Raw genomic sequence first — 57,671 nt, forward strand, 5'->3', positions numbered from 1 at the left:
GGATTGATGAGCGCTTTCATGATCTATGTGTTTAGTGATGTACTGGGCTGTTTTGATAGATCAAAGGTCGGCACCCGGACCCGCAGGCCCTGTCACAAATGAGTCAATCGCTGATACTTTTGAGATTCGGTACCGCAATCACTACGTCGGTGCTGGTAAATTTGAGATAACCAGGCAAAACCAGTAGCGAACAGGTCTGCCGTCCGGCAAGCGCCAGGTACTCGTTATCGATCGACTTGAGTAGTCGTATAAGGCGTGCCGAAGTTTTGTACCAACTGGCCAAACGGGGGGCGACGCTGCCTGAACGGATTAGCCGACAGGCGTACAGCACAGCCAACGTGGGTGTACACAGGATTTAGCAAGTTGGCCCGGTGATGGGGCGAGTTGAGCCATTGCACAACCGCATAACGCGCGTAGCCCGCGTAGGTATACGGACTGTAGAGTTGCCTGTTCTCCAGACTCAGGTAATCATATTGCTGAAGTCGGGCATTGTAGCGCACGCCAAACCGGTCAGGTGTATCAATGGTTTGGTATTTGCCAATATTTTCGGCTAATCGACCAAACCGTTTTGTCTGCTTCTGAACCCGATTGAGTACCGTGAGGTCAGACAGCTGATAGAGATTTTCGTGACTCGTGTAGTCGTACCGGATCATTGACTCAGCATGGCTTTGAGCGGCCTGGTATAACGCCCAGTCGAACCGGAGTATGGGTAAGCCTGCTATACGGCGGGCTTCGTTGGTAGCCTGAAACAAAGCCACGTCCAGTAGGGCGCTGTCGGGCTTGTCCAGCACCATTATTTGCTGGCTGATGGGTTGCGCGAAAAAGGCCTCGTCGCTCAAAAGATAGGCTTCAGGTAGGCCACTTATGCTGGTCAGCCAACGACCTACCTGAAACACAATCCACCAGTTCATGGCCAAACGATTTAACTTGGATTCATCAAGTTAAATCGTTTCATCTTCTGCTCCAACAAAATTCTGATTCTTTTGTCTGCGCGAAGTACTGTGATGCAGCCCTGAGAAAAAGCGCCCTATTCGTTCAGTAATCCTCAGCGAAAAAGCCGCTAATAGTCAAGCCGAGCCAGGTAATCATAGTCATATTTGGCGCTCTCCAGCGCTGTTTTTGGGTACTCTTCCTGCTCGACAAAAAAGTATTTCACCCCCGACTTATCCATGTTCTGCAACATCTGCTTCACATTGATCTGCCCCTTCCCAAATTCCGTACTTTCTTTTTTCGCTTTGTCCATGTCCTTGAGGTGCCACAACGGGAAACGGCCGGGGTATTTCTTAAAATAAGCGAGTGGGTCGTTGCCGGTTACGATAACCCAACCCAAATCCATCTCCATTTTAACGAGATCGGCATCGGTGCGATCCAACAAAATGTCGTACAGAACCTTACCATCAACCTTGTCGAATTCATACTCGTGATTATGGTAGCCAAACACCAGATTTGCTTTTTTGCAGGCTTCAGCCGCTTTCGAGAAAGTATCGGCGCAGCGCTGGTAATTGGCTACGGTCTGACCTTCCGACGGCAGCGATGAGCACACCAGGTAAGTCTGGCCCGCTTCGGCGGCCATGTCGATGGATCGCTGCCAATCGGTATCGATGTGCACGTGACCACTGCGAACGGTCATGCCCAGATCATTGGCAATCTTTTTGATTTCTTTGGGTTGCAGGCCATAAAAATTCCCTTTGGCACTACGGGCCGACTCCAGTTCTTTGTAGCCGATTTTGGCCAGTTGCTTGAGAGTCCCGGCGGCATCGTCCAGCATCTCTTTCCGGACGGTGTACAACTGAATACCCACATTTTTCACCTTAGCGGCTTCCGCCAGATTGGGAGCAAAGAGGGCACTGGCGGCTAAACAGCCCGATGTTTTCAAAAACGCACGTCTTGTCTGCATAAAAATATAGGATTGAATCAGCCGCCCGCACAGGATGTTTGAGCCGAGGCTGAAAAGTACGAAAATACCACTTACGAAATGTTCTGCCCTCCGTATACGGATACGCATTCATTTGAAGTTATCTGGATACCTTATTCTACCCTTCTTCCTGCTCTTCTTATGAAAACGATACTGACCCTCTGCCTGACTCTACTATGTGTTCAGATTTCATGGGCTACGCATTTGCTCGGCGGATATATTCAGGCCAGGCCCGCTGCGGGTTCGGCACTCCAGCAAACGATTACGGCGGTCCTGTATCTGGACGAAATCAACGGGAAGCCAGCCGCCGATCAGGCCTCGTCGATTCAGGTTTGTTTTGGCGATGGCAGCACAGGAATAGCGTATCGGGCAAGTCGGTTATTTATAAACGATAAAAGTACGAGTATCAACAGCTACACCATCGTTCACACGTACGCCGGAGCAAGTACGTACACGCTGACCGTTTTGCTATCGAGCAGAACCGGCGTTAAAAACATAACCAACGCAGACAGGCAGTTACTAGCTCTCGAAACCACCATCTCGACCAATACGCCAGCGGTTAACCAAACACCAACACCCGGCTTTCCTCAGAATGGGTTTCGCGTGAGCGCCGGAAGAAAGGCAACCCTGTTACTAACGGCCACCGATGCCAACGGCGATAGCCTCGTTTATGGGCTGGCCAGACCGCTTACGGGAAAAAGTCAGGACGAATGCAATCGTCAGTCGATTCCTTCGTACCGATTTCCGAATGATTTGACGCAGAAAGGCACCTTTAAAATCAATTACCGCACTGGAGAACTGGTTTGGGATGCTCCCGTTGATCCAGGCTATTATAGTCTGGCCATGACCATTGGCGAATACCGGGCTGGCGTCCTGATTAGTCAAACGCTTCAGGAACTTACCTTACTTGTAGAAGATGCGACGGGTACACCCGGTACAATTCCCCCTTACGAAGCCGCTATCGAGAGCCCTTCTACGGGTCTGGTCACAGCCAGCGAGGAAAAGGAAGACGTAAATTTTCATCTTATAACGTTTCCGAATCCGGTAGATGACCGCTTACAGATCGTTCTTCAAACCAGTAATCCAACAACTGCTACCTTGCAGTTGAGTGATGGAAACGGCCATAAACTTCACGAACTATCCTTTCCGCGGATGGCTCGTCAGCATGAACAAGTCATCAGCATGAGTAGCCTGGCACCGGGAATTTACTTCATCCGGGCTGTGGCCGGCGAACGGACTCTGGTGAGAAAGATCGTAAAAAGGTAGGTTTGGCGATCTACCAACAAGACAACGTTACAGCAGTTGCTTCCAGGTGCCTTTTACCCAGTTGTATTTCAGCGTGCTAGGGAGTGCCCGCCAGAAGTATTTGGTCACCTCAACGGCAAAGGAAGGTTGCATGTAGCAGTTGATGGCACAGCCTTCGCAGGCGGGCAAACGTCCCTCCAAGGCAACCAGCTTCTGTACGTCTTCGGAGCGATACAGGGCGTACAAGTTATCATCGACGGCAAAGTCTTTCAACCCCAAATGGTAGCAGGGCAGAACGAGTTTGTTTTCCGGAGAAAGCACGATCGTTGTACTGGCCGCGCGGCAAATGGGATCGTCGATGTGATTACCTCCGTCGCGACGTAACTGAATAAACGCGTCGTTCAGATACACGTTTTTCTGCTTACCCCACCACGACATTTGCGCCAGCGCGTCTTCCGAGAAGCGATCGCCGGTCTCAACGGCATTGTACTCAAATACCGGATTGAGGATCAAAACCAGATCATTGGGAAGGCAGATTTCCTCGTGCATTTGCCTGATTTTATCTACGTTGTGTTCGAAAACCGTAAACAGAATATCAGGTCGTTCGCCAAGGCTACGCGCCAGGGCAATGGACTCCATCACCTTATCAAAACAGGTTACACCCCGGGAGGCATCATGTTCTTCGGCAATGGGCGAATCGAGCGAGAAGTGAAGCATATCGACCAGACCACGCAGCCGTTCTGCCTGTTTGGGATACAGGAGTCCATTGGTCGTAACGGTGGTGATCAGTCCCAGGCGTTTGGCTTCCTGAAGCAGTTCGGGCAATTGGCGGTGAAGCAGGGGTTCGCCCCCTGTGAAATCGACCACCCGCACCCCCAGCTTTTTAAGGTCCCGCAGGTTCTGGCGGGCATTGTCGAGGGTTACGTAGGGGGAAGGCCGCTCCCATATATCGCAAAAACTACAGCTCGCGTTGCAGCGATACGTGAGGTAGTAATTGCACAGAACCGGATGGGAGACAAGGCGCATGAACAATGAATGTGTAGGAACGCAACCCTTTGCGTCTCATATCCGAATGGTTTTGTTGGCCATCGTACACTTGCCGGTAAAAAAAGACGCAAAGGGCTGCGTCTCTACAATAGCATTCTGAACAGGCTTACTAATTTGTCTTTCAGGTCTTTCCGATCAACGATAAAGTCGAGGAAGCCATGATCGAGGACAAATTCGGCACTTTGAAATCCTTTTGGCAGATCTTTACCGATGGTTTCGCGAATAACACGGGGACCGGCAAAACCAATAAGTGACTCGGGTTCGGCAATGTTGAAATCGCCCAGCATGGCGTAGGAAGCCGTAACACCACCCGTGGTTGGATCCGTCAGTAGCGACACATAAGGCAGTTTTGCTTTTTCCAGTAGCGCCAGTTTTGCCGATGTTTTTGCCATTTGCATCAGCGAGAAGCCAGCTTCCATCATGCGAGCCCCACCCGATTTTGATACCATCAGAAAGGGCGTCTTGTTCGCAATGGCGTGATCGATGGCCCGCGCAATCTTTTCACCCACAACAGAGCCCATGGACCCCCCAATGAAATTAAAATCCATAACGGCCATGGTAACCGTGAGGCCATTCATTGGGCCGTAGGCTGTCCGAACGGCATCTTTCAATCCTGTTTTGGCGATGGTTGCCTTTACACGATCCGGATAGGCTTTGGTATCGACAAAGTTGAGTGGGTCGGCCGACCGCATGTCTGCATCGAGTTCCGTGAATTCATTGTCGTCGAACAGAATCGAGAAGTACGCTTCTGACCCTATTTTTTCGTGGTAATTACAATGAACACAGGTATACGCGTTGAGTTTGTGCTCCCGCGTATTCATTACTTTTTTGCAGTTCGGACACTGATACCACAACCCGTCGGGAGCCTCCCGTTTCATTTCGGTTGGGGTCTGAATACCCTTATCTTTTCGGACGAACCAAGACATTTTCAGTAAATAATTATCAGGAAAGGAGCGACAAATGTACAAAGAAAAGCACGATGAACGCTACCCTTTGTCGTTTCAGTAAGAAGTCCTGCCCGGCGGGTGATCGCGCGCACGGATTAGCCAGACAGTCGGTTTACAGAATACTCCGTTTTTTTGTAACGATAAAGTCGTTGTTTTGCGGCTATGAAACACGTATTGACGGCTTTACTTTTCGCTGTAACCCTATCGGCCTTCGGGCAGGCATCGGTAGCGTATTACCCATTCAATAATCTTATTTCGGTTAGCACCAACGCAGATCGTGCCTTTTGGGCCGATGCCCGGGTACAGACCAACACTGTATTTGGCTCCTTGAGCACCACAATCTGCCCCATGATCAACGTGGCCCGGAAGGCTCAGGTCAACTATTACACGGGGCTGGGTGTACGATTTAATGCGCTCAACGGAATCGATAATCGGGATATACTGGAAGGGTATTCCCTGCATGTGGGGGTGCGCATCAAACCCCTGGTTATGATTCCGAATCTACGTGTCGCCTTCGAAATTGCCCCCTACTCCCGTAAAGATTTCAAAACGGGAAATCTCCAGTCATCGCTGGGCCTGGTCTACCAGTTCAGCAAAAAACAATAAGGTCTAGGGTTGGCGGACGCATGTGTACTGGACGTGTCAGTCAGCCCTAAACCATAAATTCAGTTACCCGTGGTTCGTGTCTTCATGAACCATCTTCCCGAAAGGGAAATCTTGCTGACGCACGAGCGATTCGTGAAGATACGACTACTCATGCGTCAGCAAACCGAAAACCGAATTTACTTCTGGTTGTACGTCATCGCTCCGTGCTCCAGTTTATTGGCCCGGTCGAAAAGTTTGAGTGATTTCTGAAACGTGTCATCGGTTTGGCTGATAACACGGAAGAACTCATTATTCTGGCCGCCCTTATTATTCTTCTGGTAGATAGACCGGGCGACCAGCGCCTTGATCTGATTTTTCAGGTAGTTTTTCGAGCGGTTGTATTCTTTCTCGTTGAACTTGATTCCCTCAGCCGTTGCGTCTTTTACCAGACGACTCATCTGCTCATCGTCGATCACAACCGTACGGTCAAACTCCTCGAACGGCAGTTTCTCCAGTCTCTTCCGGTTATCGTTGGCATATTCCATGGCGAACTCACGGATGATGTTCTTACCATATAGCTGTACCAGATAAGCGGTCTGCCAGGTCGAATCCCTCGGAATAAAATAATCGGGAGTAATGCCCCCACCACCGTACACAACCCGTCCGCCGTCGGTTTTGAACTTGAGCTTAGGGTCGTTCTTGATGGAATCGGCAATGTAATACTCGCCCCGTTTCGAGCGCTGGTCAAGGTCTTTTTCGTAATCGCCCTCGTGACCGGGTACATAAGGTTTCTGAATACTCCGGCCGCTGGGCGTATAGTAGCGGGAAATCGTCAGGCGTAGTTCCGAGCCGTCAGATAGCTGTACCGGCATTTGCACTAGCCCTTTCCCGAACGACCGACGGCCTGCGATTAGCGCCCGGTCGTGGTCCTGCAACGCACCCGACACAATTTCCGACGCTGAAGCGCTTCCTTCGTCGATCAGCACCACGAGCGGGCCTTCTTCAAACTGCCCCGCGATGTGAGCCATCGTTTTACGGTCGTACCGATTATCTTTCCCATCGGTATACACCAGCAGTTTGTTCCCCGAAATGAATTCATCGGCAATGTTCGTGGCCCGGTCCATGTAGCCGCCGGGATTGTTCCGCAGGTCCATCATCAGTTGCGTCATGCCCTTCGCTTTGAGCGACGCTAAGGCCGTCTTGAACTCATCATAGGTTGTTTCCGAGAAACGGTTGATTTTGATGTAGCCAGTCTTGGCATCGATCATATAAGCAGCGTCGACCGAATACGTCGGAATCCGATCACGCGTTACCGTAAACTCTTTAGCCTGCTTATCCCCTTTCCGAAGAATGGTTAATTTAACATCCGTACCCCGCTTGCCACGCAGGGCTTTGAAGACAGCACTGTTTTCAATTTTACCACCCGTTGCCAGCGCCTTGTCGTCTACCTTGATGATCTTATCGCCACTCTGGATACCGGCCGACTCCGACGGGCCACCAGCCAGGGGCGTCACGACATAAACTGTGTCTTTATAAATATTGAACTCCACCCCGATGCCATCAAAACCACCTTCCAGCTGCGAGCGGGCCGCAATAGCATCCTGAGGGTTCATGTAGGCGGTATGCGGATCAAGCTTTTCGAGCATTTTCGTGATCGAGAAGTCGACCAGTTCGTCCGTATTGACCGTGTCGACGTAGTTATTCTCAATCAACTGCAGAATTTCCCGGTATTTGGCATAGCCTTTCCCGATGTTGTTCATGCTCTTTGTTCCACCAAAAAACGTTGCCCCAATCAGCATGCCGCCCGCCAGCGTAATGCCCAGTAGCATCGGTATCCGAACCGTTGCTTTATCGTTCTTAATTCGATTTTCGCGCCCATTAACGTCGTGACCGCCAGATGTATTCGTGGCGTTATTATCTCCCTCCATTCGTTCGTCTCGTAAGTGGTGTCTCGTATAGTCCCATAACGTTTTGAAGGTAGCGAAATGTTTGCCACGAATGGGATAAGATGTTAAAAAAATAGAAACCGCTCCTACCCCAGAAACTATGCTTACTTTTACGGAGCAGCCAATACCTTAGCCTGCCCTCAACTCTTATGTTTGTACATACCGTTTTCTTCTGGCTACGTCACCCCGAAAGTCAGAACGACCACCAGGCCCTGCGCGCTGGTCTGGAAGCACTCAAGTCGATTTCCGATATCACCACTGTTTACGTGGGCACACCCGCCGAAACCCGACGGCCGGTCATCGACCATAGCTATGATTTCGCGCTTACGCTTGTCTTTGCTGACAAAGCGGCTCACGATGCCTATCAGGTACACCCGGGTCATCTGGCCTTCGTTGACACGTGTTCGCACCTCTGGGAACGCGTTCAGATTTACGACGCCGTGAGTTAGTACGAAGGGTTAAGTAACAGGAGCGAGGAGTTCGTAGTGAGGAGTGGCTGACGCATACTATGCCGCCGGAGGCTCCTCTCTCCCAACTCCTCACTCCTAGTAGCCAACTCCTTACACCAGTACCTCAATTTTCATATCCATATTTCCCTTCACCGCTTTGGAATACGGGCAAACAGCATGAGCCGTCTCGGCCAGTTGCTGAAGCTGATCGTGGTCCATATGGGGTGCCTTAACGGTGATCTTGCCCGACAGAAACATGTTGTTGCCATCTTTATTGAGCGAAATGCTGACTTCTACCGCGTGTTCGGCAAGAATAACTTTCCGACGCTCGGCCACCGCCATCAGTGCCCCGTTGTAACAGGCACTGTACGCAGCGGCAAACAACATTTCGGGATTGGGCGCCCCGCCCTCGCCGTGCATTTCTACCGGCCGTTTAACGTCTAGTTCCAGAACACCATCGAGCGATTTAACATCGCCTTCCCGCCCGCCGACATTGCTGACGGTGGCCGTATACAAAGTTTCCATTATATTGAGTTTTAGTCCTGATCGACCGTCACCAGCGCGGCCAATTAGTCTTCTATACACTCAAATGATACCACTTGTTCACAAACTTACCCGTAAGGCAATCTATTTGCCAGCCTTCGGCAAGACGGTTGCCCGATAAAAAGGTTAGTTGTTCAGGCTGGTTTGGGCATTCGCCAACATTCCATCATTTTAAACTACCTTTGTCTTAGCGGTTTATTTAAAACAGAGCTGCAATAGACCGGGTTGAGCCGCGTTTTTCGTCTATACGCATCACGACACGCAGACCAACATGACGCCAACATATAGATCATATCCAACCCGTCATCTGCTTCTGGGAATAGCGGGTAGCCTGGGGCTTCTGCTTGGGCTGTCGACCGGGCCGGTTCTGGCCCAGCGCAGAAAGGCCGATGCAGCCCTGGCGAAACCCAGCTCGGCTTCGACCACGACCGTGCGGATGGAAGAGGAAACGCTGTTTACGGAGGGCGTTCGGTATTTAATGACCGATGAACCCACCAAAGCCATTGCCCAGTTCGCCAAAGTCCTGCAAAAAGACCCGAACAACGCAGCCGCCCAGTTTTCAACAGCCAGTGCTTTTCTGAAAAGCGGTAAAACCACCGAGGCCATTCCCTACGCCACTAAAGCGCACGCGCTGGATGTAGAGAACAAGTTTTACTCGCTGCTTCTGGCGGAGCTATACGTTAAACAGAAACGCTACGGTGAAGCCGAAGACTTATACGAAGCGCTTCTGAAAAAAGGACCGGAGAACGCCGAATATGGCGTCGAATTAGCCGCTATTTATCTGTTCAACGATAAGCCCGACAAGGCGCTCGATACGTACAACAAGGTAGAGCGCGAGCTAGGGTTGAATGAAGAGATTACCCGGCAAAAACAGCGTATTTATCTCAAACAGAACAAAATAGACAAAGCCATTGAAGAGGCCGAGAAATTAGTTGCGTCAGAACCGTCCGATCCCGACTACCTTCTCGAAGGGGCAGAACTATTGATCGCCAACGACCGGACAGACCAGGCCATTAGCTGGATCGACCGCGCGCTCAAATTAAGTGCTGATTTACCCCAGGCCCACGTACTGCTGGCGGATATTTACCGCAAAAAGGGCGACATGGACCGCGTGAGCAAGGAACTGAATAAAGTATTGGCCAGCCCCAACCTGGAAGCGGGTTTGAAAGCCCGTATTCTGTCGAGCTATATGGGCATGACGGGGTCCAACCCGACAGCCCAGCAGGACGCGCTTGGTATGGCGCAGAACCTGGCCAAAACCTCCCCCAACGATCCTAAAACGCAGGTGATGCTGGCTGATTTACTGCACCAGCAGGGCAAGAAAGCCGAAGCGCGCGATGCATACGCCAAAGCGGCCCGGCTGGACGGTTCCACGTATGAAGTTTGGGAAGCGCTGCTGCAACTGGATGGCGAACTGAATCAGGTTGACAGCCTGCTGGTTCACTCCGAGAAAGCGCTGGAAGTATTTCCTACGCAAGGCTATTTCTGGTACTCCAACGGGTCGGCCAATCTGTACAAGCGCAAGTACCAGCAGGCCGTTGACGCACTCGAAGAAAGCCAGAAGCTACTGGCGGCCAGTCCAAATGCGGAACTGAAGAAAGGTATTTACGCCCAGTTAGGTGACGCGTACAACGGTTTGGGCGATCATACCAAATCTGACGAAGCGTACGAAGCCGTTCTGAAGGTGGATCCACTGAACGATCACGTACTGAACAACTACAGCTATTTTCTGTCCTTACGGAAAGAAAACCTGCCCAGAGCGGTCCAGCTGGCCCAAAAACTGGTTGAACGTAACCCAACAAATGCTACGTATCTGGATACTTATGCCTGGGTCCTCTTCGTATCGAAAGAGTACGCTAAAGCTAAACAGTATCTGGAAAAAGCCCTGGCTGATCCGGCAAATGTAAGTGGCACCATCATCGAGCATTATGGCGATGTGCTTTATCAACTGGGCGATCGCGACAAAGCACTTGAGCAATGGAAGCAAGCCAAAGTTAAAGGCAGCGCCAGCCCCGACTTAGAGAAGAAAATAGCGTCTGGCAAACTATAGACCAGAAACCGCACGAAATCATATACATGACTAAATACCTCCTGATTGCTCTTTTGGTAAGCGTACTGTTACAGTTGGGAGGTTGCCGACGGCACAATATGCCGCAGGGCAACCGTTCGGCTCCGGGTGCGTCTGCTCCCGCCCAAACCGACTCCGTCATGGTCAGTAACCCGGCCCAAAACGCACCCGCTGATTCAGCCACGGCCGCACGCTCTGGCCCCCCGGCAGACATAGCCGAAGCCCGCGCCAATGTGGCCGACATTGACTTTCGCTTTTTAAGGGCAAAAGCAAAAATTTCCTTTAAGAGTCAGCAACAGGATATCGACAATGCGAGCGTGAACATCCGGGTTCGGCAAGACAGCCTCATCTGGCTGTCCGTCTCGAAACTAGGTATCGAAGCCGTTCGGGCCCTCATCTCCCGCGATTCAATCACCATTATTGACAAGATACACCGGGAATACTCGGTTTACAACTTCCCGACGTTGAGCAAACAGTTCAATTTTACTATGAATTTCGACTTGTTGCAAGCGTTGATTGTCGGCAATCTGCCACTGCCCAAACGACCGGCGCAAAAAAGCAAAACTGAGCCGGATTACCTGCTTCTTCGCCAGAGCGAAGGCAACGTGCTGGTCGAAAATTACATTGGCGAACAGAACAGGAAGCTGAAAAAACTGGTGGTTACGGAGCAACCAACAAAAAACACGTTGCGCCTTGACTACGACGACTTTACGTCGTTGAACAACGTCCTGTTTCCTTACACCAGCGTGGTAACAGTAGACTATAAGTCGAAAACCGACGGACAGTTTTACCAGACCTTACTTCGTATCAAGCATAATAAGGTTGAACTGGTCAATGAAAACCCCGGGTTTCCTTTCTCGATACCCGCTTCTTACACTCGTCGACCCTAAGTTTAGTCGTTGGTTTTATTCATTATGTACGTCAAGTTTCGTCCTTTTTCCACTATTGTCCACTGGTCAGTCATTGGTTTGCTTGTCATCGGCTGTGTGTGCCTGACCGAGCCGGTTCAAGCGCAGCAGACGGTACATAACCGGCAGGTGCTGGAAAAAGAAAAAAAACAGAATCTGGAGAAAATGAACCAGATCCGGACTATTCTGAAGCAGACCGCGTCGGAAAAGCAGGCGGGCCTGGGGCAATTGAAAGCGCTGGATCAGCAGATTCAAACGCAGTCAAAGCAGATTGGTCTGTTGAACAAAGACCTGCAACTAACGGAGTCAGAAATCGCTGAACTTCGACAGGCGAGCGCCACACTGACCAAAAACCTCAACAAATTGCGGGCAGAGTATGGCTCTATGATTTACGCAGCTGACAAACGGCGACAACAGGTTAATCCACTGGGCTTTCTGTTCGCTGCCGATAATTTCAACCAGCTCGTTGCCCGTTACCGTTACCTGCGCCAGTATTCCGACGCCCGTCTGAGCCAGGTTCGGCAGATGAACAATGTCAAGACGATGTTGAAGGGGAAACAACAGGCAACTATTCGGAAACGGCAGGAGCAGAAAAACACCATCGGGGCTAAAGTAAATGAGACAAAAAGCCTGGAAACCCTGAAAGTTGTCAAAAATCAGGTTGTCAAAGAATTAAGCCAGAAAGAGACTGAACTTAAAACCGAGCTGGACGAAAGTCGTCGGTCCGTGGCTCAGCTTGAGTCGCTGATCAAACGATTGATTCTGCGCGAAGCCAAAGAACGCGCTGAACGGGAAGCCCGCGAACGCGCCGACCGCGAACGCATTGCCCGGCTTGAGGCTGAGCGCAAAGCGGCCGAACGAAAACGCGCCGAAGCCGCCATTGCCGCAGCCGCCAAAGCGGGCGAAAAGCCAGCCCCTGCCGACATAGCGAAAGTGGAGCGCCCGGTTGAACCGGAGCCAGCCGCTAAAAAGCCCGACGAACGGCGTAATAACAACCTTAACGACGAAGAAACAGCCCTGGCGTCGTCATTCACGGGTGCTCGGGCGCGTTTGCCCTGGCCTGTCACAAAAGGCTTTATTTCGGATCATTTTGGTCGTAAGCCCCACCCTGTGCTCAGAGGTATCTATGTGGAGAACCAGGGTGTTGATATTCAAACGAACGCGGGCGAAGGCGTGCGGTCGGTCTACGACGGCATTGTCCAGGACGTTACCAGCATGCCGGGCATGAACAACGTTGTGGCCATTCAGCACGGCGACTACTTTACAGTCTACGCCAAGCTCCGAAGCGTATCCGTCCGAATCGGGCAACGGGTAAAAGCCCGTGAGTCAATTGGTACAGTAGCCACCGACAAGAACGGCGTCTCCGAAATTCAATTTCAGATCTGGAAGGAGTTTACCAAACTCAACCCCGAATCGTGGCTCACACCCAGGTAATTTATAGTTTGTAGTGCATAGTTTGTAGTTTTGACTGCTGGTTAACTGAGTACGACCACGAATGACAAACCACAAACTTGAATTATGTCTGTACATAATCCCGATATCAAGCGAATTACAACGCATACTATTCAGGAGTTAAAAAATAAAGGGGAGAAGATTTCGGCCTTAACGGCTTACGATCACGCCATGGCCCAGGTCGTTGATGCAGCTGGCGTCGAACTGATTCTGGTGGGAGATTCGGCCTCGAATGTGATGGCTGGCCACGAAACGACCCTGCCCATTACCCTCGATCAGATGATCTACCACGCCAGTTCGGTGGTGCGGGGCGTTAAGCGGGCGCTGGTTGTGGTCGATTTGCCGTTTGGCTCGTACCAGGGCAACTCTACGGAAGCCTTACGGTCGGCTATCCGAATTATGAAAGAATCCGGTGCTCATGCCGTAAAGATGGAAGGCGGCCTGGAAATCAAGGAATCTATTGTACGTATTCTGAGCGCTGGTGTACCCGTTATGGGCCACCTCGGCCTTACACCGCAGTCTATTTATAAATTTGGCACGTACGCCGTACGGGCCAAAGAAGACGCCGAAGCCCAGAAGCTGATTGACGATGCACACATGCTTCAGGATATTGGCTGTTTTGGGGTGGTGCTCGAAAAAATACCCGCTGCCCTGACAAAAAAAGTATCCAGCAGCCTGAGTATTCCGACCATAGGCATTGGTGCCGGACCGGATGCCGACGGGCAGATTCTGGTTATTCATGATCTACTGGGCATTACGAATGAGTTCAAACCTCGCTTCCTGCGTCGGTACGCTGACCTGCATAAAGTTATGACTGAGGCTATTGCTCATTATGTAGACGATGTGAAAACCAACGACTTCCCGAACGAGAAAGAAGCGTATTGAGTTAAGAAAGCTATGAAGCATAAACCATTCCAGGTCATTTACGAAGACAATCACCTGCTCATTGTTAATAAAGAGCCGGGCGTTTTAGTACAAGGTGACCGCACCGGCGACGTTACGCTGCTGGATTTACTGAAGGACTACGTTAAGGAGAAATACAATAAACCAGGCGAGGTGTTTCTGGGGCTGGTTCACCGACTCGACCGCCCGGTTAGTGGCCTGGTCGTCTTTGCCCGTACCTCGAAGGCGCTGGAACGCATGAACGAGATTTTTCGGAAACGACAGGTACAGAAAACGTACTGGGCCATTGTTCGGCGGAAGCCACCCAAGGATTCTGACAAACTGGTCGGCTGGATTACAAAAGACGAACAGAAGAACCAGGTAACGGTTCATGATGTGGAAGTACCCAAGTCACAGAAGGCTGAATTATCGTATCGGGTGCTTGGCAAAATTAACGAGCACTACCTGTTAGAGGTAAACCCGATCACGGGCCGCCCGCACCAGATCAGATCGCAGCTAGCCCACATGGGGTGCCCGATTCGGGGTGACATTAAATATGGATACGATCGGGCCGTTGCCGATAAGAAAATCTACCTGCACGCCCGTCGGTTGTACTTTGTTCATCCGATCAAGCAACCGGGAGCACCAGACCGGCCACTGATTTGTAAGGCGGGCTTACCGAACGATGCTTTCTGGGAGGAGTTCCTGACCCTGGATGATGAGATATACAACGACAAGAATCTGGATTTTACATTTGAGTAGGATCAATTTTTGACTGCCCTGCAATGAGGAAGGGGCGCCTTTCCTGCCAGGAAAAGCGCCCCTTCGTATGTGAACAAAGCGTAGCTTATCAGTCGGTCATGGCTTGAGTCGTATTCTGTTCAGAAGGCGCTATATCCAGAACAATTTGTTCCATAACGCGCTCGATCATCTGAACGATCCCCCTTAACGCCCCAAATACGATACACAGCGGCAGTATAATAGGCAGGAAGAAAACCCACTGAAAAATCATATATACACGAAAGTTTCTCATCAGCTTGGGGAACAATTAAAGATTAAGTTTACGGTCAATACAAAACGGTTCTTTTATAAATTATTTGCTCAATGCTCTTTCTAACGATATTCAAATTTAACCTTGTCTTAGTACAAAAACTAGAAATAAGTTAAAAAAGTTTGTCCGCGCATTTGCCTATTTTGTAGAATAATGGGTAAAGTTGTTGTCACTTTCAGATAACCTGTTATGTATCAACTACTATGCCAAGACGTAGAAAAGGCTGAATTTCACTGATTAAATTGACCATGTGGGATATATGGCTAATATACCACTTAAATTTGGCCCTTTAGGTAAATATACCACTTAAATTTTACTAATAGTCACTTTCATACAATATAACCTTTGTTCGAACAATCATTGAATGAGACGAGTCCCTTCCCGCTTGTCAGCCCGAATTTGGCCTTTGATGCATACGCTGCTGTGTACTTTCTAAATGCCGGCCACATTATAGAAAGTACACAGCGTATACAAATACGAAAAGGGTTACGAAATCGGGCTGTACGTACAGCCTGATTTCGTAACCCTTCATACTATCAGTAATGCGTTCTCTACTTCAGGGTGGCTACAGCATCTTTAATTCGCTGTACGGCTTCTACGAGCGACTCATCCGATGCAGCGGTTGAAATGCGTAAACAATCAGGAGCCCCAAAACCAGACCCGGCCACAGTGGCCACGTAAGCGGTGTTGAGCAACCAGGAGGCAAAATCATCGGAGGTACTGATGGTTGTGGTTCCATCTGATTTACCGTAATAGTAACTGATGTCCGGAAAGGCGTAAAAAGCCCCCTCCGGTACATTGGTCCGGAAATGAGGCACCTCCTTGAGCAGTTTCACAACCAGATCGCGCCGACGGTGATACGCTTTAGCCATTTCCTGTGATGGTTCCATAGGACCGTTCAGCGCAGCCACGGTTGCTTTCTGAGCAATTGAGTTGGTACCCGACGTAACCTGGCCCTGCAGCTTTTCAACGCCGTCAGCAATCCATTTTGCCGCGCCAATGTAACCAATGCGCCAACCAGTCATGGCGTATCCTTTGGCTACACCGTTTACTGTAATGACCCGCTCCGCAATTTCAGGAATCGACCCCATGCTGAAGTGACCCTCGGGCGTAAAGTTGATGTATTCGTAGATCTCATCGGCCAGTACATGGACGTTTTCGTGCCGGGCCACCACGTCGGCAATCGCGCGAAGTTCAGCCTCCGAATAGATCGACCCCGTTGGGTTGTTGGGTGACGCATACATGACAATTTTCGTCCGGTCGGTTATGGCGGCTTCGAACTGCTCGGGCGTTACCTTGAAGTTATTATCAAAGCTACCGTCAACGACAACCGCTTTTCCTTCGGCCAGCTTTACCATTTCGGAGTAGCTCACCCAGTAAGGCGAGAAAATGATCACTTCATCGCCTGGATTTACCAGTACCTGAATAACATTGGCCAGCGAGTGTTTCGCCCCGGTCGACACAACGATGTTTTCGGGTTTCCAATCAATATTATTATCGCGCTTAAACTTATCGGCAATGGCTTTGCGGAGATCAGGGTAGCCAGCCACGGGCGAATAGCCATGGAAACCATCATCGATAGCTTTTTTGGCTGCTTCGCAAATGTGGGCGGGTGTTTTAAAATCGGGCTCTCCAACGCTCAGGCTGATTACTTTGTGGCCCAGAGCGGCCAATTCACGGGCTTTTTTGGTCATCGCCAGCGTGGACGACTCCTCCAGCGCATTGATGCGGTCGGCTAACAAACTCACGGTGTCAAGCGTGGCAGACATAATCGGTGATGTTTTAGGAAAATGATAATAAACTGACCACAAAGGTAGTAGGTTTCCAGCGGAGGGCCGCCGTTTTTGGGAAATTAAAAAAATGGCTTTACCTCTCCCTCATCATCACATTCGGCCAATAGCTGGCGGTTGGTTTTCCCAATAACCGGATGAATAAAGCCCGGCGCAATCTCTGCCAGCGGTACAAGCGTAAACCGACGCTGGTGCAAAAACGGGTGTGGAATCGTCAGCGTATCGCTTTGCTGAATCAGGTCGCCGTAGTACAGAATATCAATGTCAATGACCCGTGCGCCCCACTTCTCAAACCGGACGCGCCCTAACTCCTGCTCGATAACCTGCGCCTGCACCAGTACGTCTTCGGCCGGTAATGTTGTCTCAATAGCCAGCACCTGATTCAGGTAAGTCGGTTGATCCGATACCCCCCAGGGCGCGGTCTCATACAAAGCCGACTGCGACAGGATCGGGCCAACGTGCTGTCCGATCAGTTGAGCGGCCCGTTGCAGGGTTTTAACACGGTTGCCGAGGTTAGCACCCAGGAGCAGGTAGATCATAGGGAGAATTTTCCGGCAAAGAAAAGGGCATCGTCAGCAGGAATGCTACTGATGGAGAAAATAAATGGTACAGCCCTTTCGTCAGGAGCCGTACCACGGTGTAATTCAGCGTATATAAGAACCCTGGCACGGCTCCTGACGAAAGGCTAACGGCTTAATGAACGAGTTGGCGCGATTTCTTGTCAGAAGCCAGATACAAATGATGGTCGACGTTGATGATTTTCGAACTGTACGTTGCTTTCCACTGCCCATTGACTTCATTCAACAAACCGACCTGATAAGACGCTTCAGGTAATATATCTTCGCTAAGAGTAACCAAATTACCATTCGGCACCGGCTTACCATCCATTAAAAAGCGAGCTAATTTCCGGATACTCTGGTCTACCGGCCAGACAAAGACATGTTCTTTCGACCGTAATACGACGAAAGCACTGTTTTCTGCGGGGCTCACTGGTGGCAAGGCCTTTTTTGTCAGGATTATGTCGGCAAGTTTATGCTCAGCGTATCTGAACACGTTGTCTCTTTCCACCAGCTTCAGGTTCGCATCAAGCCGTGTCGATGGATGAGCGACCTGACGTTCAAATTCCGGCATTGGCAACCGGTAAATTTTTTGCTCGATAGCCTGTCCCAGTATCATACTATAATAGTTGCCGTAGCTCTGTTCACCGGGCGGTATCGAGATGAGTAATCCGTTCTGTCGCCAGTTATGACAATCGCTTATCAGTGATTTACGAACCGTCATTACCTCGCCAATTGTAAACCAGTAGGATGCGCCACTGAAACACAAGCTTAACCCTAAAACGATCTGACTCACCCGCCCCCGGTAAACGGGGTGTAACCAAATCATAATCAGCAGATAACCAATCCCGATCAGTACGGTTGTGAACCAGATAAACCGCGGCAGCAACAAGGCATAATGCCAGCCGATACTTCGGGCGTAGGCAATACCCAGGATCGTGATTGTCAGATAAACATAGCAAGCGATAAGGGGGAGTACAGCAACCCTACTGGGTGGCACCGACCATGTTGTTAAAACCATCTGCCAGGACGCCGGTAAGCGTTTCAGGTAGCATGAGAAACCCGTCAGATAGGCTACTAGCGTACCCGCTACCACGGCCAGTAGCCCGGTAATGACTGCACCGAGAAAGCTAAGTCCGGCAACAGACTGCGTGAAAAGACTAAATAATGAGCCACTTATCAGAAAAAAACCACCCAATACCCGCAGTGGATGAGTCAGGTTTGTAGGAGCGCTGGCTATTGACGGCTGCCCATGCGTGCACTGATAGTACAAAAGGAATGATACCAGGGAGAACACGACCCAAGTGGTCAGCCGGGCGTATTTCCGCGACACAAGCAGTAACAGAAAGCCCGAAATAAGCACAGCCAGGCCATTTCCGTTCGAAAACGTAGCCAGCATAGCCACCGGAAAGCTAAGGATATACAGAGCGGTTGAGGGCTGAGCCAGTAGCCAGAACGCCAGAAAAGCGAAGAAAAGTGCCGGTACGTGTTGAAGGGCACAAATAGCCCAGGTCATAGTAACTTCGTAATACTGGGGCTGGAACAACAGAAAGGCAATTGGCAGAATCTGTATGCCCGACAATCCTGCCCGACGGGCGATGTGAAACAGTAGCAAAACCGTAGCAATCAGCGCACCATTACCCACAAAATAGAGCGTCCTGAAATTCAACTCTCCTTCGATCAGGTAGTCGAGTATGGCGGTAAGCCGCGCGAAGACAAGCATATGCTCCTTGTGCGGTCCATGCGGAACCAGCAGTATGTCCGCTACTTCACGAGCGGTGAAGGAACTCGCTTTCAGGTGGATAATGTCGACCAGAAACGTGTAATCATCCATGTAAGGCATATTAACCGAAAGGCGGTAAACCGTCCAGATATGAATGAAAATAAGGGTACCTAAGAAAATCGGCCAGACATAGTGGCCCTTACCCGACGCTTTTTTCAACGTCGGCAGTGAAGCAGAAATCATGATGTGGAAAGAAGTAAGGTGTATTAGTCGCGCTTTAACGCATAGCCGATGCCTTTTTATTTAGCGCTGAGTAGCCAAGCCGTTGATAGAACGATGAGCGGCCGAAGTCTCAAATGGATCAGGTTTCGCGATTCCGTTGCCAATCGCTTAATTCTCCTGATTCTGACGAAGGAAGGGTACGAAGAAGCGAATGACGATCGCTGGAGGTAAGACGTCGTAAATGGCTGGAGGATGTACTGGTCATCATAATGATCCGCTTATTTACTGTCTATAGCAGGAGAGGCAAAAAGGTGAGTGGTATTAACGAAAAAACAATAAAAAAGCCCTATCGTCAGGCTGACAATAGGGCAAGAGAAGATGTATGATATAGTAGATCTATGATGCGGATGTAATGTATATGTCATATAACACATACCCTACATCATACATCTCCATCAATAGTCTTTGATCGGTTTGATTCCGTAGTAGGCTTTGATCTCTTCTTCACTGGGCGTCTTAACGGGGCGGACTAATCGGAAACCGACAAACGAGGCCGATGTTAACCACCAGTCGGACTTAGGGCTTTGTGGATCAAGCACTTTCCAGGCTGGGGCCGAGGGCGTCCGGGCCGCCGACCGCAGTATAGTGGCTTCATCATCCCAGGAACCCCCGCGTACCGAATTAGGATAAAGAGTAGTTGTTGGGGCAAAAGGTTCTTTCACTTTCCCGCTGGCTACCTGTTCGTAATACGTATCGATGTACTGGTCTTTTGTCCACTCCATCACGTTGCCGTGCATGTCGTACAGACCAAATGGATTGGGCTTTTTTGTCCCCACTTTCTTATAGCCACCATCACTGTTACCTGTAAACACTGCATACTCGCCCAGCTTCTTAACGTCTGCTCCAAAGGAATAGGGCGTTGTCGTATTGGCGCGGCAGGCATACTCCCACTCCGCTTCCGTTGGTAACCGGTAAAACACACCCGTTTTGGCATAGAGCCAGGCACAGAATTTAATGGCCGAATATTGCGTCATGTTGATGGCCGGATAACCCGCCCGGCCCATGCCGAACGACATATCTACGTAGGGCGGGCTGGGCCGTGTAGTCGCGTCGGTTTTGGCTAGGTTGGCATCCGCTTCAGTGTACTTGGCGGCCATTTCTTTCTCCATGTTCGTGAAGGCAAACAGGTCGTAGAGATCCCAGGTTACCTCGTACTTACCCATGTAAAAAGGCTCGATTTGTACTTTGTGCTGTGGCCCTTCGTCGGCATTACGCCCTTTCTCGGTGGCGGGACTACCCATCAGGTACGTTCCGCCCGGAATGGCCACCATGGCGTAGGTTTGATTGCTGCCCGGAACGGACTGCGTGTAGGATTTAACGGAACTGGTGGTTTGAGCGTTCGTGCCAACCACTACGCCACTCAGAAAAGCGATGGTTGAAAAGAAATAGTTTAGGCGCATTATTGATTTTCTGGGAAAAGGAAGTTGTATTGATTTACAGGTAAAAGTACGAACGATTTCCTTTGTTGTACCTTTGTAAAAATAAATGAAAACGTGGACGGGCCAACCTTTCTGTTTGGCCGACTGGACTGACTTTCTGAGCAGCCTTTTCTTTTCCGTCCGCTACCCGATTAACGAATGAATTATCTCTCAGCCGAAAATTTAGCGAAGTCCTACGGCGACCGTACATTGTTTAAAAACCTGACGTTCGGTATCAACCGGGGCGATAAAGTAGCCATCGTTGGTGCCAATGGTTCAGGCAAAACCACATTGCTCTCCATTCTGGCCGGGTCTACCCCACCCGACGCCGGTATTGTCAGCCATCGCAAAGACATCAGCATTGGTTACCTCGATCAGCAGCCCGACCTCAACGATGCCCTCACGATCATGGAGGTGGTGCTGGCGGGCGAAAGCGCTCAGCTCGATGCCGTGCGCGCCTACGAACACGCCTTAGCTACCGAAGACCACGACGCCCTTGACCAAGCCATGTCAAACATGGAAAAGCTCGAAGCCTGGGATTACGAAGCCCAGATTCGGCAAATATTGGGTGAATTGGGTATTCAGGATGTCAATCAGATTGCCGGTTCCCTGTCGGGTGGCCAGCGCAAACGCGTTGCACTGGCGCGGGTACTCATCCAGAATCCGGACTTACTAATTCTGGATGAGCCGACCAACCACCTTGATCTGGAAGCAATCGAATACCTCGAAAGCTACCTAAATACCAACAACGGTACGCTGTTGATGGTCTCCCACGACCGGTACTTTCTGGATCGCGTTTGCAACCAGATTGCCGAGATGGACAACGGGCAGCTCTACACCTACAAAGGTAATTACGCCTATTTCCTGGAAAAGAAAGAGGAACGCGAAGCAGCCGCAGCCTCTGAATTGACCAAAGATCGCAACACGTTCCGGCGAGAACTAGAATGGATGCGTCGGCAACCCAAAGCACGGGGCACAAAAGCACAATACCGCATCGATGCCTTCGAGGACTTGAAAGAAAAGACCAGCGGCAAACGGAACGATGGTGAACTGGATCTGAACCTGCGCATGGCGCGGCTGGGCAGTAAAATTCTTGAGGTCGAAAATCTGAGCAAACGCTTCGGCGAAAAAGTCTTGCTCGACCATTTTACCTATACCTTTAAGCGGCCCGACCGCGTAGGGTTAATTGGCAAAAACGGCATGGGTAAAACCACGCTGATGAACATGCTGACCGGCCAGCTACGGCCCGATTCGGGAAAAATTACGACGGGCGGCACCGTTAAGTTTGGCTACTACACCCAAACGGAGCTGGACTTGCCCGAAAATCAACGGGTAATTGATGTGGTACAGGATGTTGCCGAGGTAATGAAGTTAGCCAATGGCGATACCATCACGGCAACGCAGCTGCTTAGCCGGTTCCTGTTCGACCGATCCAAGCAATATGATTTTGTTGCCAAGCTGAGCGGGGGTGAGAAGCGACGCCTGCAGCTGTTGCTGGTGCTGGTGCAGAACCCCAACTTCCTGATTCTGGATGAGCCGACCAACGATCTGGACATTATGACCCTGAACGTGCTGGAAGACTTTTTACTTAACTTTCCGGGCTGCGTTCTCATTGTTACCCACGACCGGTACTTCATGGATCGGCTGGTTGAACACGTTTTTGTGATGGAAGGCGAAGGGAAAGTCCGCGATTATCCTGGTAACTACACCGATTACCGTGACTGGCGGGATGCGCAACCCAAAGCTACCCGTACTGCCAAAGCCGTTCCGGCGGAAACCAAACCTTCTGCCCCAGTATCGACTGCTGCAAAGGCTGTTCCTGGTGAAGCCAAACGGAAACTTTCGTTCAAGGAAATGAAGGAATACGAGACCATCGAAAAGGAAATTGAATCACTGGAGGAGCACAAAACCAACATTGTGGCCTTGCTGAATTCAGGAGGACCGCACGAACAACTAATGGCCTGGGCGCGAGAAATTGAAATGCTCGATCAAACCATCGCCCAAAAATCAGACCGCTGGCTGGAGTTAGCGGAATACATTTAAAGAGCGAATGAGTGAATGAGCGAAAGAGTGCTGCCCGGCCAGACACTTATTCGCTCTTTCATTCCTTCACTCTTTCACTCTTTACTTATGGATCAGATCATTACCTTTTTCCAGACGCTGCTAAACTCCGAGGAAATTATCCGGACGGGTGGGCTGGTATTGATTACTGCCATTGTTTTCGTTGAAAATGGCTTTTTCTTCGGCTTCTTCTTACCGGGCGATTATCTCCTGTTCCTGTCGGGTGTGTTTGCGGGTACCAAATTGTTAAATGTACCCTTGTGGCTACTCTTAAGTTGCATCTTCGGGGCAGCGGTAATTGGGTCACTGATTGGCTACCTGACAGGCTATTATTTTGGTGGTAAGATTAAAGATCGACCTGATTCGCTGTTTTTCAAGCAGAAATACATCGAAAACACCCGGGAAGCTTTTATCAAATACGGGAACAGTGCCCTGATCATTTCCCGGTTTCTGCCTATTGTCAGAACATTCGCCCCACTGCTGGCTGGTCTGATTCATATGCCCGCCCGTTTCTTTATGCTTTACAACGTTATTGGCGGTGTTATTTGGGTAGTAACGCTGGTGGGCGGAGGGTTTTTCTTCGGTGAGCGATTTCCCTGGATCGTCGATTACGTTCAGTACATTATTCTTTTCTTTCTAGCCGTCACGACCTTTACCGTTGTGAAGGGTTACCTCAACGCCCGGAAGGAAAAGCAGAACAAAACGGGGGAAGCCTAGCATCAGGGTTTCTCGACCCAGATCGTTTTTGTATTCACGAACTCTTTGATGCCCGCTTCTGACAACTCACGACCGAAACCGGACTGTTTGATTCCGCCAAACGGGATACGGGCATCGGAGCGCATCAGCCCATTCACAAAAACGGACCCGGCCTGAATCTGACGAGCCAGCCGGTCGGCCCGATCCAGGTCCTGCGTCCAGATGGCCGAGCCGAGGCCAAAATCAGACTGGTTGGCCAGCTGAACAGCTTCCGTTGCGTCTTTAGCGTCGATAAGTACCGCCAGGGGACCAAAGGTTTCTTCGTCAAAAGCCGCCATACCGGGTTTCACCTTGTCCAGCAACAGGGGCTGCACATTGCATTGATCGCGCTCACCACCCGCCAGCCGCTTAGCTCCTTTGGCCAGCGTAGCCTGATACTGCCGTTCGATGGCATCGGCCAGATCCAGTCGGGCCATCGGGCCCATCGTTGTGGCATCATCCATCGGGTCACCCTGTTTGATCTGGTTGATATGATGCAGAAGTCGTTCAGTAAAAGGCTTTTTGACCGATTTTTCAACGATAAATCGTTTGGCAGCGATGCAGCTTTGCCCGGCGTTCTGCATCCTCGACTTAACCGCCACTTCCGCAGCTTTGTTGAGATCAGCATCGGCCAGCACAATCAACGCGTCGGAGCCACCCAGTTCCAATACGGATTTCTTGATTTCCCGACCAGCAATGCTGGCCACCGATGCACCGGCCCGTCCGCTACCGGTAAGCGTCACCGCCTTTACCCGTTTATCGCTCAATATAGCGTCAACAGCGGGTACCTCAACCAGTAGTGATTGAAACACCCCAGCGGGCAAACCACACTCGCGAAACGCTTCTTCAAGGGCCAACGAACAGCCAGACACGTTGGGTGCATGCTTGAGCAAACCGACATTACCGGCAATCAGGCCTGGAATGGCAAAGCGCATGACCTGCCAGAACGGAAAATTCCAGGGCATTATAGCCAGCACCGACCCCAGGGGCTGATAGGTTACAAAACTCGTCTGCGCGTCGGACTCGATGCGTTGGTCAGCCAGAAAAGCCTCGGCATGATCGGCGTAAAACGTACAGGTTGCCGCGCATTTATCGACTTCACTAATCGCTTCCTTAAGCGTCTTACCCATTTCGGCCGTTATCAATTCGCCGTAGCGCTGGTTCTGGTCAGTCAGGTACTGACCGACCTTCCGTACGTAATCGGCACGCTCCCGAATTGACAAAGCCGACCAGTCGGCAAATGCCCGGTCGGCTTGTTTGAGCTTTCGCTCAACCATACTGGCGCTATCGGCCCGATAGGTCCTGAGCGTTTTCTGCGTATAAGGATTTATGGAAGTAAACATAGGAAGAGAGAGGTACTATATATGATGTATGATGTAGTATGCAGGGTATATCCATGTAATTTCTATCATGCATTATACAACCTACATCATATACAATACATCATACATGGCTTACTGTTCTTCACTTTCTAATTTATTAACCAGCTCAACCATGGTATCGACCACCTGCTCCATGCGCTCATGACCCACGATGAGGTCGAACTTATCGCGGGCTTCCTGCATACAGACCTTGAGGCTCACGAAAAGCGCTTTGCCCCGCTCGTTGAGAAAAATAATGCTGGACCGTGAGTCGTTCGGGTTTTTCTCCGTGTATATATAGCCCTCGGTTTCCAGCAACCCAACGATTTTACTCATCATCTGCTTGGTTACAGCAGCTCGTTTGGCCAGTTCGTTGTTGGTAATACCACTTTCCTCGATGTTGGACAGAAACATCAGGTAACTCATCTTAAAATCAGTGTACCCCAATGCGTGAAGACGTGGCTCAATGAAGTTACTCGTATACCGTTTGAGACGCCAGAAAAGACGCCCAATAGCCCGTTCACGAACTGCACGTAACTGGTTAAAATCAAAGGAATCTTTATCTATTTCCACGAACATATTGGCAATGTAGAAAACACTGAAACGATTTTTGACGAAAGATTGTACAAATATAGTCAACTTCCTTGACCTTATAGTCAACTTGGTTTACTTTTGTGCAACAATAGTCCGATAGCCGGGGCGCCGGAGCGATGACTATTCTTTCAGTTCTCTACCTCAACGCAGCTATGACCCAAACAGTACTGATTCTATGGCAACTCTAACAACAGAAATGGAAACCTCAGCAGAGAAAGACGGCATAAAAACGTATTTACCTCGCATCATTATTGCTCTTGTCGTGTTGGTCGGCGGCTACTTTGGCTACAAGGCCTTCGTCCACAGTCAACAATACGAAACAACCGATAACGCTCAGATTGAAGGCAATTCGGCCCCCGTACTGGCCCGCGTAGCCGGCTATGTAACGTCCGTCAACGTCGACGACTACGCAAACGTCAAACGGGGTCAGCCGCTGGTCACGATTGATCCCCAGGAATACGATGTGGCCCTGGCGCAGGCCGAAGCCGATTACCAACAGTCACTGGCCGACCTCGAAAACGCCCGTGCCGATGTACAGAACGCCCTGGCCAATGCGCGTAACGTCGCCCAAAACGCCCGCGTCGCCCAATCGAATGCCCAGGTGCAGGCCGCCCGGCGCGACAAATCGCGGCAGGACTTGCAGCGTGATCAAAACCTGTACAAAGAGCAGTCACTGACGAAGAAGCAATTGGAAGACACGCAGAACAGCGTTGAGGTTCAGTCACGCCAGTACGATGCCAACGTCGAGCAGATCAATCTTGCCAAAACGTCGCAGGGCGTCGCGCAGGCCGGAATTGCCAAAGCGCAGGCGAATATTCAGAAAATTCAGGCAGTCCTCAAAGTGAAGCAGGCCGCTATCGACAACGCGAAGTTACGCCTTGGCTACGCCCGGCTTGCCGCCCCAATTGCTGGTAAGATTGGCCGTAAAAACGTCGTGGTGGGTCAGTACGTACAACCCGGCCAGAACCTGTTCACGATTGTGGCCGACTCAACCTTCTGGGTAGTGGCTAACTTTAAAGAGACTCAGCTGGAGAAAATGCAGCTTGGCCAGGCGGTTGACATCAAACTCGACGCTTATCCTGATCTAGACATTAAAGGGCGCGTTGCTTCGCTTTCGGACGCCACGGGTGCTAAGTTCGCGCTGCTGCCTGCCGACAATGCATCGGGAAACTTCGTTAAAATCACCCAGCGTGTGCCGGTAAAAATTGAAATTCTGAATCCGGAAAAATACAAGAACCAGCTGCGGGCGGGCTTGAGTGTCGATGCTGAAGTACGGGTAGCCAATTAAGCCACGCACCAGGAACGGGAAGCATTATGTCTCAACCAACAGGATTTCGCCGGTGGATCGTGGTCATCACGGCTATTTCAGCGGCTATCATTGAACTGATCGACACATCCATCGTGAACGTCGGCCTGACCGACATTGCCGGGAACCTCGGCGTCACGATTGAAGATGTCTCGTGGGTGGTAACAGCCTACGCGATTGCCAACGTTATCGTTATTCCGATGACGGGCTTTCTACAACGGTATTTCGGGCGGAAGAACTACTACATCGGCTCCATCATTCTGTTCACCGTCGCGTCGTATGGGTGCGGTTTCGCAGATAGTTTATGGACGCTGGTTGCCTTCCGTTTCCTGCAGGGAATTGGTGGCGGAGCCCTCCTGTCTACATCACAGGGGCTGATGTTCGATGCGTTTCCTCCCGCGCAGCGGCCGGTTGCTTCGGCACTGTTCGGTATGGGTATCGTACTGGGTCCGACGCTGGGCCCGACCCTCGGTGGGTACATCATCGACAACTACCACTGGAGCTGGATGTTCTACATCAACGTGCCGATCGGTATTGTTGCTGTCTTACTAAGTTCTGCGTTTATCGACAAGAAAGAAGATGAGCTGAATATTGACCGCAAAAGTATTCCCATTGATCAGATGGGAATACTTTTGCTGGCCGTTGGTATCGGTAGTTTGCAGTATGTGCTGGAACGGGGCGAAGCCGACGACTGGTTCGACAGCAAGGTAATCATGTGGCTAACCGTGGCGGCTGTCATTGCCATTCCGGCCTTTATCTGGTGGGAACTGCGCGCCACCAAAGACCCGGTAGTGGATCTGCGAACGTTCAGTAACCGCAACCTATCAATTGGCTCTATTCTGATGGTCGTTATCGGGTATGGCCTGTTCACGTCTGTGCTGCTATATCCGCTGTTCGCCCAGCGGATTGTTGGCCTGACGGCTACCCAAACGGGTAAACTGCTGATTCCGGGGGGGCTGATCACATTGCCAATGTTCGCACTGGCGGGCCGCATGCTGGCCAAAGGCGTATCGCCCAAGATTCTTGTCATTATCGGTTACGTTGCCTTTGCGAGCTTTTGCTTTATCATGTCAACGTATAACATGAATGCCTCAAACGGCGACTTTATTACCGCGCTTATCATTCGGGGAATTGGGCTTGCCTTTGTGAACGTACCGCTCATCAACCAATCCGTTTCTACGCTGGAACCGCGCCAGTTGCCAACTGGTATTGCAATCGTTAACATGATGCGGCAGGTTGGCGGAGCCTTCGGCGTAGCCATTACAAACACGTACGTTACGCAGCGGACAGCCGTGCACCGGGGCGATCTGGTATCGAACCTGCAACCGGGCGATATGCTGACCATGGAGCGGCTTAATGCCATTACGCAGGGACTGATCGCCAAAGGTGTCAATGCGTTCGATGCAGCAACGGGAGCGTATAAAAATATGGATCTGATCATTTCGCGGCAGGCACTTATGGTTTCCTACCTGGACACATTCAAGTTGGCAGGTTTGTTTTTTGTGGTCACGTTTCCACTCCTATTCTTACTCAAAAACAAAAAGATGGATGCCGCAACTGCCAAAGCAGTTGCTGATGCAGCCCACTAATACAGGATGTTAACCGGTGGGTTGATCTTGCTCGTCAAGCCAGCTGATACCACCGACTAAACCTCTTAAACTTTATTTGCTATGACTCCAAGACTTCTTACTATAGCCTTGCTGCTAACGCTGGGTGCGGCTCAGGCGCAGAACCAGCCGGTGCAAGTATCCGACGATCTGCGCGCGCTGGTCCAGCAGGCCAATGCGAATTTTCCAAACCTGAAACAACAGCAGCAACAGATTCAGGCGAGCGAATTACGCATCGACATTGCCCGGACGGCCATGCGACCTAATGTAAATGGAAACGCATCGTATCAGTACGTAACCCCCGTTGCCAAGGCTACGCTGCCCATTGACGGGGTAAACCGGACGCTGCAATTTCAGCCTAATCATAACCTGAACGCAAATATTGGCGTCGGACAAACAATCTACGACTGGGGGCGCACGAATGCCTCGGTAAAACAAGCGGCCGACAATGCACAGGTGCTGCGTCGCGGATTTGAGATTACGCAGCAGGCACTGGCCTACCAGGTAGCTGCGGCTTACTATGGCGTAGGCTTTCTGCAACGGAGCCTGTCGGTACAGGATTCGGTTATCCAAACTGCCGGTGCCAACGTTCGGCTCCTGACGACTCGCCTACAGAATGGCGATGCCTTGCAGTATGACGTACTCACCCAGCAGGTTCGGGTAAAAACGGCGCAGAACCGGAAGATTGAAATTCAGAATCAACTGGAGCGCCAGCTTGCCGTGTTAACCTACCTGACGGGCAACGCTAACCCGGATATCAGCCGGGCCATGAGTCAGTTCAATGCAGAAACATCCAGCGGTACGGTTACGACTCAGCCCTACCTGATCACGGACGGGCAGTCGGCTTTGGCCAGCAACAAGGATGTGCAATTAGCGCAGGATCGCGTTCGGCAGGCCGAAACCGACGTTCTGATCTATGACCTAGCCAGCCGCCCAAATATCAGCTTCTCGGGCTCGGCCGGTTACCGCAACGGCTATTTACCCGACATCAACACTCCTCGTTTTAACGTTGCCGCGGGTGTAGCACTGACCGTACCCATTTATGCCGGCAAACGGTATCAGTTGCAAAACCAAGCCGCTCAACTGAATCTGAACGCCAGCCGCTACGCCGTCGACAACGTGAATGCGCAGCTAAAACAGAGTATCGCCCAACTTAACGCCGACATTCGCAGCAACCAGACCCGGCTGGCAAACCTCGAAACGCAGGTACAACAGGCACAGCAAGCCCTTCAGATTGCCAATGCCCGCCTGCGAAACGGCGTTATCACAAACGTTGAATTACAAAGTGCCGAAGTAGGTGTAGAAGAAGCCAAGTTAGGTCAGCTGAATTTTCAGTACCAACTGATGCTTAATCAACTGGAATTAAAGCGTTTACTAGGAGAGAGTCTGTTTTAGACTAGCTTTCTGTTTAGCCATACCGACATCAGGCACAAAACCGACGGGTATTAAAGTATGTTAAAAATGCAGTCGTGTATATACTAAACGGCAAGGCGGAAGGATTCTATACAAAAGACACTGGTTGATAAACAGACAACGCATTATGAAAAAGCGAGTGATAGGAATTCTGAAAGAATTTGGTGTACAAGAGTCGGCGATAACGGATCAAACTCATTTCTCCCGCGATCTGGGTCTGGATAGTCTGGATTCCGTTGACTTGATCATGCAACTCGAAAAGGAATTTGGCATTCGCATTCCTGATGAAGACTACGAAAAACTAACGACCATGCAGGGCGTATTGACCTATCTGGAATCGGAACAGGCAACAGCCTGATTTCATGATGGCCCTAACCAGAAACGGGAGACGAATTCGTCTCCCGTTTCTGGTTAGGGCTACATCTGCATGCTCACCAGCGCATTGCCCCGAAGTACGGGAACAACGTCGTAAAGGTCGTGTTGCAGGCAATAGGTTATGTCTTTCTGAATACCCAGCCGCTGCAGTCGTCGAATGTGCGACGAGTTGGAGAGATAACTGGGTAAATTATCTTTCCCCTGGCAATAGAGCCGCCACGCCATAACCGCGCTATCTTCAGCCATCGCGTAGCTGTCTTTCAACCGTTCCACGAGAGCGCCCGCAAAAAGCGTATCTTCCATGTTGACGCGCCCTTTCCATCCGGCACACAACACCATGACGTCATATCGTTCCGATTTCAGAAATTGAACAATTGCCTCCAGATTCAGGAACGAACCAACCAGTACCTTCACCGCAGACCGTGATTTAGTAATAGCCAGGGTACCGTTGGTGGTGGTCATGGCTACGTTAGCTCCCCGGATACGTTCATCCATATAGGTAAACGGCGAATTGTCCAGCTCAAACCCGTCTACCTTTCGGGCATTTCGTTCAGCAGCCGCCAGGTACCCGCGCTCCCGATAAAGCTGGCACTCTTCAATGGTAGCCACCGGAATGATGCTGTTTACGCCATAGGCAAAGGCTGTTACCATGCACGAAGTAGCCCGGAACACGTCCGCAACGACAACAATTGTGTTTTCGACCTTGTGCAGATGCAGTAGATCGGGCGTTAAGCAAACGTCAATTTGTTTCATAAGTTTTCTTGTCATGCTGACGAAGGAAGCATCTCAGAATAGCCAAGGGAATCTGGCAGGAAAATTCAAGATGCTTCTTTCGTCAGCATGACAAAAGAGTAAGTTATTTTTTCACGAAAGGAGGCTTAATGACCTGTGCTTTTAGCAATCGGTCACGAACTTTAACAAAAATCTCAGAACCCGGCTTGCTGAACGCAGTCTGAACGTAGCCCAGCCCAACGCCTTTGCCCAACGTGGGCGACTGCGTACCCGACGTTACCTCACCAATGACCGCACCGGCCGCGTCCGTAAGTTCATAGTGACCGCGAGGAATACCCCGTTCCAGTAACTCGAAACCAACAAGTTTACGTGGCACACCCTGTTGCTTTTGTTCTTTCAGTACATCCGCATCAATAAAGTCATGGGTAAATTTTGTAACCCAGCTCAGTCCCGCTTCAATGGGCGATGTTTCGTCGGTGATGTCATTTCCGTAGAGGTTGTAGCCCATTTCCAGACGGAGCGTATCGCGGGCGCCCAGTCCGATAGGCTTGATACCAAATGGAGCGCCAGCCTCCATAATGGCCTTCCAGACGCCTTCAGCCTGGTGATTTGATACGTAGATTTCGAAACCACCGGCTCCGGTATAGCCCGTTGCCGAGACAATGACGTTGGCATAACCGGCAAAATCGGTTTTCTCGAACGTGTAATAGTCCATCGAGTCCAGATCAGCGTTTGTGAGCGGCTGAAGCGCTTTGGCAGCCAGCGGACCCTGCACGGCAAACAAACACATTTCGTCGGATACGTTCACCATGGTGAGTGGTGCACCTTCCTGATCAAAGTCGGCTACGTATTGATTAATCCAGTTCCAGTCCTTGTCGATGTTGGATGCATTGACCACCAACATGTATTCCAGCTCACTGATTCGGTACACCAGCAGATCGTCGACAATACCGCCCCGCCCGTTTGGCAGGTAGCTATACTGCACTTTACCATCGAACAAGATGCTGGCATCGTTGGCCGAAACACGCTGAATCAGACCCAGCGCACCCTCGCCTTTGAGGATGAACTCGCCCATGTGCGAGACATCGAATATGCCAACGCCATTGCGAACGGTATTGTGCTCATCGAGGTCGGAGGAGTAACGGACGGGCATCTCAAAACCCGCAAATGGCACAATTTTCGCGCCTGACTGTTGGTGAATGTGATGAAGAGGAACTTGCTTAAGCGACATGAACAGAGGGGTTATCCGGCAAATTTACCGAAAAACGTGGGTTTCCGTGGCACCCCGTTTAGTGTAAGCTGAAATTAATGGGCAGGTTATATTTAACGCGAACTTTCTTACCCCGCTGGACTCCGGGAATCCATTTGCCGCTCATGCTCTTCACAACCCGTACGGCTTCTTCGTCCAGGTCCGGATGAACACCTTTTAGCACGTCATAATCACACAATATCCCGTCGGTACACACGACGAAAGTCAGGAACACTCTTCCCGATATATTGGCTTTTTGCGCTGTGACAGGATACTGGAGATTACTGGATAGAAACTGGCCTAACCCTTGTATGCCCCCGGGGAACTCTGGCTGCTTTCCCAGATCCGTGTAGCGAACGGTATCTGCACCCGCCGTTATGGCTTTTCCACCCTGGCAAATTCCATTATCGTAGGTTTCTTCATAAAAATAAGAGCCGTCCCCATAGCGCCCTGTCCAGACGCCCTGCTTAAACCCATTCTGATAGGCCCCTTCTTCAAGAAACGTTGTGTACCGGCTTGTGTCACGGTACGACTCCCGGCGTGTCAGGTAAGTAGCCCGTCCGTTGCCTTCCTTTATCATTTGACGGCCCGCACTATCCCAAAGCGCAACTACCTGCTCCGGGTCGAGGGGCGTCAACGCTTTGAGGGGGCTGACGGTCTTTAGTTGTTTAATCTGGCCATTCGCATACCACGACGTAATCACCGACTTTTCGGGCAGCACCTCTCTTTTTTCACCCACTATGCCATTGTTGTGGTAGCAAATTTGCGTACCCACTTGCTTTCCTTCTTCGTAGTTACTCTCTGCCAGTAACTTACCTATTTTATCGACGGTGTAAACAGGGCCATTCAAATCACGAACAGCGCTTTGGCTACCAATCAAATAACGGGAGGCACCCGTTGAATTAACCTGGCTATTGCTTTTCCGCACAAATGGATTCCGATAATCTTCAGCCCATCGTTTGCCTGATTTCTTGAATACGACGACATCACCGCTTGGTAACCCAGTGGTATCGACAGGCGTTACCTGCTTGTAGGCAGCTCCACTACTATCTGGAACAGGACGTCGATTCGCATCGAAAAAAGCAACGACAGCGCCGTCCCGGAAGCTAAATGGTGCGTTGGCCTTGAAAAATACGGGAATATTTACCTCCTGACGGACGGGCTTTCCGTCTTTATAAGCGGGTTTCCAGGCATTGAAAAGGTTGAATACACGGCGGGCTTCGCGATCACAATCCGGACGGAAGGAGTTCAGATTTTTTACGTCCGTTACGCGGCCATCTGGCTCAACAACTGCGCTTATACTTATCCGCCCGCCATCGCCTTTTGCCTGAGCAGCGATAGGTTTGCGCAGATTCGCCTGAATAAACGTAGTCAGGTACTCCATGCCACCGCGGGGCACGGCAGCGCTATCCACTTCAAATCCTTTGTAAACGACCTGTTGCGCCAGGGCGGAATGAGCGACGAAAAGGATAACCAGACTTGCAAGATTACGCATGAGCCAGCATTTCATAGCGAGACGATACTTAGATCGTTCGAAATATATGAAAATGGCTACGTGTAGTCAAAGGGTAGTTAGTTACAGGAATAGATGCCTCATAGACAGGCGCTCTACCCCTACTGCAACCAGGGCTTCCAGCTGAGACTCCGTCGCGTTATCAGCAACGATCTTAACCCCAACGGATTTCGGAACGAGCCGACGAAAGTGCTGGGCATTCTCGAGCGAGAAATCAGTGGTCAACGCCCCGGTGGCGTTTTTAATAAAATCAGCGCCGGCGTCGGCCGCCAGCTTGATTGTCTTCTGAATCTGCTCCTGATCGAGCAGCGAGGTTTCCAGAATAACCGTAAAAAACGTTTCCTGCGCGTGGACCAGCGCGACTAATTTGGCCAGCTCGATCTTCAGCCAGACGGACGTTGACGAAAACAGGGCCGACGTATTTAATACTACTTCAATTTCACTGGCCCCGTCGCGCAGCGCCCACTCGATTTCGGTTTGCTTGGCTTCCGTACGCTGGTACCCAAACGGAAATCCAATGACGGTTGACAAGACGGCCGGATGCGTTTCGCCCAGCTCGCGCCTGAATTTTTTCACCCAGAAGGGAGCAACCGTCAGGCCAGCCATACCCAACTGCGTGACCTCATCGAGCGCGCTGTACTGCTCGCCAATGGTCACCCCAGGATGCAGCAATATCCGTTCGATGTAGGGGAAGAGGTGGTTCATAAAATGAAAGAGCGAAAGAACGAATGAGTAAAAGAGCGACTAACTAACTCAGTGTTCAGCGCTCTTTCACTCATTCGTTTTTTCGCTCTTTAAAGCTACGCGTTAAGATACTTCAGCTTTACAACCTCTTTTGGATCGAGGAAGCGCCATTTGCCGCGGGGTAGTTCTTTCTTGGTCAGGCCGGCATACGTAGTACGATCGAGTTTGGTCACTTCATAACCAAGACTTTCGAATATACGACGAACAATGCGGTTACGCCCCGAGTGAATTTCAATACCAACCACGTAACCATCGGGCGTCACGATACTGACTGCATCGGGCTTAATGGGGCCATCTTCCAGTTCGATGCCTTGCTTGATGGTGTTCAGATGCTCTTCCGTGATGGGTTTATCTAACTCAACCTGGTAGATTTTGCGGATGTTGTTCGATGGGTGCGTCAGCTTGTCAGCCAATTCACCATCGTTTGTTACCAGCAGTAAACCCGTCGTGTTACGGTCCAGACGACCGACCGGGTACATCCGGAAATTGCCCGCATCGGCCACCAACTCCATCACGGTTTTGCGGTCTTCGGGATCTTCGGTAGTCGTGATATAGTCTTTGGGCTTGTTAAGCAGGACGTATACGAACCGCTCGGGATTCAGCACTTTCGTGCCATATTTAACCGTATCACCTTCTTTAACTTTATAGCCCATCTCGGTTACGGCGTTGCCATTGACCGAAATATCACCTCTGGCAATAAGCTCGTCGGCTTCCCGGCGCGAACAAACACCCGAATTGGCGATGTAGCGATTCAGGCGCGTCGTTCCGGGTGCATCATTGTGATCCGACTGGCGTTTTTCATCCGGCCGATTTCGTTTAGCCGTATCGGCTGCGCGGGTTTGCTCCAGGTTGTAATCGGGCGCTTTCGTATAATTACCCGTCCGCCGATCACCGGATTCTTTCCGCTGCTTACCCGTAAAGCGGTTCTCGCTATCCTGGTCGGTGCGTGGCCTAGCCTGATCATCGTTGCCAAACCGATTCCGTTCATCGGCTTCACGGCTAAAGCCACCAACCCGTTTGAAGGCCGGTTTGTCGGATCGGCTGGATCCGCCATCGCGCGAGAAACGGGCTGAGCCCGTGCTGCGGCTGTCACTTCTCCGATCAGTCGAACGAGAGGAATCATCCCGGTTTATGCGGGGGCGACTACCATCCTGAGGGTCTTCCCGTTTCGGACGGTCACTACCGAACCGATCAGTGCTGCGGCCGCGGTCGTTCGAAGAACGGGGCGAATCGGTATCCCGGTTACGCTGGTCCGGACGGTCTTCCCGGTTGAAACGGGGTGTACTAACTGGTTTATCGCTACGAGGTCCGGCACCGGCTGGTCGGTAAGTACGATCATCGCGGTTGAACCGAGGACGATCGCCATCAGCAGGCCGATTAAATTTTGGGCGATCATTATCCCGGGCACCACCGCTGGAACGGTCATTATCGGTTGGCCGGTTGAATTTTGGGCGGTCGTTGTCCCGACTGAACCGAGGGCGGTCCCCATCGGCAGGGCGGTCAAATTTTGGGCGATCACTCTGACCACGCTCGAAACGGGGTTTATCACTACGTGGTCCGTCAGTACGTGGTCCGTCACTACGGTTGTTGTCACGAGATCCGGCGGGCCGGAAAGGTCGGCTCGATGATCCGGCGCCACGGGAATCTGAATTACGCGATCCACTGGTCCGATCATCCCGATTGAACCGGGGCCGGTCGCCATCAGCGGGCCGATTAACTTTCGGGCGGTCGTTGTCCCGACTGAACCGGGGGCGATCATCGCTCCGGTTTGTATTGGCGCGTGATCCCGTTGGACCACTCGTGCGGGCGTCATCCCGACGTCCGAATGAACGACCGTCCCGCCGTTGCGGATCACCATCACGGTTTGGTCTACCTCCCCGATCGTTCTGTTCTGAATCTTGACTCATGGAATAATACAGTAAATCAGATTTTATTTTTATCAATCTGACTGATTGTCAGCATAGCTGTTACTAAAAAATACAAAATGGGCTGCAAAGGTAGGTCTTTTGGAGATAACCCGCCTATGGCTGCTTTGTTGAAACGCTTTTTATCGTAAAAACAATCCACAGAAGCCCTCAGTCGTTAGTCAATACCGAGCGATCGGTACTGTTTTTTTGACCGTCACCGTGCAAGCTCCTAACATTCCTCATTCTATCGAAAACTACCTCTATGTCCCGACCAGCTTTAACGCCCCTCTATACACCCAGTAAAACCGCTATCGGACAGTCGCTTTTAAAACGTTACATGGACTGGCTCTTTGTCAAGAAGGGCCTATACTTTCGGGATTACGACGATTTATGGGATTGGTCGGTAACGGATTTAGAGCATTTCTGGGAAAGCATCTGGCAGTTCTTCGATGTTCAGAGTCATACGCCCTACCATCAGGTAATTTTCAGACCGAACAAAGCAGACATGATTGGCGTAAGCTGGTTTTCGGAGGCAACCCTGAATTACGCCGAACATATTTTTCGTCATCGAAGCACCCAGCGCCCGGCCATCCTGTTTGCTTCCGAACGGCAACCCGCGGTGGCAAGCCTATCCTGGGAAACGCTGGAACGGCAGGTAGCCGCGATGGCGGCTTTTTTACGTCAGCAACGGGTGGGGGTTGGTGATCGCGTGGTGGCGGTACTGCCCAATGGGCCCGAAGCCGTGGTTGCGTTTCTGGCCACAAACGCCGTTGGTGCCGTCTGGTCAAGCTGTTCGCCCGATTTTGGTCTGTCCGGAATCGTTGACCGGTTTCAGCAGATTGAGCCAAAACTTCTGCTGGCAGCCGACGGCTACAGCTACAACGGTAACGTATTCGACAAAACGGAATCCACGCGGGAACTGCGTGACCAGTTGCCTACTTTGCAGCACGTGATTTGGATACCCTGCATTGATCCGAAAAGTGAGTTAACCGGTGCAACGAACTGGCAGGATGTGCTGGATACACCAGCGCCCGACGGGCTGACGTTCGAACCTGTCCCCTTCGCCCATCCAATCTGGATTCTTTACTCGTCGGGTACCACCGGCAAACCCAAAGCCATTACGCACAGCGTTGGCGGTTGCCTGCTCGAACACCTTAAAGCCCTGGGACTGCATCAGGACGTGCGCGTTGGCGATCGTTATTTCTGGTATTCGACTACCGGCTGGATGATGTGGAATTACGCCATTGGCTCCATGCTCGCCGGAGCCACTCTTGTCCTCTACGACGGAGCGCCGGGCTACCCAAATTTGAGCGTACTCTGGAAACTGGCCGATACTGCCCGAATCAACCATTTCGGCAGTGGAGCGGCTTATTATCTGGCTTGTTTGCGGGCAGGACTACGGCCCGTTGATACCGTAAACCTGAGTCATTTACGAACCATCGGCTCAACGGGATCACCCCTGCCACCCGAAGGCTTTCGCTGGATTTATGAGTCCGTGAAGCCAACCGTCTGGTTAATTTCGCTGAGTGGCGGCACCGATGTATGCAGCGGTTTTGTGGGTGGTAACCCGCTACTACCCGTTTACGAAGGTGAGATTCAGTCGCGGTTGTTGGGTTGCAAGGTAGACGCTTTTGATGAAAATGCCCGGCCTGTTCGGGGCGAGTTAGGCGAAATGGTCATCCTGGAGCCAATGCCCTCCATGCCTGTTTATTTTTGGAATGATCGCAACAACGAACGATACCGAAAAAGCTATTTTGATGACTACCCGGGCATCTGGCGGCACGGTGACTATATCCGCATTACGGAACGGAACAGCATTATTATTTATGGTCGCTCCGATGCTACCCTCAACCGGGATGGCATTCGAATTGGCACCAGCGAAATTTACAACACGGTCGAGAGCCTGCCCGAAATAGCCGACAGTTTGATTGTGGGGCTGGAGCAGCCCGGCGGACAGTACTTTATGCCCTTGTTCGTGGTACTGCACAACGGCTTTTCCCTAACCGACGAGCTGATTGCGCACATAAAGCAATCGTTACGGCATCGGCTCAGTCCACGGCATGTGCCCGATGCAATCTACGCGATCACCGAAATTCCTTACACAATCAGCGGTAAGAAGCTTGAAACGCCAATCAAGAAAATTTTATCCGGTGTAAATGCCTCACTGGCCACCAGCAAAGATACCCTTCGCAATCCGGCCTCACTGGATCAGTTCACGAATTTTGTACGGTAATCATTTCTTCCGCCAATCCCTTTTTTGCCGGATTTAAACCAGCATCGCCAGCAAGTCAACTTGCTGGCGATGCTGGTTTTTTCTGATTTGTTTATGAAGCGACTGATCATTTATACCGTATACATTTTCTCATATAAATGATTGATTTTATCACGGCTTCGTTTGAGCCGCATTTTCACGGTACTCTCTTTGAGATGGCATAATTCGCTGATAGCGGCAATGCTCATGCCATCTTCGTATTTGAGTTTCAATAAATTCTGCTCATCTATGGAAAGCGTCTCCATGGCCCGATTTACCAGATAGAGCGTTTCTTCGTGCATCTGCTCTTCCTTTGATTCGGCAACATCATGCTTAAAGTCGTCGTCCATACCCGTCACCTGAAGCCGCCTGGCCAACCGAATCTGATCAGAACAATAGTTGAAAGCGATCGAGTAAAGCCAGGTTGAAAAGCTTGATCGCTCCTGAAAGGCATCAAGTTTATTAAATACCTTCAAAAAAATATCGTGGGTAAAATCTTCGGCTTTCAACGGATCTTTCGTCATTGATAGACAACGTCTATAGACTTTGTTCACATAACGATTGTAAAGAGCTTCGAAGCAATGCGAGGGCTGACTGGTGAGGTACTGACGAATCATTTCTTCGTCACTAAGTGGTACATTCATTTCGCTTTATGGGTTAGTTTATTTACAGAATAGGGTAATTTCTGTTAACAAATAAAGCAAAGCATTATATATTCAGTTTCAATTTTTTATTGTAAATATATTAAGTGGCGTAAATTTTAAGTTGTTGCCCTTTTTTTTCATTTAGAATAGTCAAATAGTACAATTTATAATATACTTATAGTATTCTAACAATATAAATATCACTGATATTTTGCAATCAAGCGATAATAATTAACTATCTATTAACTTTAATTACCTTATTATATATACCTATTTCAAGCCGTATAAAGTCTTTTAAATCTATATCTTTGACTATTAAAACACTTATAATCAGTAATATATAGTTAAAAAGCTTATACTATAAGCTGATCACTATCGCTTCTACCCACGTATCAATAACATTTTTTTTGTAAACAAAAAGTGTCTTATATTCCGAATTAATGTATGCATTCGGAATATAAGACACTTTTTGTTTACTACTAATGATTGTATCAACTCATCTAATTACGCAATGGCTTGCCACCCGTCAACAAGCTTTGAATTCGCTCCAGCGTCTTTTTTTCGCCAGTAAGTGAGAGAAACGCTTCACGCTCCAAGTCAAGCAAATACTGCTCCGAAACAACTTGCGGTGCACTCAAATCACCTCCGCAAATAACGTAAGCCAATTTGTCGGCAATCTTCATATCGTGATCTGAAATATACCGACCCATGCGCATGGCGGCTATACCCGCCTTGAACAAGGCAATACCCGTTTTGCCCTGTACCTTAATGTCAGCGCGTGGCTTGGGCTGGGTATAGCCATTATCAGCCAGTTCAATAGCCGCCTGCTTGGCCTCAGCCAGTAACCGACTGCGGTTAAGCACAATTTGATCAGTTGGCCGTAGGTAATTCATTTCATGGGCCTCCTGCGCCGACGTAGATACCTTGGCGGTGGCAATGTTCATGAACGCACTCTGCAGGATATTTAGCTCAGGGTCACCGGTTTGGTAAAGGTCCGATGCCCGGGCCGCCATTTCTTTTGTGCCCCCACCGGCTGGAATCAAGCCGACGCCAACCTCTACCAGACCAATGTAACTTTCGGCATGAGCCACTACCCGGTCGGCGTGCAGCACCGCTTCGCAGCCGCCCCCCAGCGTCAGTGTATGAGGGGCCACAATGACGGGCACGGATGAGTAGCGCAACCGGGCAATGAGTTTCTGGAACTGGGCAATCATCAGATTGACTTCGTCGAACTCCTGCTCAACGGCAAACATGAATAGTGTAGCCAGGTTAGCCCCCGCCGAGAACGCTTCGGTAGAGTCGTTGCCCACTACCAGGCCCCGAAAGTCTTTTTCGGCCATCGCCACGCCTTTCAATAACGCTTCGGATACACCCTGCCCAAAGGTGTTCATTTTGCTCCGGAATTCGACGTTCAAAATCCCATCGCCAAGATCATAGATTGAGGCATCGGCGTTTTTCCAGATAACCTTATTGCCGGGACCGTCCCCCCGGAGATTCTCCAGAATCGTGAATTGCTCCACCCCTGGAATTGCCTGGTAGCTTTTCGTCGGAATATCGTAATACATCCGCTTACCGCCCTCAACCTTATAGAAGGAATCGAAGCCCGCGCCGAGCATATCATATACCCATTGGGCGGGTTTCTTGCCCTGTGCTTCGATCATGTCGAGACCAGCTTTTAGCCCAATGGCGTCCCAAGTTTCGAACAAACCCAGTTGCCAGCCAAAACCAGCCGTTATAGCTGCATCAATCCGGTAAAGCTCGTCCGAGATTTCAGGAATGCGGTGTGTGGCATACGCGAAACCATCCGCAAATGTTTTGCGATAAAATTCCCCTGCTTTGTCTTTTCCGGCAACCAGTACCGGGAAGCGCTTTTTAAGGTTGTCAATCGCTTTTGTCCCATCGAGCGTGACAAAACGAATACCTTTCTGCGACGGTTTATACTCGAACGTATTCAGGTCCAGAGCCAGAATCTGCGTCTGTCCCGCCGAGTCTTTCGTTTTCTTATAGTACCCCTGGCCGGTCTTGTCACCAAGCCATTTGTTTTCCATTAATTTCTGCACGGAGGTCGGCAACTCAAAACTAGCCCGCGACTCATCGTGCTCCATGCTAACCAGATTGCCCGCCACATTGACGGTTGTATCCAGCCCCACAACATCCGACAACCGGAACGTACCCGATTTGGGCCGCCCCACCACCGGACCCGTCAGTTTATCCACTTCCTCAACGGTTAAACCAAGCTCCTCGGCCACGCGAATCGTCTGAATCAGGGATTGAATACCAAGCCGGTTGGCAATAAAACCAGGGGTATCTTTGCACAATACGGTCGTTTTACCGAGGTACAAATCCCCATAATTCATCAGAAAATCAACAACGGCCGGATCGGTATCTGGCCCCGGAATGATTTCGAGCAACCGCAAATACCGGGGAGGGTTAAAGAAGTGTGTACCGCAGAAATTACGGCGAAAATCATCGCTTCGGCCTTCCGCCAGCAGATGCATCGGAATCCCGGATGTATTAGACGTAATAAGCGTTCCGGGTTTGCGAAACTGCTCAACGCGCTCATAAACAGTTCGTTTTACGTCCAGTCGCTCCACAACAACCTCAATCACCCAATCGTACGCAGCAATCTCCTTGAGGTTATCATCAAAATTACCCAGCTTGACCCGCTCCGCAAATTTAGCACTGTACAACGACGCCGGACTAGCCTTCAGCATCGTCTGAAAAGCGTCGGTAACAATCCGGTTCCGCACGGCCGGGCTGGCGGTTGTCAGCCCTTTTGCCTGTTCGGCGGGGCTGGGTTCTTTCGGAACGATATCCAGTAGTAAAACATCAGCGCCAATGTTGGCGAAATGAGCAGCAATGCGCGAGCCCATAATGCCCGACCCCAAGACGGCTACGCGCCGGATCGTACGGTTTTTTGGTTGGGTCCTGGGTTTTTCTAAGGTAGCTTCCATGCGTTTTCGTTTACTCGATCAGAAATGCAGACAGACGGATTGGGGTGGAATGGTCTAACCAGAAAGCCGATACTCATTCGCCTTATCCGTGTTCTATCGTTTGGGTTTAATTAGGGGCTTACTCGATCAATCCAAGGGCAATTCTTCCGGCTCGCCCGCTTTAATCTTACTATTTTCTTCTTCAACCAGCTTGTTGATGTCTTTCATCACCTCAAAAAAGATGACTAGTTTGTCGAGGGGAATTTTCTCCCGGATCATGTTATTAAACAGAATGACTCCATCGCGGGCCATCTCCCGTTTTGCTTTTCCCTCCTCGGTCAGGTAGATACGAACAAACCGTTTATCATTTCCGTCTACTTCCCGCCGAATCAGACCGCGCTCTTCCAGGCTTTTCAGCATCCTGACCAGCGACCGGGGCTCCATGCCCAACAGTGGTCCTATTTTGGTAGCGGGGGTACCTTCGTCGAGGTCAATGTTCAGCAGTACGTAGCCAATCGCCATCGTAATACCGAAGCGGGAGGCATTGGCATTGTACATGCGCGAAATGGCATGCCAGCCCCACTTTATGTGAAAGTCAACGGTCTTTTCCTTTTTCATGGTTGATGTCATCCTGTTCCCTTCTGGACGTAAATCTACCATTTTTTTTGAAATTAGTATGCGTGCATACTAATAAGTAAAGACCGGGGTTTGTTCGATTCATCTGATTCTTGTGATTAGCCTTATCGGCGCAGAAAATCAAGAAAATCAGGTGAATCGGACAAACCCCGGCGCTCCCTTACTCAGCCAGCAATTTATCGACCAGCCGGTTAAATTCTTCGACGTACTGATCGTAATACTTACCCGTACCAGGCCCCGAGAAGCCCGTATGAATATGCCGTACCTGCCCTTTTTTGTCGATAAAAATGGTTGTTGGGAAAGCAACAACGGCGTTCAGCTCCGGTAACGCTTTGGAAGCCTGCGCTTTATCGTTTGTACCGGCCAAAACAACCGGGTAGTCTATGTTGAACCGTTGTTTCATGCGTTCAATTTTCGGTCCCGACTCGGCCATATTCGGCGACCGCTCAAACGAAAGACCCACCAATTCGACACCGCGTTGCTTGTTCCGCTTGTACCAGGGGCTCATGAAGTTGGTCTCGTCCATGCAGTTGGGGCACCACGACCCCATGATCTGCACGATGGTCACTTTGTTTTTGAACCGGGGATCCGTATTCGAAACTATTTTGCCGCCCGGTTCAGGAAACGAGAAAGTGAGTGTTTTGGCACCCGGCTTCAGGTACGTTAGCTTGGCCGGATCGGGCAGGTCGGCCTTTGGATCAAGGCGAGCCACCCAGGATTCGTAGCCTGATACACCAGCCCATTGCCCGCCGGTCAGCGTTCTAGTAGCCGCATCGTAACCGGCCTTAAACAGATAGAGATGCGACCCGTCGAAGCAGGAAAGAAACAGACTATCGCCCACGACGTTGCCGTCCAGATAGCGGTAATCGCCCGTAGGGGTGAGAAACGTACCGCTCAGTTTGTTTCCTTTTTGAGCAAACACACCAACGGCATTGACGGTATCTACTTTACCCGTTTTGCTGCCGAAATTAGTTGCCCACGTACCGGTAAGGTTAGCTTTTGGGGCCGGTTTGCCTTCTGTTTTGAACCGATACGTCAGCCCCTGCTGCGCGTCGAAGGGTAAGGTTTGCACCTGTTGGGCTGTCCGGCGCCGACGCCATTCGCCCCGCAACCGATTACCGTCTATCTTTGCCACTAATTCCGACTCAAATAAAGACATTGGTATTCGAATTGAGTCGCCCTGTACCGTAGCGGGGTCCATAGGCAAGCGTTCATTCCCGTTGATGGCGAAAACGGAATAAGTCCGGGCGTCGCCCTTCATTGGCTGAATATCGAGTCCGAACGGTAACTCACCGCCTTTGGTTTTCAGAACAGCCCGGTACAGGCCAGGCTTTACCGTTGCCGGGGTAGATTGACCAGAGCAGGCAGCGGGCAATACCAGCAGCGACATGGCGGCCAGAGAGAGAAGGTGTTTCATAGTTTTCACTAAATGCAGGATGCAGGTTGTAGTTGGTAAGCAAGTATACGTTTAAATGCGGACATACACCGTTTACTGACTGAGCGTCAACGTCCAAAATAACGACCAATAAATACGGTTAGTTTCTGAATGAGTAATTACCACGAACCAGTTCTATTACAAGCCTGCATCGACGGGCTGAATCTGCAACCCGGCGGCACCTACGTCGATATTACCTTTGGCGGGGGTGGGCACAGCCGAGAAATCCTCAACCAATTGGAGGGAGGGCGACTTTTTGGTTTCGATCAGGACGCCGATGCCCGCGCCAATGCCCAGGCCATCGGCGATTCGAGACTAACTTTTGTGGCGTCCAACTTCCGCAACATCAAACGCTACCTCCGACTGTATAAAGCCGAACAGGTAGACGGCATCCTGGCCGACCTGGGTATCTCATCGCACCAGATTGACACGCCCGAGCGCGGCTTTTCGACCCGCTTCGATGCCGACCTCGACATGCGCATGAACCAACAGGCCGACCGAACGGCCCGGGAGGTAATCAACGAGTATTCAGAAGCGGATCTGCACCGGATTCTGGGTATGTACGGCGAAATCACGAATGCCCGAACAGCCGCCAGCGCCCTCGTGTCGGCCCGGTCAAATCGCCCGATCAATACGGTCAATGACCTCAAAGCGGCCTTACAACGGTACGCGCCCCGTGGCAAAGAGAACAAATTTTTTGCCCAAGTATTTCAGGCACTACGCATTGAAGTGAACGAAGAGTTGCAGGCCCTGGAGGAATTTCTGGAGCAAGTGCCGGAGATTCTTAAGCCGGGCGGCCGATTGGTTGTCATGTCCTATCATTCGCTGGAAGATCGACTGGTGAAGAACTTCATCAACAAGGGAAAATTTCAGGGGGATGTCGAGAAAGATCTGTTTGGCAACGACCTGAAACCGTTGCAGTCGGTAACGCGAAAACCCATTGAAGCCTCCCCTGAGGAGACCGCCCGCAACCCCCGCGCCCGAAGCGCCAAGCTGCGTATTGCGGAAATGATTTAGTTTTTCCGGTTGTATTTGGCAGAGTCTAAAACAGACATCGACTGGTTGAGTTAAAGGCGGAACAAAAACGATTCAAACAGCTGGAGTTTGTACGAGTCTTCGTATCCGTGGTTCGTGTCCTCACGGATCACCTTTCCGGCAGGCAGATCTGGCTGGCGCACAAGTGGTCCGTGAGGACACGAACCACGGATATAGCGGCCCAGTCGCTCAGAACACTGGCTGCATTACCAACAAAAAGGGGCGCTGTGTATGCAGCGCCCCTTTTTGTTTGAACAACCTTATTTACTGAACCGAAACCAGTTCTATATCGAAACGCATGGGGGCATAAGGCGGAATAACGGATCGCCCGGTGCTTCCATACCCTAATTTGGACGGCATGATGATGATGGCCTTCTCGCCAACTTTCAGCTTCGCTAACCCCTCGTCAAAACCGGGTACCGAGAGGCCCAGTGTAAATCCGTAGGTACCAGTTCCTGTACTGTCGAACGCGGATTGCGACCGCAGTAATGTTCCCCGATAACGAACATTCAACGTTTGACCAGCTCCGGGTACAATGCCGGATGAATTCGATGCTGTTTTTATAAACCGAAGCCCACTCTGCGTCACCTCCGTTGGCGTCAGTTTATTAATCGTCATGTAGTCGTTGATCTGCTCGTCTTCGGTGCGGATCTTTTTGAGGATCATGTTCAGAAGAACGGGCGCATTGGGCGGCACTTTTCCATCGCCACTCCCGGACGAACCAAACGCGTAAGCAGACGGTATAATTACCGTGGCCTGGTCGTTCTCATGCATCCTGAGCAACCCTTCCGTCAACCCTGCGTTGGCTGCCACCAGGTAAGCATAATTGGATTTGCTGGCATAGGTGGAATCGACAAAACTATCAACGACCACATTACTGCTGTTGCGAACCAGCGTGTAGAGGGAATAGCTATACTCTACCTCCTGACCATTCCCGGGTGTTACCGTAGACGTACCCGCCTTGGTTATAGCAACATAAACACCGGTGTTGGTGCTGCTTCCGGTTAGCCCTTTACTGGCCGCGTAAGCCTGAATATCCGCTTTATTTGACTGTAAGATCGAGTCGTCGGAGGCCGTGACATCGTCTTTTTTACAAGCTGTCAACCCACTTATTACCGAAAAAATGAGGACAGACACTATACATTTACGCATGAATATAAATTAAGTCAAGTTGCACGACTCAATAGCCGTATATAGTTAGTTGTTTCTTTTCAAGCCCGTTACTTCGCCGAAAGCACCTCAATATCAAAACTCAGCGGTGAATAAGGGGGAATAGTATACACGCTACTACCGTTCTGGGCGGCACCCGTTGCCCCATACCCCATCGACGAGGGAAAGATAACGGTTGCTTTTTCACCGACTTTCAATTCGGATAGTCCAGCCTCAAAACCGGCTACAAATTTTGTTGTTGTTCCAACGGTTTTGGTATCGGTTCCTGTGCCACCTGAAAAGCCCGTCGTAGCCCGCAAGAGCTTACCCGCATAACTCAGGGTTATTGTTTGGCCAGCCGAAGGTGTAGCCCCCGAAGAATTTGTTTTCGTTTTGATAATGCGCACACCATTGGCCAGTGTCTTTGTAACAGTCAGGTTATTAGCAGCGATGTAGTCCGTAATCTGCTGGTCTTCCGTTCGCGTTCGCTTCAGGGTTACGTCAAACCGAACCGGCGAGTTGGCAGGAACACTATCCGTCGCAACACTACCAAACGCCAGAATAGACGGCATAATCAAAATAGCCGACTCCCCTTCGTGCATTTTTAAAATACCTTCCTCCAGACCCGATTTCAGCGAACCGGCAAAGAATGGAAAAAATGTAGAGGTCGTAGCATATGCCGAGTCTACTACCCTACTCGTTACAGTTGTCAGACTGCTTACATTGCTGGGACCATACAGCACAGACAGCTTGTAGGTGAACTCGATCTCCTGGCCATAGGCCGGTACGATCGTTGTTGAACCAGGTTTAGTCGACTGAAAAAAGAGGCCTGACGAAGAAGTTGTCCCCGACATCATCTGGCTAATCGTATAACTGTTGATGTCGGCCACATTAGCTGCGTACGTAGCAGCCGCATTGCTACCCGCATCAATGTTTTGTTGCTTGCAGGAAGCCAGTGCACCGATCAAGAGGGCGCCTAAAATGGCAAGTTGACTTATTCGCATGAAAAAAAGAATAACTAATGATCATCAAATACTACGCTTAATGACCCTCAAACGTGGCAAGACGTTGTAAACGGTTTAATTTTTATTGATTAGGGTAACAACACCTGATCAATAACATGGATAATTCCATTCGTTGTGGGCTGGTCACCTTGCTTGATGGTAGCAGCCGTCGAATTTCTATTTCCTTTTATAGTAAGCTGATTCGCGGTAGCTGTGACCGTTAATCGGTTACCGTTGAGGAACGTGTTAAGACTGCCCGACTGAAGCTGGTTGGCAAACAGCGCACCCGATACTACATGATACAGCAACGTATTGGTTAGGGTTTGCACATTGGCCGAGTTGATAGCGGCCAGGTCCCGGTAACCCGCTGACTTAAAGGCGGCATCATTGGGCGCAAACACGGTAACCGCATTGGCCGTCGACTCACTATTCAACGTCGTCAACAGCGTCGGATTACTGGTGCCGATGCGTTGAATGGCCGCCACCAGAAAGGTCAGATTCGGATTAGTCTGAATGGTAGTCAACAGATTGCCCGACGGGGGTGTCAGCACCCGATCGATGCTGTGAATGTACCCATTGGCGACAGCAATATCCGCCTGAATGATCTGGGCATTATTCACAAAAATCTTCCCATCCGACGTACTGTTGAGGTAAGCAATGCTTTTGCCAACCGTTGCAATTGGGCTCTGGCCCGACGGAATCGTAGCGGCTGAAACGGGACCACCCAGCACATGGTAAAGCAAAATAGCTCTCATCTGCTCTTTCGAATAGGCCGTAATAGCACCCGGCGTTGCAAAACCCGATGCCTGAAAAGCCGCATCGTTGGGCGCGAACAGGGTCAGATTGCCCCCTTTCAATACATCGCCAACTTCGGCGTAAATCATAGCAGCCCGCAGAAAGCTGAATTGACTGTCTTCGATAAGACGATCAGTAATCGTTTGGGGAGTGGCAACGGTATCATCACCCTTTTTGCAGCCTGACAAAACTGTAAACAGCAAGGCGATCATAGCGATCTGGCGGGTGCGGATCAAAAAAGCAGCGTTCATCACAACAGACGGGGTTAACGAGAATCTGTACGTAAGAACGCCAGCTCCCGGCTTATTAGTCTTCACGGGCAAAGATACAGCGGGCGCGCGTAAGTTGATAAACGGTCATTGACTAAGTCATGTCTTAGCCAGGGCACCTGTTGAACGACCCTGGTCTCCTGGCGACATACCGAATGGACAGCCTACTATTTATCGGCCTGCCAGTTGTTTAACAAACTTATTAACTGACTAAATTTCCGTATCTTCGCGGTCTTGTTAACATTTGTTAAAACTCCCCCATTGGGATGAAGGAACACATTGACCCGAGCAATCTGCCCCAGCATATAGCCGTTATCATGGACGGAAACGGACGCTGGGCGAAACAACAGGGCGCTGCCAGGGTGTTTGGCCACCGCAACGCGATCAAGGCTGTACGTGAAACAACGGAAGGTTGCGCGGAACTGGGTATAAAATACTTGACGCTCTACGCGTTTTCGACCGAGAACTGGAATCGCCCGAAGTATGAAGTTGATGCCTTGATGACGCTCCTGGTTCACACAATTCGGGGAGAGATTAAAACCCTAATGGACAACAACGTAAAGTTGGCGACCATTGGTCATACCAGCAGTTTGCCCAACGATTGTCAGCGCGAACTGGCTGAAGCGATCCGCGAAACAAGCCAGAACACTGGATTGACGCTGATTCTGGCCTTAAGCTACAGTGGTCGTTGGGAAATTCTGGAGGCAGCCCGGCAACTGGCTGTCGATGTACGCGATGGCAAACTCAGCCCGGATCAGATCGACGAAACCGTTTTTGCGCAGCGTCTCAGCACGGGGGGCATTCCCGATCCCGAGCTTATGATCCGCACCAGTGGTGAAATGCGTATCAGTAACTTCATGCTCTGGCAGCTGGCGTATTCGGAGTTGTACATGCCCGATGTACTCTGGCCCGATTTCCGGAAAGATCATTTATACAAGGCGATTGTCAGCTATCAGCAGCGCGAACGTCGATTTGGCAAAACCAGTGAACAGTTAATTAAGTAAGACAGCGGGTGAACCGGGCGCTGAGGCAGCAGAAATAGACTGCACTCCTTGCAACCCTTTTCGCCACAGCTGACTCCTCGTAATCAACAACATAATAGGTATTATACAACTTGGAACACCGTATAAAAGTACTAGTAGGAGCCCTTTGTCTGCTCACCAGTCTGTTGCCTGCTCATGTCCGGGCGCAGGTACGTGTTGGGGCTGGACGTGGCGCAATCGCCCCTACCGAAACGAATGATCTGCTCAATTATGCCAGCCCTAAAGAATATGAAGTTGCTGGTTTGAGCGTAACCGGAACCCGCTATCTGGACCCTAATTCGCTGGTTTCGTTAGCCGGTCTGAAAATGGGGGACAAAATCCGTATTCCGGGTGAGGCTGTTGGTTCGGCGGTTCGTAAACTAATGGAATCGGGTCTGCTGGACAACGTGGAAATGTTTGCGACCAACGTAGCGGACAACAAAGTATCGCTGATGTTCAAGGTGCAGGAGCGTCCCCGGCTTTACCGGGTTAGTTTTCTGGGCGTGAAGAAAGGCGAGCAGGATAACCTGAAAGACAAGATAAAACTCAATCTGGGTAAGATCGTAACCAATACGATTACCAAAAACACCCAGATGGCAACCCGGAAGTACTTCGTTGACAAGGGTTATCTGAATACGAAAGTTAAAATCACGACAATTCCCGACAGTACCCGCAACAACGCCACGATGCGCGTACTGGTCGATAAGGGGCAGAAGGTAAAGATTGCTAAAATCAATTTTGAGGGGCTGAACGAAGTTGACGAGTCTGCCGTGCGGATGAAGATGAAAAGCACGAAGCAACAGCGCTTCGGGCGGTTGTTTACGCCCTCGAAATTCGTTCCCAAGAAATACGAGGAAGACAAGCAAAAGCTCATCGAGTACTACAACAAACTCGGTTACCGCGATGCCACCATTGAAGACGATACGATCGTTAACAACGGTACCAATGCCATTACCATCAACATGAAGTTGAATGAGGGGCATCAATATTTCTACCGGAAGATTGATTTCTCGGGCAACTACCTGTACACCGCCGACCAGCTTCGCTCGGTGTTGGGCATTACAAAAGGCGATGTGTATAACCCGGATGACCTCGACAAGCGCCTAAACGGTAACCCCGGCCAGGACTTGAGTTCGCAATACATGGATTTGGGTTATCTGTATTACAACGCCCAGCCCATTGAACGAGCCATCGAAGGGGACTCCATCGACCTCGAAATTCGCATCTTCGAAGGGAAGCAGGCCACCATCAACAAAGTCATCCTGAACGGCAACACCAAAACCAGTGACCACGTGGTTATGCGGACCATACGGACGTTGCCAGGACAGAAATTCTCCAAAACGAACCTGATTCGTACACAACGCGAATTATCAACGCTCGGCTATTTCGACCCGGAGAAAATCGGTATTAACCCGGTTCCACAAAGCGATGGCACCGTTGATATTGAATACACGGTTGAAGAAAAGCCCTCAGATCAGATCGAATTATCAGGTGGTTGGGGCGGTTATGTTGGCTTTGTTGGTACACTTGGTTTAACGTTCAATAACTTCTCGGCCCGGAACATTCCCAATCTGAAAGCCTGGCGGCCGTTGCCCGCTGGCGATGGCCAGAGAGTGCAGGTTCGTTTTCAGGCCAACGGCTCGCAGTATCAGGTGTATTCGCTGTCGTTCACGGAGCCCTGGTTAGGGGGTCGAAAACCCAATGCGTTGTCGGTAAGCGCCAGCCATACGGTTTATAAAACGTTCTATGATCCGCTGAATCCTGCCAGTATTTACCAGGGGCTGCAAGGCCGCAAACCAACCGGATCCTATACGAATACGGCCATTACTGTTGGTTTAGGACGCCAGTTAAAAATTCCTGATGATTATTTCAGCCTGAGTAATTCGATCTCATTTCAGCGCTACGACCTGAACAATCTTGATTTGTTCTACATCGGTTATAAAGACGGTATCTCGAACAACATCACGTTCAATACCACCTTGTCGCGCAACAGCATCGACAACCCCCAATTCCCGCGAAACGGGTCGTCCTTTACGCTGAGTGGTTCGTTCACGCCCCCCTATTCGGCTTGGCGCACAACAACGGCAACGGAAGCACCGAAAGACAAATACAAGTTTGTTGAATACCACAAATGGATGTTCGATGCCAGCTGGTTCCAGACCGTTTTTGGGAAGTTGGTCTTAAACACACGGGCTCACTTGGGCTTTTTGGGAAGCTACAACAACCGCACGGCAATTGGCCCATTTGAACGGTTCGTGTTGGGTGGATCAGGACTAGCGGGGCAGGGCCAGTTTGCACTGGCTCAGGACATTATTGGTTTGCGCGGGTACGATGACCGGAGTGTCTACACGGCTGATTACGACCGCGCGGTTGATGCCAACTCACGCAGCCAGGGTGGTGTGGTCTACAACAAGTTTGTGGCTGAACTCCGTTACCCGGTCTCATTGAATCCATCGGCCACTATTTTCGTCCTGACTTTCCTGGAGGCCGGTAACAACTGGGGGAGCTACAAACAATACAATCCATTTGACCTGAAGCGGTCGGCGGGATTTGGTGCCCGTATCTTTATGCCCGCCTTTGGCCTGATCGGTATCGACTACGGGTATGGCTTTGATAAGATTCCAGGCGTTAAGGATAAGGCGTCCGGTCAGTTCCACTTCACGATTGGACAACAGTTCAGATAAGATTCGGGGCTATTAAACGTTTTTAATAAAGATGTTATCAAACTGATAAAGCTTGGCAGAAGACATTATCAGTTTGATAACATTAGCCTTGAAAATCAATTACTTCCCGTAAATATTGGCGCGCACTCAATGAAAAAGTCTCTATTTATCGTACTTTTGTGCGCTGTTTGGCTGGCTACGCCGGCGCAGGCACAAAAATTTGGGTACGTGGACAGCGAGTTCATTTTCAGTAAAATGCCCGAATACCAGAAAGCCCTTGCCGAAATCGATAAGTTTGCCGACAAGTGGTCGAAAGACATTCAGGATAAATACGTTGAAATTGACAAGTTGCAGAAAGCGTATCAGGCAGAGGAAATTCTGCTGACCGAAGACATGAAACGGGATCGGCAACGGGCCATCAGCGACAGAGAACGGGAAGCGCGGGAGTACAACAACAAAGTGTTTGGCTATCAGGGATTGCTTTTCGAGAAGAAAAAGGAACTCATGAAAGCCCCCATGGAGTTAATTAATCGGGCCGTAGAAAAAGTGTGTATTCAGAAGAAATTAGACTTTATCTTCGACAAGGCGTCTGACTTTGTTATGCTATACACGAACCCGAGGCACGATTATTCGGATTATGTAATGGAAGAATTAGGTTTAGAGACTAAACCAACGGCGACAAATACAAGTCCAAGTAGTAAAACAATCACAAAACCTAAGTAATACAAACAACTAATTCGAGATGAAGAAAAACCTCGTCATGGCGTTTGCAGCAGCCCTTTTGCTGGGCGGTTTGAGCGCACAGGCACAAGCCCAAACAACAACACCAGCTACGACCGCTGCAGCTGGTCCATTGAAGTTAGGCTATACGAACATTGATTACGTTCTGTCGCAAACACCCGAAGCAAAAGATATTCAAAACCAGTTAACCATTCAGCGTACGCAATCAGAAAACGAACTGAAGCGGATGCAGAAAGAACTGGAAGACAAATACGGTGCTTATGAGAAAGGAGCCGCACAGATGTCAGACGTAATCAAGAAGGACCGGGAAACGGAACTCCAGGGCTTACAGGCTCGCATTCAGGAGTTCGGTCGTACGGCTGAGCAGTCGCTGCAAACGAAATACCAGCAACTGGTAAATCCGGTTGTCCAGAAAATTCAGAAAGCAATTGATGCCGTTGCCAAAGAGAGTGGCTATCAGTATGTGTTCAATCTGGATGCTGGTGCTAATACCATCCCAATTCTGTTGGTCGCTCCAGAGGAGAACAACATCACAGAACTGGTTCTGAAGAAAATGGGCATCGATCCCGCTAAAGCAGCCGCTGCTGCGAAACCAGCCGCTACAGGCGGTAGCAACACGGGAACCAGAACGGCTCCTGCAACCGGTTCGGCTCCTGCACCGAAGAAAAACTAAGGTGTAGCCAACGCATAAAAAAGGCTGCCTCTTCTCAGAAGAGGCAGCCTTTTTTGCATACTACCTGTCTTGATTTGTTGTCTAAATTCGGCCTGATTTCTTTCTGGAAACCTATCATTATGACCAGCCAATCATTGACGTTAGCTAAGAAAAACCTCAAAACCGGTTTATAATCCAGCCGAGACGAAATCTAAAGCTTATTTTTACGTTTTTCAAAACAGACCACCATTGAATGTCGCTATGAACCGAACTGCCGGTATATTGGCGTGGTTGCTACTGATCAGTACAGCGGGTAGCCTCCATGCGCAGGATTCCAAATCACTTCAACTATTCCTACCTACGCAAACCAACTGGAATGTTGTGCCCGAGGGCAGCACTGTTCGGTTTGATTTAAAGGCGACAGGCTCTCCCCACGATACGCTGAGGTTTGCTTTCGGGAATGATAAACAGGATGGGATGCAACTTGACTCCCTGGGCCATTTCAGTTGGACTCCCGGATTTGATCTGGCCGACCGTATCCAGACAACGAAAAGTTACCCGGTTAGCTTTGAGGTCCGCAATAATCGCGGCCAGGTAGCTACACAAAACGCCGAATTCAAGATCGTCCACGTAAATCGCCCGCCCGTGGTTGGCGAACTGCGCCCGTTTTACGTGAGTTACCGAACCCAGAATATTTACAAAATGGATGCGCAGACAGTGCGCGATGACGATGGTGACCCCATTGTCTTTATTCCCATTGCCGATCAAATGCCCGAAGGTAGCAAGCTATCGTCGCAGGGTGAACTGAGCTGGACACTATCGCTGAACCAGTTCAATCGACTGAAACAAGCCCCGCAGTACATTGAGTTCTGGGTCGAAGACCAGCCCGCGAAAACGCGTACGAAAGGCAGACTAAAGGTGGAAGTTACGCAAATGGACCTACCGCCGGACATCGCCGTAATTCCAAAAGATACGCACTACAAGTTAAAGGAGAATGCCACGGTAAACCTCAAATTCTACCTGTCCGACCCAAACGGCGAAGATGATGTGGCCACGTTCGGCTTCTTATCCGACAATCAACAGATCCCGAAGAGTGCCTTGGTCAAAAATACGGACAACCAATACGAGTTCATCTGGCAGCCAGGCTACGATTTTGTTCGGGACCCCTATGATTCATTGAATACGCAAATAACGTTCTACGTACTCGATAAAGCACAGAATCGGGAGGAACGGCGCATTACGTTCACGGTGTTAAATACCGTAAATGAAGCCGAGAAAGACCGGTATTACTACAACCAGTATCGGCAGTTATTGGTACAGGCCTGGGGTTTAATCGAACAATTGGGAGACAAAGAGGAGCAGCTCAAGCATGATTACAAAAAAGCCAAAGGAGGCAAACGAAACCGATCGGTAGCGAATGCCTCACTGGGTGCCGTAACGGGCGTAACGCCAGCTGTAACGGGGTCGAGCACCAGCTCACAGACCCAGAGTAACGGCCGCATTATCTCGGCTGTAGGGGGCACGGCTGTTTTAACCATGGGAACCCTGGAAGCGACAGAGGTAATTGGTAAATCGATGAAAGACTTGCTTGACCGTTATAATTACGTTCTGGGAAAACGGAGTGAGCTACAAAATAAAGGCGATGTGTTTGCCCGCGAGTTTGCGTTAAAAGCAACCCGCCGGAATGGGGAGTTCATCAGAAAACTGGATGATTTCCGTACATCAATGAGCCTGAGCGGTCTGGTTGCCCTGGAACTGGATGCCAATTGGCAAAGCAAAAAGGAGGCTACCGATAAGGCCCTCAAACGCACGTTCAAAGACTTTACCCCACTAGATGAGACGCAGTAAAACAGGTTTATAGTTTATGGTATACGGTTGGCTGACGCGAACGTGTTATGCATCAACCAACCCATACCCGTGATGCGTGGTTCGCGTCTCCATAAACCACAGATGCAACCCTAGCTAAACAACTGTAATGGAGACTCAAGCTATAAATCGAGGAGCTGGTTTGTGGCTTGCTCTAACCGTACACCAAAAATCGTAAACCGAATACCGTCAGCTTACCTCAATGGTAAAAGCAGCCTCAAATACCCCGTTGATATCGACGTGCTGAATAGCTTCTTTTTGTTGAATTGGCTTCGGCTCCCCTTCGCTATCGGCACAACCAAGCCAGGGCTCAATACAGACAAAAGACGCACCGGGCTTGGCCCATAAGCCTAAATAAGGAAACGCCGGATACGATACCGAGACCGTATGTTCGTGCCTGTTACTGCGAATAGCGACCTTCCGGGATGTCAGATTTTTGAAGACCAGCGCATCAGCATCAAACAAATGCTTTGTCAGAGGTAGTTGTTTGCCCGCTGTGGAAACTGGCTTTGTTTCGCCGGTAAAATACCCCGCCGATGAGAGCATGTGCGTTTCCAGTGGCTCTTCCTGCTCAAATTCAAGAAAATAATCCTCGTAGGCTTCCTCTGGCGTGAAGGGCACCGCAAAAGCCGGGTGAGCGCCAACCGAGAAATAAATGGGTCGCTCGTCTTCGTTTACAAGTCGATACGTGACCGTCAGGGCGGAACCGTCCAACTCATAAATTACTTGAAAATCAAACTCGTAAGGAAAATGCGATCGTGTGTTTTCACTTGATCGCAACGAGAAAATGGCGTGTGTTTTTGTTGATTCGGTAATCTCAAAAACGGATTGCCGGGCAAACCCGTGGCGCTCTATCGGATATGCTTTTCCATCGATTAGCAGTTGATTGTTCAGACAGCCACCCACCACAGGAAACAGGTTAGGCGCGTACCACGCCCAAATGGAAGGGTCGGCCTGCCAGAGGTGCTCAATCCCACTTGGTTTATGAAAAATGGAGGTCATTTCCGCGCCTTTGGGCTGGATTGCGACGCGTAAGTAATCGTTTTCTAAAGTTGCCATATAGCCAAAAACAACAAAAGCTACCCATTGTTGGGTAGCTTTTGCAAAGTTAACGGCCATCGGGATTTTGGCCAGTATGGTTGGTCTAGAACCGGAAGTGCGAGAACGCCTTGTTGGCTTCAGCCATGCGGTGCGTATCATCCTTCTTTTTAACAGCTGCGCCTTCACCTTTAGCGGCTGCGACGATTTCGGCTGCTAACCGGTCTACCATTGTTTTCTCACCACGTGAACGAGCATACTTAATAAGCCATTTCATGCCTACCGCGACTTTTCGGTCTGCCCGTACTTCGGTTGGCACCTGGAAGGTAGCTCCACCGACACGACGGCTTTTTACTTCAACTGATGGCATGACGTTGTTCAATGCCTTTTTCCACGTATCTAAGCCACTTTCGCTGGTGCGCTTGGCAACCACATCGAGGGCGTCGTAGAAGATGGAGTACGCCAGGCTCTTTTTGCCTTCGTACATCAGGTTGTTTACAAATTTCGTTACCAGGACCTCTTTATACTTCGGATCGGGTAGAACGTAACGCTTGGGCGGTTTCGCCTTTCTCATGATTTCTTCAGATTTTTGATCTTACTCTGGACGCAGTCTTTCCAACGTCCAGTCAGTTTTGATGTATGATGTTCTATATATGATATATGTAATTACTCATACATCATACTTCTCATACCATACATCTCACTTACTTACTTTTTCTTTTTTGCTGGTGGTGCACCTTTGCCACCTTTAACGGGAGCCTGACCTGGTTTTGGCCGTTTAGCACCGTATTTCGACCGGCTTTGCAGACGACCGCTCACGCCAGCTGTATCCAGAGCACCGCGAACAATGTGGTAACGTACACCTGGAAGATCTTTTACCCGGCCACCACGAATCAAGACGATTGAGTGCTCCTGCAGATTGTGGCCTTCACCTGGAATGTAAGCGTTGACTTCTTTTTGGTTCGTCAGACGAACCCGGGCAACTTTCCGAAGCGCCGAGTTTGGCTTCTTCGGCGTCGTTGTGTACACACGCGTACACACGCCCCGACGTTGTGGGCAAGAGTCCAAAGCAGGCGACTTTGACTTGTCGATCAGCTTTTCGCGGCCCTTACGCACGAGTTGTTGTATAGTAG

General features: G+C 50.3%; 50 protein-coding genes (1 of these 50 running past the window's edge). 22 read left to right on the plus strand and 28 right to left on the minus strand.

Going from position 1 to position 57,671, the window contains the following annotated elements; all coding sequences use genetic code 11:
- Positions 1–224 precede the first annotated feature (224 nt).
- A complete protein-coding gene (locus tag ACYU87_RS12255) occupies positions 225–911 on the minus strand; it encodes a CAP domain-containing protein (protein WP_461134376.1) in 687 nt (228 codons plus the stop codon).
- 149 nt (positions 912–1,060) lie between these two features.
- Positions 1,061–1,897: a sugar phosphate isomerase/epimerase family protein gene (locus ACYU87_RS12260; RefSeq protein WP_461134377.1), complete on the minus strand. Its 837-nt coding sequence runs from the start codon at positions 1,895–1,897 to the stop codon at positions 1,061–1,063.
- A 159-nt stretch (positions 1,898–2,056) separates the two neighbouring features.
- Here ACYU87_RS12260 and ACYU87_RS12265 point away from each other — a divergent pair, with 159 nt between their 5' ends.
- A complete protein-coding gene (locus ACYU87_RS12265) occupies positions 2,057–3,181 on the plus strand; it encodes a T9SS type A sorting domain-containing protein (RefSeq protein ID WP_461134378.1) in 1,125 nt (374 codons plus the stop codon).
- A 27-nt stretch (positions 3,182–3,208) separates the two neighbouring features.
- Here the strand turns inward: ACYU87_RS12265 and ACYU87_RS12270 are convergent, their stop codons facing one another.
- A complete protein-coding gene (locus tag ACYU87_RS12270; protein WP_461134379.1) occupies positions 3,209–4,186 on the minus strand; it encodes a radical SAM protein in 978 nt (325 codons plus the stop codon).
- A gap of 104 nt (positions 4,187–4,290) precedes the next feature.
- Complete coding sequence (gene accD, locus ACYU87_RS12275; protein WP_461134380.1) at positions 4,291–5,133, minus strand: acetyl-CoA carboxylase, carboxyltransferase subunit beta; 843 nt, start codon at positions 5,131–5,133, stop codon at positions 4,291–4,293.
- Between the two features lie 183 nt (positions 5,134–5,316).
- Here accD and ACYU87_RS12280 point away from each other — a divergent pair, with 183 nt between their 5' ends.
- Positions 5,317–5,760 carry a hypothetical protein gene (locus ACYU87_RS12280; RefSeq protein WP_461134381.1) on the plus strand — a complete coding sequence of 148 codons (444 nt, stop codon included), beginning with the start codon at positions 5,317–5,319 and terminating at the stop codon, positions 5,758–5,760.
- A gap of 176 nt (positions 5,761–5,936) precedes the next feature.
- Here ACYU87_RS12280 and ACYU87_RS12285 read toward each other — a convergent pair whose 3' ends face one another.
- Complete coding sequence (locus ACYU87_RS12285) at positions 5,937–7,667, minus strand: S41 family peptidase (RefSeq protein WP_461134382.1); 1,731 nt, start codon at positions 7,665–7,667, stop codon at positions 5,937–5,939.
- Between the two features lie 167 nt (positions 7,668–7,834).
- Here ACYU87_RS12285 and ACYU87_RS12290 point away from each other — a divergent pair, with 167 nt between their 5' ends.
- Positions 7,835–8,134: a Dabb family protein gene (locus tag ACYU87_RS12290; RefSeq protein WP_461134383.1), complete on the plus strand. Its 300-nt coding sequence runs from the start codon at positions 7,835–7,837 to the stop codon at positions 8,132–8,134.
- Between the two features lie 111 nt (positions 8,135–8,245).
- On the opposite strand, the gene ACYU87_RS12295 is transcribed toward ACYU87_RS12290, so the two are convergent.
- Positions 8,246–8,659, minus strand: a complete 414-nt coding sequence (locus ACYU87_RS12295; protein ID WP_461134384.1) for an Ohr family peroxiredoxin — start codon at positions 8,657–8,659, stop codon at positions 8,246–8,248.
- A 289-nt stretch (positions 8,660–8,948) separates the two neighbouring features.
- Here ACYU87_RS12295 and ACYU87_RS12300 point away from each other — a divergent pair, with 289 nt between their 5' ends.
- The 5 genes from ACYU87_RS12300 (at position 8,949) to ACYU87_RS12320 (ending at position 14,749) form a co-directional block, all read left to right on the plus strand.
- The gene (locus ACYU87_RS12300; protein ID WP_461134385.1) at positions 8,949–10,727 is read left to right on the plus strand and encodes a tetratricopeptide repeat protein; all 1,779 of its coding nucleotides are present in this window, start codon (positions 8,949–8,951) and stop codon (positions 10,725–10,727) included.
- Positions 10,728–10,753: 26 nt separating this feature from the next.
- Positions 10,754–11,635 (plus strand): DUF4292 domain-containing protein, encoded by an 882-nt coding sequence (locus tag ACYU87_RS12305; RefSeq protein ID WP_461134386.1) that lies wholly within the window; start codon positions 10,754–10,756, stop codon positions 11,633–11,635.
- A 24-nt stretch (positions 11,636–11,659) separates the two neighbouring features.
- Positions 11,660–13,087 (plus strand): murein hydrolase activator EnvC family protein, encoded by a 1,428-nt coding sequence (locus ACYU87_RS12310; protein ID WP_461134387.1) that lies wholly within the window; start codon positions 11,660–11,662, stop codon positions 13,085–13,087.
- An 84-nt stretch (positions 13,088–13,171) separates the two neighbouring features.
- Positions 13,172–13,990 carry a 3-methyl-2-oxobutanoate hydroxymethyltransferase gene (gene panB, locus ACYU87_RS12315; protein WP_461134388.1) on the plus strand — a complete coding sequence of 273 codons (819 nt, stop codon included), beginning with the start codon at positions 13,172–13,174 and terminating at the stop codon, positions 13,988–13,990.
- 12 nt (positions 13,991–14,002) lie between these two features.
- Positions 14,003–14,749 (plus strand): RluA family pseudouridine synthase, encoded by a 747-nt coding sequence (locus ACYU87_RS12320; protein ID WP_461134389.1) that lies wholly within the window; start codon positions 14,003–14,005, stop codon positions 14,747–14,749.
- Between the two features lie 88 nt (positions 14,750–14,837).
- Here ACYU87_RS12320 and ACYU87_RS12325 read toward each other — a convergent pair whose 3' ends face one another.
- The 4 genes from ACYU87_RS12325 to ACYU87_RS12340 form a co-directional block, all read right to left on the minus strand.
- The gene (locus ACYU87_RS12325; RefSeq protein WP_461134390.1) at positions 14,838–15,020 is read right to left on the minus strand and encodes a hypothetical protein; all 183 of its coding nucleotides are present in this window, start codon (positions 15,018–15,020) and stop codon (positions 14,838–14,840) included.
- Positions 15,021–15,589: 569 nt separating this feature from the next.
- The gene (locus ACYU87_RS12330) at positions 15,590–16,807 is read right to left on the minus strand and encodes a pyridoxal phosphate-dependent aminotransferase (protein WP_461134391.1); all 1,218 of its coding nucleotides are present in this window, start codon (positions 16,805–16,807) and stop codon (positions 15,590–15,592) included.
- Between the two features lie 83 nt (positions 16,808–16,890).
- Entirely contained in the window at positions 16,891–17,367 is a 477-nt protein-coding gene (gene folK, locus ACYU87_RS12335) for a 2-amino-4-hydroxy-6-hydroxymethyldihydropteridine diphosphokinase (protein ID WP_461134392.1), read from the minus strand.
- Between the two features lie 154 nt (positions 17,368–17,521).
- Entirely contained in the window at positions 17,522–19,351 is a 1,830-nt protein-coding gene (locus ACYU87_RS12340) for a hypothetical protein (protein WP_461134393.1), read from the minus strand.
- Between the two features lie 48 nt (positions 19,352–19,399).
- Between ACYU87_RS12340 and ACYU87_RS12345 the strand changes: the two genes are divergently transcribed.
- Positions 19,400–19,561, plus strand: a complete 162-nt coding sequence (locus tag ACYU87_RS12345) for a hypothetical protein (RefSeq protein ID WP_461134394.1) — start codon at positions 19,400–19,402, stop codon at positions 19,559–19,561.
- Between the two features lie 224 nt (positions 19,562–19,785).
- Here the strand turns inward: ACYU87_RS12345 and ACYU87_RS12350 are convergent, their stop codons facing one another.
- Positions 19,786–20,790 (minus strand): formylglycine-generating enzyme family protein, encoded by a 1,005-nt coding sequence (locus ACYU87_RS12350; RefSeq protein WP_461134395.1) that lies wholly within the window; start codon positions 20,788–20,790, stop codon positions 19,786–19,788.
- 177 nt (positions 20,791–20,967) lie between these two features.
- On the opposite strand from ACYU87_RS12350, the gene ACYU87_RS12355 reads away from it, so the two are divergent.
- Together ACYU87_RS12355 and ACYU87_RS12360 are read left to right on the plus strand one after the other, a co-directional pair.
- Complete coding sequence (locus ACYU87_RS12355) at positions 20,968–22,851, plus strand: ABC-F family ATP-binding cassette domain-containing protein (RefSeq protein WP_461134396.1); 1,884 nt, start codon at positions 20,968–20,970, stop codon at positions 22,849–22,851.
- 87 nt (positions 22,852–22,938) lie between these two features.
- Positions 22,939–23,586 carry a DedA family protein gene (locus ACYU87_RS12360; protein WP_461134397.1) on the plus strand — a complete coding sequence of 216 codons (648 nt, stop codon included), beginning with the start codon at positions 22,939–22,941 and terminating at the stop codon, positions 23,584–23,586.
- 2 nt (positions 23,587–23,588) lie between these two features.
- On the opposite strand, the gene ACYU87_RS12365 is transcribed toward ACYU87_RS12360, so the two are convergent.
- Positions 23,589–24,947 carry an NAD-dependent succinate-semialdehyde dehydrogenase gene (locus ACYU87_RS12365; RefSeq protein WP_461134398.1) on the minus strand — a complete coding sequence of 453 codons (1,359 nt, stop codon included), beginning with the start codon at positions 24,945–24,947 and terminating at the stop codon, positions 23,589–23,591.
- A 111-nt stretch (positions 24,948–25,058) separates the two neighbouring features.
- Positions 25,059–25,544 (minus strand): MarR family winged helix-turn-helix transcriptional regulator, encoded by a 486-nt coding sequence (locus tag ACYU87_RS12370; protein WP_461134399.1) that lies wholly within the window; start codon positions 25,542–25,544, stop codon positions 25,059–25,061.
- 190 nt (positions 25,545–25,734) lie between these two features.
- On the opposite strand from ACYU87_RS12370, the gene ACYU87_RS12375 reads away from it, so the two are divergent.
- From ACYU87_RS12375 to ACYU87_RS12390, 4 genes are all read left to right on the plus strand, one after another.
- Entirely contained in the window at positions 25,735–26,847 is a 1,113-nt protein-coding gene (locus ACYU87_RS12375) for an HlyD family secretion protein (protein ID WP_461134400.1), read from the plus strand.
- A 26-nt stretch (positions 26,848–26,873) separates the two neighbouring features.
- Positions 26,874–28,454: a DHA2 family efflux MFS transporter permease subunit gene (locus tag ACYU87_RS12380; protein WP_461134401.1), complete on the plus strand. Its 1,581-nt coding sequence runs from the start codon at positions 26,874–26,876 to the stop codon at positions 28,452–28,454.
- Between the two features lie 81 nt (positions 28,455–28,535).
- On the plus strand, positions 28,536–29,867 hold the full coding sequence (locus ACYU87_RS12385) for a TolC family protein (protein ID WP_461134402.1): 1,332 nt from the start codon (positions 28,536–28,538) through the stop codon (positions 29,865–29,867).
- A gap of 145 nt (positions 29,868–30,012) precedes the next feature.
- A complete protein-coding gene (locus tag ACYU87_RS12390; RefSeq protein WP_461134403.1) occupies positions 30,013–30,243 on the plus strand; it encodes an acyl carrier protein in 231 nt (76 codons plus the stop codon).
- 59 nt (positions 30,244–30,302) lie between these two features.
- On the opposite strand, the gene ACYU87_RS12395 is transcribed toward ACYU87_RS12390, so the two are convergent.
- The 5 genes from ACYU87_RS12395 to ACYU87_RS12415 all read right to left on the minus strand — a co-directional run bounded on the left by ACYU87_RS12395 (position 30,303) and on the right by ACYU87_RS12415 (position 36,405).
- Entirely contained in the window at positions 30,303–31,013 is a 711-nt protein-coding gene (locus tag ACYU87_RS12395; protein ID WP_461134404.1) for a 2-phosphosulfolactate phosphatase, read from the minus strand.
- Positions 31,014–31,116: 103 nt separating this feature from the next.
- Entirely contained in the window at positions 31,117–32,223 is a 1,107-nt protein-coding gene (gcvT, locus tag ACYU87_RS12400) for a glycine cleavage system aminomethyltransferase GcvT (protein ID WP_461134405.1), read from the minus strand.
- 58 nt (positions 32,224–32,281) lie between these two features.
- Positions 32,282–33,736, minus strand: a complete 1,455-nt coding sequence (locus tag ACYU87_RS12405; protein ID WP_461134406.1) for a TonB family protein — start codon at positions 33,734–33,736, stop codon at positions 32,282–32,284.
- Between the two features lie 81 nt (positions 33,737–33,817).
- Complete coding sequence (locus ACYU87_RS12410) at positions 33,818–34,459, minus strand: deoxyribose-phosphate aldolase (RefSeq protein WP_461134407.1); 642 nt, start codon at positions 34,457–34,459, stop codon at positions 33,818–33,820.
- Positions 34,460–34,554: 95 nt separating this feature from the next.
- Positions 34,555–36,405 carry a pseudouridine synthase gene (locus ACYU87_RS12415; protein WP_461134408.1) on the minus strand — a complete coding sequence of 617 codons (1,851 nt, stop codon included), beginning with the start codon at positions 36,403–36,405 and terminating at the stop codon, positions 34,555–34,557.
- A gap of 262 nt (positions 36,406–36,667) precedes the next feature.
- On the opposite strand from ACYU87_RS12415, the gene ACYU87_RS12420 reads away from it, so the two are divergent.
- The gene (locus ACYU87_RS12420) at positions 36,668–38,638 is read left to right on the plus strand and encodes an acetoacetate--CoA ligase (protein ID WP_461134409.1); all 1,971 of its coding nucleotides are present in this window, start codon (positions 36,668–36,670) and stop codon (positions 38,636–38,638) included.
- A 110-nt stretch (positions 38,639–38,748) separates the two neighbouring features.
- Here the strand turns inward: ACYU87_RS12420 and ACYU87_RS12425 are convergent, their stop codons facing one another.
- The 4 genes from ACYU87_RS12425 to ACYU87_RS12440 all read right to left on the minus strand — a co-directional run bounded on the left by ACYU87_RS12425 (position 38,749) and on the right by ACYU87_RS12440 (position 44,286).
- Positions 38,749–39,300: an RNA polymerase sigma factor gene (locus ACYU87_RS12425; RefSeq protein ID WP_461134410.1), complete on the minus strand. Its 552-nt coding sequence runs from the start codon at positions 39,298–39,300 to the stop codon at positions 38,749–38,751.
- 500 nt (positions 39,301–39,800) lie between these two features.
- Positions 39,801–42,254: a 3-hydroxyacyl-CoA dehydrogenase/enoyl-CoA hydratase family protein gene (locus ACYU87_RS12430; RefSeq protein ID WP_461134411.1), complete on the minus strand. Its 2,454-nt coding sequence runs from the start codon at positions 42,252–42,254 to the stop codon at positions 39,801–39,803.
- 126 nt (positions 42,255–42,380) lie between these two features.
- Positions 42,381–42,851, minus strand: coding sequence for a MarR family winged helix-turn-helix transcriptional regulator (locus tag ACYU87_RS12435; protein WP_461134412.1), 471 nt, complete (start codon positions 42,849–42,851; stop codon positions 42,381–42,383).
- A gap of 178 nt (positions 42,852–43,029) precedes the next feature.
- The gene (locus ACYU87_RS12440; RefSeq protein ID WP_461134413.1) at positions 43,030–44,286 is read right to left on the minus strand and encodes a peroxiredoxin family protein; all 1,257 of its coding nucleotides are present in this window, start codon (positions 44,284–44,286) and stop codon (positions 43,030–43,032) included.
- Between the two features lie 129 nt (positions 44,287–44,415).
- On the opposite strand from ACYU87_RS12440, the gene rsmH reads away from it, so the two are divergent.
- The gene (gene rsmH / locus ACYU87_RS12445) at positions 44,416–45,321 is read left to right on the plus strand and encodes a 16S rRNA (cytosine(1402)-N(4))-methyltransferase RsmH (protein ID WP_461134414.1); all 906 of its coding nucleotides are present in this window, start codon (positions 44,416–44,418) and stop codon (positions 45,319–45,321) included.
- 282 nt (positions 45,322–45,603) lie between these two features.
- On the opposite strand, the gene ACYU87_RS12450 is transcribed toward rsmH, so the two are convergent.
- From ACYU87_RS12450 to ACYU87_RS12460, 3 genes are all read right to left on the minus strand, one after another.
- Complete coding sequence (locus tag ACYU87_RS12450) at positions 45,604–46,491, minus strand: FKBP-type peptidyl-prolyl cis-trans isomerase (protein WP_461134415.1); 888 nt, start codon at positions 46,489–46,491, stop codon at positions 45,604–45,606.
- 68 nt (positions 46,492–46,559) lie between these two features.
- Positions 46,560–47,492: an FKBP-type peptidyl-prolyl cis-trans isomerase gene (locus ACYU87_RS12455; protein ID WP_461134416.1), complete on the minus strand. Its 933-nt coding sequence runs from the start codon at positions 47,490–47,492 to the stop codon at positions 46,560–46,562.
- Positions 47,493–47,581: 89 nt separating this feature from the next.
- Positions 47,582–48,538: a fasciclin domain-containing protein gene (locus tag ACYU87_RS12460; protein WP_461134417.1), complete on the minus strand. Its 957-nt coding sequence runs from the start codon at positions 48,536–48,538 to the stop codon at positions 47,582–47,584.
- A 284-nt stretch (positions 48,539–48,822) separates the two neighbouring features.
- On the opposite strand from ACYU87_RS12460, the gene ACYU87_RS12465 reads away from it, so the two are divergent.
- From ACYU87_RS12465 to ACYU87_RS12485, 5 genes are all read left to right on the plus strand, one after another.
- On the plus strand, positions 48,823–49,560 hold the full coding sequence (locus tag ACYU87_RS12465; RefSeq protein WP_461134418.1) for an isoprenyl transferase: 738 nt from the start codon (positions 48,823–48,825) through the stop codon (positions 49,558–49,560).
- 110 nt (positions 49,561–49,670) lie between these two features.
- Positions 49,671–52,262, plus strand: coding sequence for an outer membrane protein assembly factor BamA (bamA, locus tag ACYU87_RS12470; protein ID WP_461134419.1), 2,592 nt, complete (start codon positions 49,671–49,673; stop codon positions 52,260–52,262).
- A 129-nt stretch (positions 52,263–52,391) separates the two neighbouring features.
- The gene (locus ACYU87_RS12475) at positions 52,392–52,964 is read left to right on the plus strand and encodes an OmpH/Skp family outer membrane protein (RefSeq protein WP_461134420.1); all 573 of its coding nucleotides are present in this window, start codon (positions 52,392–52,394) and stop codon (positions 52,962–52,964) included.
- Positions 52,965–52,983: 19 nt separating this feature from the next.
- Complete coding sequence (locus ACYU87_RS12480; protein ID WP_461134421.1) at positions 52,984–53,655, plus strand: OmpH/Skp family outer membrane protein; 672 nt, start codon at positions 52,984–52,986, stop codon at positions 53,653–53,655.
- A gap of 240 nt (positions 53,656–53,895) precedes the next feature.
- Positions 53,896–55,482, plus strand: a complete 1,587-nt coding sequence (locus tag ACYU87_RS12485; protein WP_461134422.1) for a hypothetical protein — start codon at positions 53,896–53,898, stop codon at positions 55,480–55,482.
- 207 nt (positions 55,483–55,689) lie between these two features.
- Here ACYU87_RS12485 and ACYU87_RS12490 read toward each other — a convergent pair whose 3' ends face one another.
- The 3 genes from ACYU87_RS12490 to rpsL all read right to left on the minus strand — a co-directional run.
- A complete protein-coding gene (locus ACYU87_RS12490; protein WP_461134423.1) occupies positions 55,690–56,559 on the minus strand; it encodes an aldose 1-epimerase family protein in 870 nt (289 codons plus the stop codon).
- Positions 56,560–56,644: 85 nt separating this feature from the next.
- Positions 56,645–57,112, minus strand: coding sequence for a 30S ribosomal protein S7 (gene rpsG, locus ACYU87_RS12495; RefSeq protein ID WP_012928933.1), 468 nt, complete (start codon positions 57,110–57,112; stop codon positions 56,645–56,647).
- Between the two features lie 134 nt (positions 57,113–57,246).
- A protein-coding gene (gene rpsL / locus ACYU87_RS12500; protein WP_046577394.1) for a 30S ribosomal protein S12 crosses the window boundary here: on the minus strand, positions 57,247–57,671 show its 3' portion. It continues 4 nt past the right edge of the window; 425 of the gene's 429 nt are visible here — the last part of the coding sequence; its start codon lies off the right edge, out of view — the gene reads right to left on this strand; its stop codon occupies positions 57,247–57,249.

This window comes from Spirosoma lituiforme (genome assembly GCF_054776635.1).

Coding starts and splice junctions, on each gene's coding strand:
- ACYU87_RS12395 (WP_461134404.1), bottom strand. CDS start 31,013: ATGAAACAAATTGACGTTTGCTTAACGCCCGATCTACTGCATCTGCAC.
- rpsG (WP_012928933.1), bottom strand. CDS start 57,112: ATGAGAAAGGCGAAACCGCCCAAGCGTTACGTTCTACCCGATCCGAAG.
- ACYU87_RS12295 (WP_461134384.1), bottom strand. CDS start 8,659: ATGGAAACTTTGTATACGGCCACCGTCAGCAATGTCGGCGGGCGGGAA.
- ACYU87_RS12420 (WP_461134409.1), top strand. CDS start 36,668: ATGTCCCGACCAGCTTTAACGCCCCTCTATACACCCAGTAAAACCGCT.
- ACYU87_RS12320 (WP_461134389.1), top strand. CDS start 14,003: ATGAAGCATAAACCATTCCAGGTCATTTACGAAGACAATCACCTGCTC.
- ACYU87_RS12350 (WP_461134395.1), bottom strand. CDS start 20,790: ATGCGCCTAAACTATTTCTTTTCAACCATCGCTTTTCTGAGTGGCGTA.
- ACYU87_RS12330 (WP_461134391.1), bottom strand. CDS start 16,807: ATGTCTGCCACGCTTGACACCGTGAGTTTGTTAGCCGACCGCATCAAT.
- ACYU87_RS12370 (WP_461134399.1), bottom strand. CDS start 25,544: ATGTTCGTGGAAATAGATAAAGATTCCTTTGATTTTAACCAGTTACGT.
- ACYU87_RS12475 (WP_461134420.1), top strand. CDS start 52,392: ATGAAAAAGTCTCTATTTATCGTACTTTTGTGCGCTGTTTGGCTGGCT.
- ACYU87_RS12365 (WP_461134398.1), bottom strand. CDS start 24,947: ATGTTTACTTCCATAAATCCTTATACGCAGAAAACGCTCAGGACCTAT.
- ACYU87_RS12260 (WP_461134377.1), bottom strand. CDS start 1,897: ATGCAGACAAGACGTGCGTTTTTGAAAACATCGGGCTGTTTAGCCGCC.
- ACYU87_RS12415 (WP_461134408.1), bottom strand. CDS start 36,405: ATGAGTCAAGATTCAGAACAGAACGATCGGGGAGGTAGACCAAACCGT.
- accD (WP_461134380.1), bottom strand. CDS start 5,133: ATGTCTTGGTTCGTCCGAAAAGATAAGGGTATTCAGACCCCAACCGAA.
- ACYU87_RS12490 (WP_461134423.1), bottom strand. CDS start 56,559: ATGGCAACTTTAGAAAACGATTACTTACGCGTCGCAATCCAGCCCAAA.
- gcvT (WP_461134405.1), bottom strand. CDS start 32,223: ATGTCGCTTAAGCAAGTTCCTCTTCATCACATTCACCAACAGTCAGGC.
- ACYU87_RS12380 (WP_461134401.1), top strand. CDS start 26,874: ATGTCTCAACCAACAGGATTTCGCCGGTGGATCGTGGTCATCACGGCT.
- ACYU87_RS12440 (WP_461134413.1), bottom strand. CDS start 44,286: ATGAAACACCTTCTCTCTCTGGCCGCCATGTCGCTGCTGGTATTGCCC.
- panB (WP_461134388.1), top strand. CDS start 13,172: ATGTCTGTACATAATCCCGATATCAAGCGAATTACAACGCATACTATT.
- rsmH (WP_461134414.1), top strand. CDS start 44,416: ATGAGTAATTACCACGAACCAGTTCTATTACAAGCCTGCATCGACGGG.
- folK (WP_461134392.1), bottom strand. CDS start 17,367: ATGATCTACCTGCTCCTGGGTGCTAACCTCGGCAACCGTGTTAAAACC.
- ACYU87_RS12425 (WP_461134410.1), bottom strand. CDS start 39,300: ATGAATGTACCACTTAGTGACGAAGAAATGATTCGTCAGTACCTCACC.
- ACYU87_RS12460 (WP_461134417.1), bottom strand. CDS start 48,538: ATGAACGCTGCTTTTTTGATCCGCACCCGCCAGATCGCTATGATCGCC.
- ACYU87_RS12465 (WP_461134418.1), top strand. CDS start 48,823: ATGAAGGAACACATTGACCCGAGCAATCTGCCCCAGCATATAGCCGTT.
- ACYU87_RS12430 (WP_461134411.1), bottom strand. CDS start 42,254: ATGGAAGCTACCTTAGAAAAACCCAGGACCCAACCAAAAAACCGTACG.
- ACYU87_RS12270 (WP_461134379.1), bottom strand. CDS start 4,186: ATGCGCCTTGTCTCCCATCCGGTTCTGTGCAATTACTACCTCACGTAT.
- ACYU87_RS12355 (WP_461134396.1), top strand. CDS start 20,968: ATGAATTATCTCTCAGCCGAAAATTTAGCGAAGTCCTACGGCGACCGT.
- ACYU87_RS12450 (WP_461134415.1), bottom strand. CDS start 46,491: ATGCGTAAATGTATAGTGTCTGTCCTCATTTTTTCGGTAATAAGTGGG.
- ACYU87_RS12375 (WP_461134400.1), top strand. CDS start 25,735: ATGGCAACTCTAACAACAGAAATGGAAACCTCAGCAGAGAAAGACGGC.
- ACYU87_RS12405 (WP_461134406.1), bottom strand. CDS start 33,736: ATGCGTAATCTTGCAAGTCTGGTTATCCTTTTCGTCGCTCATTCCGCC.
- ACYU87_RS12280 (WP_461134381.1), top strand. CDS start 5,317: ATGAAACACGTATTGACGGCTTTACTTTTCGCTGTAACCCTATCGGCC.
- ACYU87_RS12290 (WP_461134383.1), top strand. CDS start 7,835: ATGTTTGTACATACCGTTTTCTTCTGGCTACGTCACCCCGAAAGTCAG.
- ACYU87_RS12455 (WP_461134416.1), bottom strand. CDS start 47,492: ATGCGAATAAGTCAACTTGCCATTTTAGGCGCCCTCTTGATCGGTGCA.
- ACYU87_RS12300 (WP_461134385.1), top strand. CDS start 8,949: ATGACGCCAACATATAGATCATATCCAACCCGTCATCTGCTTCTGGGA.
- ACYU87_RS12285 (WP_461134382.1), bottom strand. CDS start 7,667: ATGGAGGGAGATAATAACGCCACGAATACATCTGGCGGTCACGACGTT.
- ACYU87_RS12480 (WP_461134421.1), top strand. CDS start 52,984: ATGAAGAAAAACCTCGTCATGGCGTTTGCAGCAGCCCTTTTGCTGGGC.
- ACYU87_RS12410 (WP_461134407.1), bottom strand. CDS start 34,459: ATGAACCACCTCTTCCCCTACATCGAACGGATATTGCTGCATCCTGGG.
- ACYU87_RS12255 (WP_461134376.1), bottom strand. CDS start 911: ATGAACTGGTGGATTGTGTTTCAGGTAGGTCGTTGGCTGACCAGCATA.
- ACYU87_RS12310 (WP_461134387.1), top strand. CDS start 11,660: ATGTACGTCAAGTTTCGTCCTTTTTCCACTATTGTCCACTGGTCAGTC.
- ACYU87_RS12265 (WP_461134378.1), top strand. CDS start 2,057: ATGAAAACGATACTGACCCTCTGCCTGACTCTACTATGTGTTCAGATT.
- ACYU87_RS12385 (WP_461134402.1), top strand. CDS start 28,536: ATGACTCCAAGACTTCTTACTATAGCCTTGCTGCTAACGCTGGGTGCG.
- ACYU87_RS12340 (WP_461134393.1), bottom strand. CDS start 19,351: ATGATTTCTGCTTCACTGCCGACGTTGAAAAAAGCGTCGGGTAAGGGC.
- ACYU87_RS12325 (WP_461134390.1), bottom strand. CDS start 15,020: ATGAGAAACTTTCGTGTATATATGATTTTTCAGTGGGTTTTCTTCCTG.
- ACYU87_RS12305 (WP_461134386.1), top strand. CDS start 10,754: ATGACTAAATACCTCCTGATTGCTCTTTTGGTAAGCGTACTGTTACAG.
- ACYU87_RS12485 (WP_461134422.1), top strand. CDS start 53,896: ATGAACCGAACTGCCGGTATATTGGCGTGGTTGCTACTGATCAGTACA.
- ACYU87_RS12345 (WP_461134394.1), top strand. CDS start 19,400: ATGCCTTTTTATTTAGCGCTGAGTAGCCAAGCCGTTGATAGAACGATG.
- ACYU87_RS12435 (WP_461134412.1), bottom strand. CDS start 42,851: ATGAAAAAGGAAAAGACCGTTGACTTTCACATAAAGTGGGGCTGGCAT.
- ACYU87_RS12360 (WP_461134397.1), top strand. CDS start 22,939: ATGGATCAGATCATTACCTTTTTCCAGACGCTGCTAAACTCCGAGGAA.
- ACYU87_RS12390 (WP_461134403.1), top strand. CDS start 30,013: ATGAAAAAGCGAGTGATAGGAATTCTGAAAGAATTTGGTGTACAAGAG.